This is a genomic window from Klebsiella sp., from assembly GCF_027492335.1.
Lineage (GTDB): Bacteria > Pseudomonadota > Gammaproteobacteria > Enterobacterales > Enterobacteriaceae > Klebsiella > Klebsiella huaxiensis.
In genome coordinates this window covers 1-57,671 of record NZ_JAPUEW010000053.1, presented here as the reverse complement: position 1 = coordinate 57,671, position 57,671 = coordinate 1, and the positions used below count along the sequence as shown (strand labels likewise).

Here is a 57,671-nt window from a genome sequence, read left to right as displayed (position 1 = left end):
CGACGGTGATGGTGGGCTGACTGCCGGGCAACGGGTCCTGCTGGTCATAGCTCAGGCGCTCCAGTTGGCCTTCACGCAGGCGATAACTGACGTTCTGAATTTCCGAACGCGGCAGGATGCCCAGCGGGTTGGGCCAGCCGTTGCGGCTAAAGGCAATCGCCCAGTCATCGCTGCTCAATTGAAAGCGTCCGGCAAAAAACAGGCTCGCGCTGTCGCGACTGCGGCGGGGAATGATTTGGCTGAAATCTGCCGCCATCTGGCTGAACGTTTGCTGTAACGCCTGCATACGCTCGCTTTTATCGCGGGTGAGCGTATCGGCGCGCATCACGTTTTGCAGCACTGTTATGGCAGCGACGCTGAGCGCGGCGAGGATCGCCAGCGCCAGCAGCATTTCGACGAGGGTGAAACCGCGCGAGCGTTGAATCATGGCTGCGTTACATAGGTGCGCAGCGAAGAGAGCGGAGTCTTATCGCTTTTAGCATGACGAACCTCGACGTCCAGCGCGCGCAGCTGCGGCAGGTCGGTTTCCACACCCTGCCAGCGAATATGCCAGCTGACGCCCGCCGCCTGCACGGTGGTTTCTGACCAGCTCAGCGCCGGAAAGCGATTCTCCAGCCGTAGCTGCACTAACTGATTATCCGCCAGCCAGCTGGCGAGAGTTTTCTCTTCCATCCGTCCCAGCTGGCGGGTTTGCTGGAGCGTCGCCTGCATCACCGCCAGCCCGGCCAGGGCGAACACCACCAGCGCGACCATCACTTCAATCAGCGTCATACCGGACTGGGGTTTCATTGCGCCTCCTGCGATTCGGCCAGGCTTTCGCCGCGGGCATTAAACGCGATACCCGGCGCATCGCCCATGCTGAGCTGGAACGGGGTCATTTCGCCGCCGGGGAAAATCAGCACATCGGGATTGTCGCCCGGTGCCCAGACTTCGCCCTGCGGGAAAGTGAGGTTCAGCTTGCCCTGATTGATATTGCCCGAAGTGGCGACGCGCCCGGCCTGCAGCGGTAGCCAGCGATAGCCGTTCCAGCTGTCGTTAGCGGGTGTCGGATCGTTGCTTTCGCGGGCTTGTAATACCAGAAACTGCCAGCTATCGGGATGCACCGAGACGCCAAAGAACTGGCCGGTTTGCAGTCCTCGTTGCTGGACAAAGCGCAACTGTGCTTGAAAGCGCGCCAGCGTCTGCTCCGCGCCATCGTCATGCGAAGCCGGGAACGCCAGCATCACCATGCCCGCGCTGACGCCCATTAGCAGCAAAATGAGCATCATCTCCAGTAGCGTAAAGCCGCGCTGGCGCACTATTTCTTCCCGATAGTCCAGTTGCCGATATCGTCATTGCTCTCCGGGACGCCATCCGGCCCGAGGCTGAAAATATCCACCTGTCCGTGCTGACCGGGGCTTAACAGCTGGTAATCGTTGCCCCAGGGATCTTGCGGAAGGCGACGAATATAGCCGCCTTCCGGATAGTTTCGTGCGTGCGGCTCGGCGGACGGCGCAGTAACCAGCGCCTGAAGTCCCTGTTCGGTGCTTGGATAGCGGCTGTTGTCCAGTTTGTACATGTCCAGTGCTCCTTCCAGCGCGACCAGGTCGCTGACCACTTTTTGCCGGTCGGCCTTTTCCTTGTTGCCCATCAGATTGGGCACCACCAGGCTGGCGAGCACGCCGAGGATAACAATCACCACCATGATTTCCAGTAAGGTGAATCCGCGCTGTCGTTGCATATTTTTCTCCATTAGAACAATTACATACTCATCAGGGTATTGAGTTGCAGTATCGGTTGTAGGATGGCGAGGACGATAAACAGCACCATTCCGGCCATCGCCACCACTAACAAGGGTTCAAACAGGCTGAGGGCCAGCTGAATTTGCGCGCTCAGCTCCCGGTCCTGATTATCCGCCGCGCGTTCCAGCATGCCGTTGAGCTCGCCGCTCTGTTCGCCGCTGGCGACCATGTAGCGCATCATCGGCGGGAAAAGCTGGGTCATCTCAAGAGCGCGGTGCAGGCTGACCCCTTCGCGAACCGCGTCGCTGGCGGCTTCCAGCTGGCGCTTCGCCCAGGCATTGCTTAACACTTCCGCGCTGATGCGCATCGCCAGCAGCAGCGGCACGGCGCTGGCGTTAAGAATGCTCAGCGTGCGGGCGTAGCGGGCGCTGTTGACGCTGCGCGCGACCCGACCAATCAGCGGCAGACGCAGTAGCTGCTTATGCCAGGCCAGTCGCTTTGCAGGCTGACGCAGCAGGTAGCGCAGCAGCAGAATGACCAGCATGATGACCAGCAGCAGCCACGGCCCGGCGGTACGCACCAGGTCGCTCATCGCCATCAGCAGGCGAGTGGAAAACGGCAGTGCTTGTTTGAGGTGAATAAACTGGTCGACGACCTTTGGCACTACCGTTGAAAGCAGAATCACAATCACGCTGACGGCAACAAAAGTCAGCACGATGGGGTAAATCATCGCCTGCAGCAGCCGGGCGCGAAGCTGCTGGCGCTGTTCGGTGTAGTCCGCCAGCCGGTTCAGCACGCCGTCGAGGTGGCCCGAGGCTTCCCCGGCGGCGACCATCGCGCAGTAAAGCGCGTCGAAACAGCCAGGATAGCCGCGCATGGCTTCCGCCAGGGAATGGCCTTCCAGTACTTTTCCGCGCACCCCGGCGACAATCGTTTTCAGCTGTGATTTCTCACACTGCTGGGCCACCGCGTCGAGCGCTTTTTCCAGCGGGATAGCGGCGGCGACCAGGGTTGCCAGTTGGCGGGTCAGCAGGGCGAGATCGCTTGCGCTCGTGCGGCGGATAAAGCGTGGACGTCCGCTGCTGCTGTTGGTTGTCGGGTCAACTTCCAGTGCCAGCCAGCCCTGTTCCCGCAGCAGCTGGCGCGCGTGGCGGGCGGAGTCAGCCTGTTGGACGCCGTGCCGGGTTTTGCCGTTTTCATCGAGGGCCTGGTAGCGAAAAAGTGCCATCTCAGGAGGCCTCCGTAGTCTGCTGCTCGGTGACTCTGAGTACCTCTTGCCAACTGGTGATCCCCGCCAGCGCTTTTTCCCGCCCGGAGTGGCGCAGGGTCATATAGTCCGCCCCCAGCTGTTGGATCAGCGTGACCTCGTTTTCACCACGGTGGATAGCCATACGCACGCGATCGTCCACCAGCAGCAGTTCATGAATGCCGGTACGCCCGCGATAGCCGGTAAAACCGCACTCGGCGCAGCCCTGAGGCCGCCAAAGTGCCGTGCCGGGGGCGATATTCATTTGACGAGCGGTGTCGACATTCGCCGGTTCCTGCTGGCGGCAATGCGGGCACAGTCGGCGCACCAGCCGCTGCGACATCACCGCCAGCAGCGAGGTGGAGAGCAGAAAAGGCTCCACGCCCATATCCTGTAAGCGCGAGATAGCGCCCAGCGCGCTGTTGGTGTGCAGTGTCGAGAGCACCAGATGCCCGGTTAGCGAGGCCTGGACGGCAATTTGCGCCGTTTCGCCATCGCGGATTTCACCCACCAGCACCACGTCGGGATCCTGGCGCAAGATGGCGCGCAGCCCGCGGGCAAAGGTCATATCGACTTTACTGTTAACCTGGGTCTGACCGATGCCCTCCAGCTCGTATTCGATAGGGTCTTCAATGGTCATGATGTTACGCTCACGGGCATCGAGGCGGCTTAACGCGGCGTAAAGGGTGGTGCTTTTACCGGAGCCGGTCGGCCCGGTGACCAGCACAATGCCATGCGGGCGAGCGATCAGCCCATCCACCTGCTGAAGCAGGGTGGGCGACATCCCAAGGGTCAGCAGATCGAGATTAACGCTGTTCTTGTCGAGCAGGCGCAGCACCACGCGCTCGCCATAGCTTGAAGGCAGCGTAGAGACGCGCACGTCGACGGCCCGTCCGCCGATACGCAGCGCCATGCGTCCGTCCTGAGGTATGCGTTTTTCGGCGATATCGAGGCTCGCCATCACCTTAATGCGCGAGATCAGCAGCGCGGCGAGGCGGCGCTGGGGGCGCAGGATTTCGCGCAGGACGCCGTCGACGCGAAAGCGAATTTGCAGATGGCGTTCATAGGTTTCAATATGAATATCCGAGGCTTTCTCTTTGATGGCCTCGGTGAGCATGGCGTTGATCAGGCGAATAATCGGCGCGTCGTCTTCGCTATCCAGCAGGTCGTCGGTGTCCGGCAACTCTTCGGCAAGGGTGTATAAATCCAGCTCGTTGCCGATATCGGCCATCATCCGTCGCGCCTCAGCGGAATCGCGCTGATAGCTCAGCACCAACAGTTTTTCGAACGCCTCTTCCTCCAGGCTCTCGAGGCTAAACGGCATCGCGGCGACTCGTCGGGCTTCCAGCAGCGCCTGCGGCGCGGTGGCGGCGAGGCAGAAAACCTCGCAGCTTTCGCCGTTGCTCAACAGCATCACGTTATGCGTGCGGGCGTAGCTGAAAGGCAGCAGCGGACGGCGTTCGGCGGCGGGCTTCATAGATTCCCTCCCAGATTGAACGCGTCGATAGCGGCGCTCACCTGACGGAATGCGGCGGTGTCCTGGCGCGGATAGATCTCCAGTAGATCGTTACTCAGCATCGCGTCGTTGCTCTCCTTGCCACGCTGTTTGGTCTGGGCGTCGTTAAAGGCGGTGTACTGGCCGGATGATGCCTGGCGGTACTCGTCGCGGTCGCGGATCACCGTCGGGCGAATAAACAGCATCAGGTTGCGCTTGGAGACCTTTTTGCTGGTGGAGCGGAACAGCGCGCCAATCACCGGAATATCGCCGAGTAACGGGACTTTATCGGCGGTGTCGGTGACGCTTTTATCCAGCAGGCCGCCGACCACCACCGTTTCACCGCTACCGACCAGCACCGCGTTATTCACCGTGCGGGTGTTGAAGGTCGCGCCAAGATCTGAGCTGGTGCTGGAAGCGGCATCCGCCACGCTGGAAACCTCTTGTTCGATCTCCAGCAGTACCGAATCACCTTCGTTGATTTGCGGCTTGACCTTCAGCTTGATGCCGACGGTTTTGCGCTCGACGGTGTTAAAAATGTTGTCGCCGGAAGTGGTTTGCGAGCCGGTTAGCACCGGGACTTCCTGGCCGACGTTAAAGGTGGCTTCCATGTTGTCGAGAGTGACGATGCTCGGTGTGGCCAGAATATCGTTCTTGGTGCTGCTGGAGAGGGCGGTCAGCAGCATCGCCCAGTTGCCCTGATAGAATCCGGCGGCAATGCCGTTGAAGGAACCCAGGGCGCTGGCCAGCGAACTGGTGAGGGTGCCATCTTTGTTGTACTGATTGGCTCCGGCAATCGCTGTGGATATCGGCAGGCCGCTATTGGTAAACTGAGTCATCCCGGCATTTTTATTGGCCCACTGGATACCAAGGTTAAGACCGTCGGCATCCTGCACTTCAGCGATAATTGCCTCCACCAGCACCTGCGGGCGGCGGATATCAAGCTGGGCGATCACCCGCTCAAGGTCGTTCATCACGTCTGGCGCTGCGGTGACAATCAGGGCGTTAGTCTGACCGTGGGCTTTGATAATGATGTTTTTATCCAGCGCCGCCACCGGCTTCGCGGCCTGCTTTTCACTCTGAATCGTGCTGCTGATGCCGGTCAGCACTTCCACCAGATCGGACGCTTTGGCGTATTTCAGGTAGATGACTTTGGTATTGCCCTGCGTCGCCTGTTGGCGGTCAAGTTGCTTGATCATGGCGATGATCCGCTGGCGGGAGTTGGGTTCGCCGCTCACCAATACCGCGTTGGTGCGTTCATCCGCTACTACGTTGGCGACCATCGAACCGGGCAGTGCCGATTTGCTGGTGTCTTTGTTGAGTTCAGTCACCAGCTTGACCACATCGGCGGCGGAGGCCCAGGAGAGGGGAACGGTCACCACGCTGCGGTCTCCGGCGTTATCGACGCGTTCGACGATGGTCAACAGGCGCTTGATCACCGCCGCGCGGCCGGTCATCAACAGGACGTTGGAGGGTTCGTAATGCACCACGCTGCCCGCCCCGGCGTTATCGTTGAGCTGGCGCAGCAGTGGTGCTAAATCGCGGGCGGCGACGTTGGTCAGCGGTACCACCCGGGTGACGACTTCGTCGCCGATACCCGGTGCGGCATCGCTTGCCACCGGCACTGCGGCGGTTTTCGCATCCTTCGAACGCACCACTTTCAGCACGCCGTTATTCATATTAATCACGGCGAAGCCATACACATCGAGGACGCTGAGGAAGAATTGATAATATTGCTCTTCATTGAGCATATCGTAGCTGCGCACGGTAATGGTGCCGCGCACGCTGGGGTCGATAATGACCGTTTTATTCAGGTTTTTACTCACTGTATTGATAAATTCCTGAATATCGGTTCCCTTAAAGCTGGCAGAGAATTCTTCCGCGCCAGCCGGTCTGAATAACAGGGATGAGAATATAAGTAGCGCCAGGAAAAATGGGCGGATAACGGTAGTGATGTTCAATTATTCGTCCCTCAGGGCCAGGTAAATATCGTGTTTCTGGCCATCGCGTTCAACGGTAAGGGTTATTTCACTTAATTCCGGAAGCTGAGTTAACGCCTGCTGGGCCTGTTCTCTGTCGCGTAAATCCAGGCCGTTCAGGGCAATAGCTAAGTCGTTTTCCTGGAGACCGGCCTCGCGAAATAATGCCGGGTCTTTGCCAGGGTTTAGGCGATATCCGCTAAGTTTGTCATTGGTCATCACCGGCGAAATATTGAGGTAGTGAAGAATATTTTGTGGTTGCTTGCGCAGTTCCTGAGCCAATTGTTGGGTTGGGGTCATCGCGCTATTTTTTGCGCCAGTAGGTTGGTCGTTAAACAACGGGATGGCCTCATTGCTGCCGCGATAATTGACGATCAGTCGGTCGGGAAAGATAGCGACGATTTTGGCCTCTCCACCCGGCGTGTTATCGCCAACGCCGAGGCTAACCTGTTGATTGCCCTTCATCATAATAGCAATGGCGCGGGCTGGGTCGGTGCTGGCGAGCAGGCCGGTCACGCGCAGTTTTAAAGCTGAAATGGGGGCCTGCTGAAGGTCATTAACGCTTGCGGGCGCGGCGGTCTTCTCCGCGATGCCAAACAACGTAAAGCGCGGAAGCTCCGCTTTAGATGGAATATCTGGAGGTGTCGTCAGGTTGATATTGGTCGATGCGGTGTCCGTAAAGTTTACCGGGAAAATTATTTTCCAGGTTAATTGTGCAAGCTGCTGACAGGTGAAAAATAATATGATGGACGTCACAATATGAGGCGCGTAATTAATTATTTTTTTATTTGATATTGTTAATCTCATCACGGAATTATGCATTTTTATTCCTTTGCTCATTCTATTTTCCCTCAACAAAAGGTACTGCCCTACCGATATTGGTGGGACATTTTTTATTTTGAGCGTGCTTATTGCGGGAATCTGCGTAGGTCGCTGCGAATCATAATGAGTTTCGCTATTGTGGTCGTCATTCCCTTTTTATTTTTTCTCCCCCGGCCGCCTACGCCCCCAGGGGATGAGTGAATGGATGATTGAACCGAAGAGAGCAAGAATATCTAATTATCGACGCTTTAAAGATATGCTCGTCATTTTTTCATGGTGCTTAAGTACGCCAGGAATAGTTTCGTGTATATACCACTTCATATAATTTAATCAGCATGTATAGGGACTATCGAATGCTCAGATATACCCGTAATGCCCTGGTTCTGGGATCGCTGGTTTTGCTTAGCGGCTGCGATAACGGATCCTCTTCTTCTTCCTCTGGAAATCCTGACACGCCTGATAATCAGGATGTCGTTGTACGTTTACCTGACGTTGCGGTGCCCGGCGAAGCGGTCACGGCGGTAGAAAACCAGGCGGTTATCCATCTGGTGGATATTGCCGGGATCACCAGCAACAGCGCGGCGGACTACAGCAGTAAAAACCTCTATCTGTGGAATAACGAAACCTGTGACGCGCTGAGTTCGCCGGTGGCTGACTGGAACGATGTCAGCACCACGCCGACGGGCAGCGACAAATATGGCCCGTACTGGGTGGTTCCGCTCAATAAGGAGAGCGGCTGCATTAACGTGATTGTTCGCGATGGCACCAATAAGCTGATCGATAGCGATCTCAAGGTGTCGTTTGGCGACTTTACCGATCGCACGGTTTCCGTTATCGCTGGTAACAGCGCGGTCTACGATTCCCGCGCCGATGCCTTCCGCGCCGCGTTTGGCGTGGCGCTGGCCGAAGCCCACTGGGTCGATAAAAACACGTTGTTGTGGCCGGGCGGGCAGGATAAACCCCTCGTGCGCCTCTACTACAGCCACAGCAGTAAAGTGGCGGCCGATAGCGAAGGTAAATTTACCGACCGCTATCTGAAACTGACGCCGACCACCGTTAGCCAGCAGGTCAGCATGCGCTTCCCGCATCTTTCCAGCTATGCGGCCTTTAAGCTGCCGGAAAACGCCAACGTTGACGAACTGCTGCAGGGCGAAACGGTTGCCATTGCTGCCGAAGAGGACGGGATCCTGATTTCCGCTACCCAGGTGCAGACGGCAGGCGTACTGGATGACACCTATGCTGAAGCGGCGGAAGCGCTGAATTACGGCGCGCAGCTGACCGACGGCGGCGTGAACTTCCGCGTCTGGGCGCCGACCGCTCAGCAGGTGGATGTGGTGGTGTACAGCGCGGATAAGAAAGTAACCGGTAGCCATCCGATGACCCGCGACAGCGCTTCTGGCGCATGGTCCTGGCAGGGCGGCAGCGATCTGAAAGGCGCATTCTACCGCTATGCGATGACGGTTTATCATCCGCAATCGCGTAAGGTTGAACAGTACGAAGTTACCGATCCGTACGCGCACAGCCTGTCGACTAACTCGGAGTACAGCCAGGTTGTTGACCTCAACGATAGCGCGCTCAAGCCTGACGGTTGGGACAGCCTGACCATGCCGCATGCGCAGAAGACGAAAGCGGATTTAGCGAAGATGACGATCCATGAATCGCATATTCGCGATCTCTCCGCCTGGGATCAGACCGTCCCGGCCGAACTGCGCGGTAAATACCTCGCGCTGACCGCCGGTGACAGCAATATGGTGCAGCATCTGAAGAAGCTTTCGGCTTCAGGTGTGACGCACATTGAGCTGCTGCCGGTCTTCGATCTGGCGACGGTGAACGAGTTCAGCGATAAAGTTGCTGACATTCAGCAGCCATTCAGCCGCCTGTGTGAAGTGAACAGCGCGGTGAAAAGCAGCGAATTTGCCGGGTACTGCGACAGCGGCTCCACGGTGGAAGAGGTGCTGAATCAGCTTAAGCAGAGCGATAGTCAGGATAACCCGCAGGTGCAGGCGCTGAATACGCTGGTGGCGCAGACTGACTCCTATAACTGGGGTTACGATCCGTTCCATTACACGGTTCCGGAAGGATCTTACGCGACTGATCCGGAAGGTACGGCACGTATCAAAGAGTTCCGCACCATGATTCAGGCGATCAAGCAGGATCTGGGCATGAACGTCATTATGGATGTGGTGTACAACCACACCAATGCCGCTGGGCCGACCGATCGCACCTCGGTGCTGGATAAAATTGTGCCCTGGTACTATCAGCGCCTGAATGAAACCACCGGCAGCGTCGAATCCGCTACCTGCTGTTCAGACTCCGCGCCGGAGCATCGGATGTTCGCCAAGCTTATCGCCGACTCGCTGGCGGTGTGGACCACCGATTATAAAATCGATGGCTTCCGCTTTGACCTGATGGGTTATCACCCGAAAGCGCAAATTCTCTCGGCGTGGGATCGCATTAAGGCCCTGAACCCGGATATCTACTTCTTCGGCGAAGGCTGGGACTCTAACCAGAGCGATCGTTTTGAAATTGCTTCGCAGATCAACCTGAAAGGCACCGGTATTGGTACGTTCTCCGATCGCCTGCGCGACTCCGTACGCGGCGGCGGGCCGTTCGACTCCGGCGATGCGCTGCGCCAGAACCAGGGCGTTGGCAGCGGCGCGGGCGTATTACCAAACGAAATTACCAGCCTGAGCGATGATCAGGTTCGTCACCTGGCCGACCTGACCCGTCTGGGAATGGCCGGTAACCTTGCCGATTTTGTGATGATTGATAAAGACGGTGCGGTGAAGAAAGGCAGCGAAATTGACTATAACGGCGCGCCTGGCGGTTATGCCGCAGACCCGACGGAAGTCGTCAACTATGTTTCGAAGCACGACAACCAGACCCTGTGGGATATGATCAGCTATAAAGCGTCCCAGGAAGCTGACCTGGCGACCCGCGTGCGCATGCAGGCCGTTTCGCTGGCGACGGTGATGCTGGGGCAGGGGATTGCGTTCGACCAGCAGGGCTCTGAACTGTTGCGCTCAAAATCCTTCACCCGCGACTCCTACGACTCCGGCGACTGGTTCAACCGCGTTGATTATTCTATGCAGGATAACAACTACAACGTCGGGATGCCGCGCAGCAGCGATGACGGCAGCAACTATGACGTGATTTCTCGCGTTAAAGATATGGTTGCCACGCCGGGCGAAACTGAGCTGAAGCAGATGACCGCGTTCTACCAGGAGCTGACCGAACTGCGTAAATCCTCGCCGCTGTTCACGTTGGGCGACGGTAGCACGGTGATGAAGCGCGTTGATTTCCGCAATACCGGTTCTGATCAGCAGGCAGGTTTGCTGATTATGACCGTGGATGACGGCGTGAAAGCGGGCGCGAGCCTGGATAGCCGCCTTGACGGGCTGGTGGTGGCGATTAACGCCGGACCGGAAAGCCGGACGCTGAATGATTTTGCCGGGGAAACGCTGCAGTTGAGCGCTATCCAGCAGGCGGCGGGTGAAAACTCGCTGGCAAGCGGCGTACTGATTGCTGCTGACGGTACCGTCACGCTGCCAGCCTGGTCCGTTGCGGTGCTGGAACTGCCGCAAGGCGATGCCCAGGGCGCTGGCCTGCCGGTGAGCAGTAAGTAAATTAAGTTAGTCCTGAACCTCCCGGTCTGCGGTGTAAAGCCGCAGGCCGGGATGGCGTTTCTTTATTAAGGAGAAAGCCAGTGCTTGTTCGCCAGCAAGAGCCGTTTCCTCAACCTGATGAGCCCCCGGTGGTGATCGGGAGAATGGTGCAAATCCCGTATGTAACCGTGCCACTGTATGCCGCATTGTTGATTGCGCTGGGCTGGTTTGGCGGTGAGCAATGGCGCAACAAACCTGAGCCGCAGTTGATGACGCAGTCGGTAGCCCATGCGGCGCTGGTGCCGCTCAATCAGCCTCCCGCTCAATCAGTGGTAAAAAAAACGGCGGTGCCGGTTAAAGCTGAGGCAGAAATACAGACCGAGGCGGAAACTGAGGTTGATGAAGATAATCTGCCGCCTTTACGCTATAGCGCGCACGTCTACGCCTCGCTGGTGGAGAAGCGCAGCATTGTATTGAACGGACAATCATGGAAAGAGGGCGATTCGCCGCTGCCGAACCTGGTTATCGAGCAGATTCAACAGGATGTCACCGTGTTTAGCTTTAACGGTAAGACGTTTACCCTGGCAGCGCTGGATGACTGGCCGGGGGGAACGATTGAAGATAGTCCGCAGGGGGAATAAAAATGTCGTGAGCGAAATAAAAAACTATACCCTAAATAATACGCGTTGCAGGAAGGCGGCAAGAGAGTGAATCCCCTGGAGCTTACTAAAGTAAGTGACTGGGGTGAGTGAACGTAGCCAACACATCTGCAACGTGTAGTATGACGGGTATATTTATTTGCCGCGCAGACTATCAATAAATGGTGCTAACTGGCGATTAAACTGGCTGCATTTTGTGGCTTCCGGCGTACTGTCCTGCTGAAGCTGTTGATATAGCTGCGCGCTGCGCTGGCTTAGCGTATTTTCATCAATATTTGCCCATCCGCGTTTTTTACCTGTGTTTATTGCCGCACGGTTAATTGCGTCATCGGTGGGGAGATCGCTGCGGTTGCATTTATTCTTCAGATAGCGCGCCCCGGCGGCAACGGCGGCAAGCTGTTCAAGCTGGGCCTGACTGCTAACGGCAGGACTCAGGGTTGTTGTACGATTTTGCTGACAGCCTGAGAGCAGGGCGATCGCGATAAGCGGAAATATAACGAAATTGCGCATAATATATTAATCGGGAAAAATTAATTGGCTGACAGTTTAACAAATATTTGTATGGAGTCATCACAAAATCTGCCAAATTATATACCCTAAATAATTCGAGTTGCTTAAAGGCGGCAAGGGAGTGAGTTCCCAGGAGCATAGATAACTATGTGACTAGGGGGAATGAGCATAGCCAACACATAAGCAACTTGAAGTATGACGGGTATAAATGTTAAGCGGCTCTCGTTTTTATCATTGCGGTCTTTTAAAATTCTTTTTCTTTCATCTGCGTGATTCCTCTTTTCCGGCGGAAATAACATTTTCCGGCGTCTCTATTTTGGTTTCTTTTGGCGGCCAGCAGAAGGATACGGACGCACATTTTTATGTTATTAAAAAACATAATAATTTCCCTTTTGTTACCCGGTGAGCATGTAAAATGCTGGTTAAGAATGTCGCGGTTTAGTGCTATCCTGTGTCTCCTGGACAATAAATGCTGTGTCCCGAACTATTCTGCCAATGAAGCGTGTAACAATGTGATTTATATGGTGAATTTTTAAAGTGAAAATCATGCGTGCGACATGATAACGCGTCGCGTAGCCCACAAATGGTCGTCTGAAAACGAAGACATTCAGGCGTCAATTTGAGAGATTTCTTCTTCCTCCTGTCGGGGGAAACATTGAGAATCAGGCCTTTACGCCTGTAAGTTGCGGAGAAAAAGCATGGCGGGAGATGACCGCGAGCCGATCGGACGTAAGGGGAGACCCTCACGCCCGGCAAAACAAAAGGTAACTCGTCGTCGGGTTCGGGAAGAGGACTACGACGACGATTACGATGATGATGACTATGAGGACGAAAAACCGATGCCGCGGAAAGCAAAAGGCAAAGGCGGTAAGCCCCCTCGTCGTAAACGCACCTGGCTGTGGCTGCTGATTAAGATTGGCGTCGTCTGTGCGGTTTTGATTGCCGCCTATGGCGTCTATCTCGACCAGAAAATCCGCAGCCGCATTGACGGTAAAGTCTGGGATCTGCCTGCCGCGGTATATGGCCGGATGGTTAACCTTGAACCGGATATGCAGATCAGCAAAAACGAAATGGTGCGGCTGCTTAACGCCACGCAGTATCGTCAGGTGAGCGCGATGACGCGCCCGGGCGAATACACCGTGCAGGCCAACAGCATCGAGATGATCCGCCGTCCGTTCGATTTCCCGGACAGTAAAGAAGGACAGGTGCGCGCGCGTCTGAGCTTTGACGGTGACCGCCTGGATACCATCGAGAATATGGATAACAACCGCCAGTTCGGTTTCTTCCGGCTCGATCCGCGTCTGATTACCATGCTGCAGTCGGCCAACGGCGAACAGCGCCTGTTCGTGAAGCGTAACGGCTTCCCGGATCTGCTGGTCGATACGCTGCTGGCGACGGAAGACCGTCATTTCTACGAGCACGATGGTATCAGCCTCTACTCGATTGGCCGTGCGGTGCTGGCTAACCTGACCGCCGGTCGTACGGTGCAAGGGGCGAGTACGCTGACCCAGCAGCTGGTGAAGAACCTGTTCCTCTCCAGCGAACGATCATACTGGCGTAAAATTAATGAAGCCTATATGGCGTTGATCGTTGATGCCCGCTACAGCAAGGATCGTATCCTTGAGCTGTATATGAACGAGGTGTACCTCGGTCAGAGCGGCGATAACGAAATCCGCGGCTTCCCGCTGGCGAGCCTGTATTACTTTGGCCGCCCGGTAGAAGAGCTGAGCCTCGATCAGCAGGCGCTGCTGGTAGGGATGGTTAAAGGTGCGTCGGTCTATAACCCATGGCGAAACCCGAAGCTGGCGCTGGAGCGACGCAACCTCGTGCTGCGTCTCCTGCAACAGCAGCAGATTATCGATCAGGAGCTGTATGACATGCTGAGCGCGCGTCCATTGGGCGTGCAGCCGCGTGGCGGGGTTATCTCGCCGCAGCCTGCGTTTATGCAGATGGTGCGTCAGGAGCTGCAGGCGAAGCTGGGCGATAAAGTGAAAGATCTCTCCGGCGTGAAGATCTTTACCACCTTCGACTCGGTTGCGCAGGATGCAGCGGAAAAAGCGGCGACAGAGGGCATCCCGGCGCTGAAGAAACAGCGTAAGCTGCCGGATCTGGAAACCGCAATGGTCGTCGTCGATCGCTTCACCGGTGAGGTGCGGGCGATGGTCGGCGGGGCGGAGCCGCAGTTTGCCGGTTATAACCGTGCGATGCAGGCACGTCGTTCGATTGGTTCTCTGGCAAAACCGGCGACCTATTTGACCGCACTGAGCCAGCCGAATCAGTATCGACTCAACACCTGGATTGCCGATGCGCCAATCGCAATTCGTTTGTCCAACGGACAGACGTGGTCGCCGCAGAACGACGATCGTCGCTACAGCGATAGCGGTAAAGTGATGCTGGTTGACGCCCTGACGCGTTCAATGAACGTGCCGACGGTGAACCTCGGGATGGCGCTGGGCTTACCGGCAGTGGTCGATACCTGGACTAAACTGGGCGCACCGAAGAATCAGCTTAATGCAGTTCCGGCTATGCTGCTGGGGGCGCTGAACCTGACGCCGATTGAAGTGGCTCAGGCGTTCCAGACCATTGCTAGTGGCGGTAATCGCGCGCAGCTGTCAGCGTTGCGTTCGGTTATTGCCGAAGATGGTACCGTGCTGTATCAGAGCTATCCGCAGGCCGAACGCGCGGTTCCGGCACAGGCAGCCTATATGACGCTCTGGACCATGCAGCAAGTGGTGCAGCGCGGTACCGGCCGCCAGCTGGGCGCGAAGTATCCGGGTCTGCATCTGGCGGGTAAAACCGGGACTACCAACAACAATGTTGATACCTGGTTTGCCGGTATTGACGGTGGTCAGGTGACGATTACCTGGGTGGGTCGCGATAATAACCAGCCGACCAAGCTATATGGTGCCAGCGGTGCGATGTCGATTTATCAGCGTTATCTGGCTAACCAGACCCCGACGCCTCTGGTGCTAACCGCGCCGGAAGACGTGGTGGATATGGGTGTCGATGGCAGCGGCAACTTCGTCTGCGGCGGCGGAATGCGTTCCCTTCCGGTATGGACGACCACGCCGGATGCGCTGTGCCAGCAGGGCGAGCAGATGCAACAGCAGCAGCTCGAACAGCAGCAGGCGAATAACCCGTTCAATCAGTCCGGGCAGCAGCCGCAACAGCAGCAAAATCAGCAGCAGCAACCGCCGAAGCAGGAAAGTAGTGATGGCGTCGCGGGCTGGATTAAGGATATGTTCGGCAGCAAGTAATTATCCGCTTCTTCCTTGAATGATTTTGCGGATAGGTTACTGCAATATAAATAGGCCCTCTAATACCTCAGTATTAGAGGGCTTTTTTATATCTGTAAAAAACTTAACAGCTGTTTAACTCCACAATTACCGTCTGGTTATTAATTCAGCCTTTGATATCTCATGAGGGGCATATTTCTTGCCTTGCCTCAATCGTTTCGCCTATTATGTCATCCGTTATAATAATAATTCTCGTTTACGTTATCATTCACTTCTATTAGAGATATACCCATGGCGCGTCCAAAAACTGCTCAGCCAAACCACTCGCTGCGTAAAATCGCAGTCGTAGTAGCCACGGCGGTTAGCGGCATGTCTGTCTATGCACAGGCGGCAGTTGAACCGAAAGAAGAAACGATTACCGTAACTGCAGCTCCAGCTCCGCAGGAGAGCGCTTGGGGACCTGCGGCGACCATCGCGGCGAGACAATCCGCCACGGGGACTAAAACGGATACCCCTATTCAAAAGGTACCACAGTCTATATCCGTGGTGACCGCTGAGGAGATGGCTCTCCACCAGCCGAAATCAGTTAAAGAAGCGTTGAGCTATACGCCTGGTGTTGCGGTGGGCACGCGTGGTGCTTCAAATACTTACGATTATCTGATCATCCGCGGATTCGCCGCTGATGGCCAAAGCCAGAATAACTTTCTAAATGGCTTGAAGATGCAGGGTAACTTCTACAACGATGCGGTGGTCGACCCGTATATGTTGGAGCGTGCAGAAGTCATGCGTGGCCCGATCTCAGTTCTTTACGGAAAGAGCAGCCCGGGTGGTTTGCTGAATATGGTCAGCAAACGTCCCACTACGGAGCCGCTAAAAGAAGTTCAGTTTAAAATGGGCACCGATAGCCTATGGCAGACCGGTTTTGACTTCAGTGATGCCATCGATGATGACGGCGTTTATTCCTATCGCCTTACCGGTCTGGCGCGTTCAGCGAACGCACAGCAGAAGGGAGCAGAAGAACAGCGTTATGCCATTGCACCATCATTCAGCTGGCGTCCGGATGATAAAACCAACTTTACGTTCCTCTCCTACTTCCAGAATGAGCCGGAGACTGGCTACTACGGCTGGTTGCCAAAAGAGGGAACGGTGACGCCGTTACCGAACGGTAAACGTCTCCCAACCGATTTCAACGAAGGCGCTAACAACAATACCTACTCTCGTAACGAGAAAATGGTTGGCTACAGCTTCGACCACGAATTTAATGACACTTTCACCGTGCGTCAGAACCTGCGTTATGCTGAGAACAAGACCTCACAAAACAGTGTGTATGGCTACGGGGTATGTTCTGATCCAGCGAACAAGGATAGTAAGCAGTGCGCAGCGTTAGCGCCTGAGGATAAGGGGCGTTATCTGGCGCGTAAATACGTCATTGATGATGAAAAGTTGCAAAACTTCACCGTGGATACTCAGTTGCAGAGTAGCTTTGCAACAGGCTCGATCGATCACATATTGCTGACTGGCGTTGACTTTATGCGCATGCGCAATGATATCAACTCTTGGTTTGGTTATGACGACTCTGTTCCGTTGCTTGACCTTTACAATCCTGTATCTACTGATTTTGATTTCAACTCTAAAGTTCCGGTCATTACTGGCCCGTATCAAGTCCTGAATAAGCAAAAACAAACTGGCTTGTATGTGCAGGATCAGGCGCAGTGGAATAAAGTGCTGGTTACCTTGGGTGGCCGTTATGACTGGGCGAAGCAGGACTCTCTGAATCGCGTTTATGGTACTACTGCTAACCGTGATGATAAGCAGTTCACCTGGCGCGGTGGTGTTAACTACCTGTTCGATAATGGTGTAACGCCATATTTCAGCTACAGTGAATCGTTCGAACCGGCTTCGCAGACAGGGGCTACTGGCAATATTTTCGCTCCGTCTAAAGGTAAACAGTACGAAGCTGGCGTGAAATACGTACCGAACGATCGTCCTATCGTGATTACTGGCGCCGTCTATCAGTTGACCAAAACCAACAACCTGATGGCCGATCCGGCTGGCTCATTCTTCTCAGTTGAAGGCGGTGAGATTCGCTCGCGCGGTGTGGAAATTGAAGCGAAAGCGGCACTCTCTGCCAGCGTCAATGTGGTTGGTTCATACACTTATACCGATGCTGAATACACCACGGATACTAACTACAAAGGCAACACGCCAGCACAGGTGCCAAAACACATGGCATCACTGTGGGGCGATTACACTTTATTTAACGGTCCGCTGTCTGGCCTGACGTTGGGGACTGGTGCTCGTTTTACAGGTTCCAGCTACGGCGATCCTGCGAACTCCTTCAAGGTGGGTAGCTACACGGTTGTGGATGCATTAGTCCGTTACGACTTGGCTCGCGTGGGCATGGCTGGTTCTAACGTGGCGCTTCACGTGAACAACCTGTTCGATCGTGAGTACGTTGCAAGCTGCTTCAATACTTATGGCTGCTTCTGGGGCGCAGAGCGTCAGGTCGTGGCGACCGCAACTTTCCGTTTCTAACCACTTAATGGGCGCGGTTCGCCGCGCCTCTTACCGGGTCCCGTTATGCAGGAAAACACTCCGCACTCTGATACTACGTTTTCGCTGGACCGCGTGACCTTCCGCGTGCCCGGTCGCACGCTATTGCATCCTCTCTCATTAACCTTCCCTGCGGGAAAAGTGACTGGCCTGATTGGCCATAACGGCTCCGGCAAATCGACACTGCTAAAAATGCTGGGTCGCCATCAGCCGCCCTCGGAAGGCGATGTTCTGCTTGACGGCCAGCCGCTCGATAGCTGGAGCAGCAAAGCATTTGCTCGCAAAGTGGCCTATCTGCCGCAGCAATTACCGCCAGCGGAAGGCATGACGGTGCGCGAACTGGTGGCTATCGGCCGCTATCCGTGGCACGGGGCGCTGGGGCGTTTTGGCGCGGCGGATCGGGAAAAGGTCGAAGAGGCGATTGCGCTGGTTGGCCTGAAACCATTGGCCCATCGGCTGGTGGATAGCCTCTCCGGCGGCGAACGTCAGCGCGCGTGGATTGCCATGCTGGTAGCCCAGGATAGCCGCTGCTTGCTGCTCGACGAGCCGACCTCGGCGCTGGATATTGCCCACCAGGTGGATGTTCTGGCACTGGTTCACCGTCTTAGCCAGCAGCGCGGGCTGACGGTTATTGCCGTCCTGCATGATATCAATATGGCTGCCCGTTACTGCGACTATCTGGTGGCCCTGCGCGGTGGTGAAATGATTGCTCAGGGAACGCCTGCGGAACTGATGCGTAGTGAAACCCTTGAACAAATTTACGGTATCCCGATGGGGATCCTGCCGCATCCGGCTGGCGCTGCGCCGGTAAGTTTTGTCTATTAATGGAAAAACTGAATCTAATTACGCGGCGGCGTCTGCTGACCGCGATGGCGCTCTCGCCGCTGCTGTGGCAGATGCGTGGCGCGCGGGCGGCGGAAGTTGACCCGCAGCGTATTGTCGCTCTGGAGTGGCTGCCGGTCGAGCTGCTGCTGGCGCTGGGCGTCACGCCGTATGGTGTCGCCGATATCCCGAACTACAGGCTATGGGTTAACGAACCTGAGCTGCCGCCATCGGTAATTGATGTTGGACTGCGCACCGAGCCGAATCTGGAGCTGTTGACCCAAATGAAGCCGTCGTTTCTGGTCTGGTCGGCAGGATACGGCCCCTCGTCGGAAAAGCTGGCGCGCATTGCGCCCGGGCGAGGATTCACTTTCAGCGACGGCAAGCGTCCGCTGATGATGGCGCAACAGTCGCTCAATGAAATGGCTGAACTGATTGGCAAGCAACAGGAGGCGAAGCGCCATCTGGCGGAGTTTGACGCGCTGATGGAAAGCCTGCGGCCGCGCTTTGCCCGGCGTGGCGATCGCCCTCTGCTGATGATTACCCTGCTTGATACCCGTCACGTGCTAGTCTTTGCGCAAAACTGCCTGTTCCAGGAAGTGCTCGATCGCTTTGATATCAAAAACGCCTGGCAGGGTGAAACCACCTTTTGGGGCAGCGTCACTGTCGGGATCGACCGGCTGGCGGCCTATAAAGATGCCGATGTCCTCTGTTTCGATCATGGTAACGAGCGGGAAATGGCGCAACTAATGGCGACGCCGCTATGGCGAGCGATGCCTTTTGTTCGCTCTGGGCGTTTTCAGCGCGTCCCTGCGGTATGGTTCTATGGCGCGACGCTATCGGCGATGTATTTTGCTCGCGTGCTGGTCGATGCGCAGGGAGTCCCGGCATGAGGCAGCGAATTTCTCCGTTGGCGGTATTGTTGCTCTCTGTTTTGCTGATCGCCGCTTTTACGCTAACGCTGTTCAACCTCAGCGTGGCGCTGCCGCGAAACGAGTGGGGGCAGGCGCTCTGGCTGCCGGATATCGATAATATTTCCCAGATGCTGTTTCACTACAGCCTGCTGCCGCGGCTGGCGATATCGCTGCTGGTCGGTGCCGGGCTGGGGCTGGTGGGCGTGCTGTTTCAGCAGGTGCTGCGTAATCCGCTGGCGGAGCCGACAACGCTTGGCGTCGCGACCGGCGCGCAGCTAGGGATGACGGTCACCACGCTGTGGGCGATCCCTGGCGTGTTGGCTTCGCAGTTTGCCGCACTGGCCGGGGCGTGTCTGGTCGGTGCGCTGGTATTTGGCGTCTCCTGGGGCAAACGCCTTTCGCCGGTAACGCTGATTCTGGCAGGGCTGGTGGTCAGTCTCTACTGCGGCGCGCTCAACCAGCTGATGGCGATTTTCCATCACGATCAGCTGCAAAGTATGTTCCTGTGGAGCACTGGTACCCTGACGCAGACCGACTGGAGCGTGGTGCAGCGGCTGTGGCCGCAGTTGCTCGGTGGGGCGATTTTGACCCTGCTGCTGCTACGTCCGCTGACCTTGATGGGGCTGGATGACGGCGTGGCGCGCAACCTCGGACTGGCGCTCTCGCTGGCGCGGCTGGGGGCGTTGACACTGGCGATTATCATTAGCGCGCTGTTGGTCAATGCGGTAGGAATTATCGGCTTTATCGGGCTGTTTGCGCCGCTGCTGGCGAAGATGCTGGGCGCTCGTCGTCTGTTATCGCGCTTGCTGCTGGCAGCGTTGATTGGCGCGCTGCTGCTGTGGATTTCCGATCAGGTTATTCTCTGGCTGACCCGGATATGGATGGAAATTTCCACTGGCTCGGTGACTGCGCTGATTGGTGCACCGCTGCTGCTATGGCTGCTGCCTCGCCTGCGTAGTATTAGCGCACCGGTGATGAACGGTGGCGATAAGGTATTGGCTGAAAGGCAAAATGTGCTGTGGTTTGCGCTGGGCGGCCTGGTGATTTTGCTGCTGGCCATTATCGTTGCGCTGGCTTTTGGTCGCGACGCGCAGGGCTGGCACTGGGCCAGCAGTACGTTACTGGATCAACTGATGCCCTGGCGCTGGCCACGTATTCTGGCGGCGCTGTTTGCTGGAATGATGCTGGCGGTGGCGGGCTGCATCATTCAACGTCTGACCGGTAATCCGATGGCCAGTCCGGAAGTTCTTGGGATCAGCTCCGGCGCGGCGTTCGGCGTGGTGGTGATGCTGTTTTTTGTGCCGGGCAATGCGTTTGGCTGGCTGTTGCCTGCTGGTAGTCTTGGGGCCGCAGCGACGCTGCTGGTTATCTTGATTGCTGCCGGACGCGGCGGGTTCTCGCCGCATCGTATGCTGCTGGCGGGGATGGCGCTGAGCACCGCGTTTACCATGTTGCTGATGATGCTGCAGGCCAGCGGCGATCCGCGAATGGCGCAGATCCTGACGTGGATTTCCGGTTCAACCTACAGTGCGACGCCAGAGTTAGTCGTGCGTAGCGGCATGGTGATGCTGATCCTGCTGGCGCTGGCCCCGCTATGTCGCCGTTGGCTAACGATTCTGCCGTTGGGCGGCGAAGCGGCGAGAGCGGTCGGGATGGCGCTGACGCCGTCGCGTATTGGGCTACTGCTGCTGGCAGCATGTCTGACCGCCACCGCGACGTTAACCATTGGTCCATTGAGCTTTGTGGGGCTAATGGCACCGCATATTGCTCGCATGATGGGGTTTCGACGTACGATGCCGCATATGGTGATGTCCGGGCTGATTGGTGGGGTGCTGCTAGTGTTCGCCGACTGGTGTGGCCGGATGATGATGTTCCCTTACCAAATCCCGGCGGGACTGCTGTCGACCTTTATCGGCGCACCGTATTTTATCTATCTGTTAAGAAAGCAGAGCCGGTAACTTTTCGGCATCGCGATGCCATCTGATCAACAACCGACAAACGTGGTTTAGATAAGGTGCCGTATTCTTGTCGGGTGGCGGCTGACGCCTTACCCGACCTACAAAACCATCAGTATCATAAGGTTATAAACGAATCGTAGGCCCGGTAAGGCGCTAGCCGCCACCGGGCAATTCCACAAGACGAACTTTGTCAGCAATTTGATAGGCCGTCTGATCTTTCGAAGCGATCGCGCTTGCAGATTGTTATGCGTGAACCCACGCAAACTGAGGTTTGCTTCAAGATGGCAGAGGCATTGCCGGGACTGGGCAGTCCCGGCAATCAGGGTTACAGCTTCGCGAAGGCGTTACGCGCTGCGGCGATGGTGTTATCGATATCTTCTTCACTGTGGGCGACAGACATAAAACCCGCTTCAAACGCTGATGGCGCCAGGTAAATGCCTTCCTCCAGCATCAGGTGGAAGAAGCGCTTAAAGCGCTCCACGTCGCACTTCACCACATCCTGATAACAGGTCACGGTTGGCGCATCGGTAAAGAAAATACCGAACATGCCGCCGACGTTATTCACCACCAGCGGAATACCGGTATCGCGAGCGGCGTCCAGCAGACCCTGAGCCAGCTGATTGGTCAGGTCGGTCAGGGTTTCATGCACGCCAGGCTGCGCCACTTCGGTTAAGCAGGCGAAGCCCGCCGCCATGGCGATCGGATTACCGGAGAGCGTCCCCGCCTGGTAAACCGGGCCGGTCGGGGCGAGCGCATCCATTACTTCGCGACGGCCGCCGAACGCGCCAACCGGCATGCCGCCGCCGATGATTTTGCCCAGGCAGGTCAGATCCGGTACCACATCGTAGTAATCCTGCGCGCCGGCCAACGCCACGCGGAAGCCGGTCATCACTTCATCGATAATCAGCAGTGCGCCGAACTCATCGCACAGCGCGCGCAGGCCAGGCAGGAATTCAGGCTGCGGCGGAATGCAGTTCATGTTACCGGCGACCGGCTCAACGATGATGCAGGCGATATCCTGCGGATACTGTTCGAACGCGGCGCGCACAGATGCGAGATCGTTATAGGTGCAGGTCAGGGTGTGTTTGGCGAAATCAGCCGGGACGCCAGGAGAGTTCGGCTGGCCGAGAGTCAGCGCGCCTGAACCGGCTTTAACCAGCAGGCAGTCGGCGTGGCCGTGGTAGCAGCCTTCGAATTTGATGATTTTGTCGCGACCGGTAAAGCCGCGCGCCAGGCGAATGGCGCTCATGGTCGCTTCGGTACCGGAGTTCACCATGCGGACCATATCCATGGTCGGGACCAGTTCAGTGACCAGCGCCGCCATTTTGACTTCCATTTCCGTCGGCGCGCCGAAACTCAGGCCGCGTTCCGCTGCTTCAATCACCGCGTTGCGGATTGCCGGGTGATTGTGGCCGAGCACCATTGGGCCCCAGGAACCAACATAATCGATATACGCTTTACCATCGACGTCGTAGAGGTATGCGCCGTCGGCGCGCTCAATAAACAGCGGTGTGCCACCCACGCCGGTGAAGGCACGTACCGGAGAGTTCACGCCGCCGGGGATAAGTTCACGCGCAGCGTTATACAGGTTTTCAGATTTGCTCATTGCCGGGTTCCTGGTTCGTGAAAAATGTTTTGTCGGCTATTCTAAGTTATTCCAGGAAGGTTATGAAAGTTTTGCCCAATTGAAACAATGTAGTCACGGCGCATTTTTTTTGACGACGGGGCCTGTCCGGTTGGCTAGAATGCCCATCTTTCCATTTGTATTACCAATAATTGATAATGGCATGAAAGCAGAAAATCCCTCTTCTTCAGCACATCAGTTCGTACGTGTTCGCCGCGGTGATGCCGTGCGTCGGTTGATTCAGCGTGATAAAACGCCGCTGGCGGTCTTATTGATGGCGGCCGTTGTCGGGACGCTGGCAGGGCTGGTAGGCGTCGCGTTTGAGAAAAGCGTCAACTGGGTACAAAACCTGCGCATTGGCGCGCTGGTTGCGGTGGCGGACCACTGGTTTTTGGTCTGGCCGCTGGCTTTTATTTGCTCTGCGCTGCTGGCGATGGTGGGCTATTTCCTCGTGCGTCGTTTTGCGCCGGAAGCGGGCGGCTCGGGGATCCCGGAAATAGAAGGCGCATTAGAAGAGCTGCGCCCCGTGCGCTGGTGGCGCGTGCTGCCAGTGAAGTTTATCGGCGGGATGGGGACGCTGGGAGCTGGCATGGTGCTGGGGCGTGAAGGGCCGATGGTGCAGCTTGGGGGCAACCTTGGACGCATGGTGGTGGATGTGTTCCGCCTGCGCAGTCCGGAAGCGCGCCATACGCTACTGGCAACCGGTGCAGCCGCAGGACTTTCCGCCGCGTTTAACGCGCCGCTCGCCGGTATCTTGTTTATTATTGAAGAGATGCGTCCGCAGTTTCGCTACAACCTGATCTCCATTAAAGCCGTGTTTACCGGCGTGATTATGTCGACGATTGTCTTTCGTATTTTTAATGGCGATCATGCGGTTATCGAGGTTGGCAAGCTGAGCAATGCGCCGGTTAACACGCTGTGGTTATATTTGGTGCTGGGGATGATTTTTGGCTGTATCGGCCCGCTATTTAACACTTTGGTGTTGCGTACCCAGGATATGTTCCAGCGTATTCATGGTGGAAATATCAAAAAGTGGGTGTTGATTGGCGGATTAATCGGCGGCAGCTGCGGCGTGCTTGGGCTGATTCAGCCAACGGCGGCGGGTGGTGGATTTAACCTGATTCCCATCGCTGCTGCGGGCAACTTTTCCGTTGGCCTGCTACTGTTTATTTTTATCGCTCGGGTGATTACCACGCTACTCTGCTTCTCTTCCGGCGCGCCCGGCGGTATCTTCGCACCGATGCTGGCGCTGGGAACATTGCTGGGAACGGCCTTCGGCATGGCGGCAACGCCGCTGTTTCCGGCGTATCATCTGGATGCAGGGACGTTTGCCATTGCTGGTATGGGCGCACTCCTCGCCGCCTCGGTTCGTGCGCCGTTGACCGGCATCGTGCTGGTGCTGGAGATGACCGATAACTATCAGCTCATTTTGCCAATGATTATTACCTGCCTGGGCGCAACACTATTAGCACAATTCCTTGGCGGCAAGCCTTTATACTCGACAATCCTGCAGCGCACCCTGGCGAAACAGGAAGCCGAGCGGGCGGCAAAGGCACAGCCGGTTGGCGGGGAGAATACTTGAACGATTTACTCGGGTATTGGATAATGGCTCAAAAGGTCGGGTTATTCTTTAACCGGTCAGAAGTATCAATGGGAGCATAAAATGAGTGATGACGTAGCGTTGCCGCTGGAATTTACCGAAGCTGCAGCGATTAAAGTAAAAGACCTGATTGCGGATGAAGATAATCCGAACCTGAAACTGCGTGTATATATCACCGGCGGTGGCTGCAGCGGTTTCCAGTACGGTTTTACTTTTGACGATCAGGTAAACGATGGGGACATGACTATCGAGAAGCAGGGTGTCGGCCTGGTGGTTGACCCAATGAGCCTGCAGTATCTGGTCGGCGGGGCTGTCGATTATACTGAAGGCCTGGAAGGTTCACGCTTTATCGTGACCAACCCGAACGCGAAAAGCACCTGTGGCTGCGGGTCCTCGTTCAGCGTCTAAAGATAGTGCGGCCGGGTGCCCTCACCCCAGCCCTCTTTCACAGGGAGAGGGAGCAAACACTAAAAACGGTAACGTTAAGGTTACCGTTTTGCTTTTATTACCGCCCGTTCTCATCAAGCGCAAATGTTGGCAGCTTCAGGTGCCAGCGAATTGCCGCCAGGCGAATCACCAGCGTGACGACCATCCCTATCATTGCTGCATTTTCTAACGGAACGTGGAAAGTATAATACGCCGTCGCGTGCACAATACCGCCGACAATGCAGGCCGTTGCGTAGATTTCCGTGCGCAGGATCATCGGTATTTCGCGCGCCAGCACATCGCGGATAATTCCCCCACCAACGCCGGTGACAACGCCCATACAGACGGCGACCAGCGGCCCGCTATGGGCAAGAAACGCTTTATTCACCCCAATACCGACAAATACCGCCAGACCGACGGCGTCCAGTACCGGCAGCACCCATTTGGGTAACCGACGTGGCTGACGCACCAGCAGGATAGTGAGCATGCTGGTCACCATCGCCACCACCAGGTCGGTAGGATCTTTCACCCAAAATACCGGGCCGTTAGCTAGAGCCATATCGCGAATGGTCCCGCCGCCCACCGCGGTGACTACACCTAATACCAGTACGCCGAAAGGGTCCATGCGCAGCTTTCCAGCCAGCAGGACGCCAGAGATAGCGAACACGGCGGTGCCAATAATATCCAGCCAATAGACAAGCATCGTCAGTTCCCTGGGTTATCAGGTAATTATTTTACCTGCTCGAGTGCAGTACAGAGTTGTTTTGCGGCGAGGATAATACGTGGGCTCGCACGTTCAAACCAGTCGCCATGTAGCGCAATGAGCGAAATTTTTAGCTGATTCTGCCAGTAACGGGCAACGGCGGGAAGTTCGCTGACATTTCCGGTGACAACAATGGCCTGCGGCTGTCTTGCCAGCACCTGCTCACGGCTGACCTGCGGCCAGGGAACCCGGCTGGCGGCAAAGATATTTTCCCCTCCGCATAGCGTCAAAACCTGATCCTGAATCGACCCTTTGCTGCTGGTAAAGAGCGGGTTAGCGCCAAACTGTAAAAAGACGCGCTTTTTTGGCGCGCTGGCATAGCGGGCTTTCAGCGTCTGATAATCATCCTGCATCTTTTGGGCCGCCTGCCGTGCCTTTTCCGGTTGTGGGCTCCATTGCGCCAGCTGGCGAAGCGTGGTGATGATATCTTCGATGGTAGACGTTTCAACCCAGATAACTTTAATACCAAGCGAGCTTAGCTGGTTAACCTGGCGCTCAGCGTTTCCACCGCGCCACGCCAATACCACATCAGGTTTGAGAGCGACGATGCGCTCCAGATTCATCCCTTGCCAACTGGATACCTGCTCTATTTTTGCGGCTTCTGGCGGGTAATCGGAATAGCTGCTGACGCCAACTGGCGTAATACCGGCGGCAAAAGCTAGCTCTGTGTTGGCTGGCGAGAGCGTGACCACCCGCGGCGCGGCGAAAAGCCACGCCGGGGCGAGCAGCAGTAGGGCGGCAAGCGCCTTTTTGAGCGACTTAGCCACGAGCCAGATGCTGCACCAGGTTTTCCACCATCAGGGTGGACTGCTTAGCGGCAACGGCGAGAAACTCGTCAAAGCTCAGATGGGACTGCTGGTCGGCAACATCGGAAATGGCGCGAACGACAACAAACGGCACGCCGTAGCTGTGGCAGACGTGCGCGATGGCTGTTGCTTCCATCTCGACCGCCACGGCCTGCGGGAAGTTCTGACGGATTTTCGCCAGGCCGACGGAACCGTTGATAAAGGCATCGCCGCTGACAATGAGACCGCGTACTGCGTTAAGATCCAGCGCTTTGATGCAGGTTTCCGCAGCGGCAATCAGTTTTTCATCAGCTTTAAAACCGGCAGGGCAGCCCGGAAGCTGGCCATATTCATAACCGAATGCGGTGACGTCAGCATCGTGGTAGCGCGCTTCGTCAGAAACAACGATATCGCCAACCTTCAGGGTAGATGCCAGCCCGCCCGCCGAACCGGTGTTAATAATGACATCCGGCTTGCAGTGCTCCATCAGCAGGGTTGCGCCCATGGCGGCGGCCACTTTACCAATACCCGACTTCAACAGAGCGACGTCGGTACCTTGAAGTTGTCCGGTATAGATTTCGCTACCGCCGATAGTGATGGTCTGGCGGTTGTCGATTTTGTCGCGCAGAAGGGTTACTTCTTCTTCCATAGCGCCAATAATGCCGATTTTCATAGATTTACTCGCGATGTGTGGGTTTTAGCGGCATAGTCTATCATGCGCTTAGAAGGAAACGTTATTGCTCGCACGGGGAAGGCCATGGCAAAGATCGATTTTCGCAACAAGATTAACTGGCGTCGCCGCTATCGTTCACCGCAAGGGGTTGAGACGGAACATGAAATCCTGCGCATTTTCGAAAGCGATCGCGGGCGTATTGTTAACTCGCCGGCGATCCGCCGATTGCAGCAAAAAACTCAGGTCTTCCCGCTGGAGCGTAACGCGGCGGTGCGCACCCGTCTGACCCACTCTCTTGAAGTTCAGCAGGTTGGCCGCTATATCGCTAAAGAAGTGCTAAGCCGTCTGAAAGAACAGAAGTTGCTGGAGATCTATGGGCTGGATGAGCTAACCGGTCCATTTGAAAGTATCGTCGAGATGGCGTGCTTGATGCACGACATCGGCAATCCGCCGTTTGGCCATTTTGGCGAAGCGGCAATCAACGACTGGTTCAGCCAGCGGCTGTTTCCCGGCGATGCCGCCAGCCAGCCCCTAACCGAAGACCGTTGCGTGGTCGAAGCGCTGCGTTTGCAGGAGGGGGATAGCCAATTAAATGAGCTACGCCGCAAGGTTCGCCAGGATTTGTGCTGGTTTGAAGGAAATGCGCAGGGAATTCGTTTAGTGCATACCCTGATGCGGATGAATCTGACCTGGGCGCAGGTGGGCTGTATACTTAAATATACCCGTCCGGCGTGGTGGCGAGGCGAGCCGCCTGCCAGCCACAGTTATTTAATGAAGAAACCTGGTTATTATTTAGCCGAAGAGGGCTATGTTGCGAGGTTGCGTAAAGAACTGGATCTGGCTCCTTACAATCGGTTCCCATTAACGTGGATTATGGAAGCCGCAGATGACATCTCGTATTGCGTTGCCGACCTTGAGGATGCGGTAGAAAAACGTATTTTCAGCGTGGAGCAGCTTTATCAGCATCTTTACGAAGCCTGGGGGAAGCACGAAAAAGGCTCTTTGTTTAACATGGTTGTTGAAAATGCCTGGGATAAATCTCGTGCGAATTCTCTTAGCCGAAGTACTGAAGATCAGTTCTTTATGTATTTACGGGTCAATACGCTGAATAAGCTGGTACCGTATGCGGCGCGTCGCTTTATTGATAATTTGCCAAGGGTCTTTACCGGTGATTTTAATCACGCGCTGCTTGAAGACGAAAGTGATTGCAGCCAGTTGCTTGAGCTTTATAAAAATGTTGCGGTAAAACATGTATTTAGCCATCCAGATGTTGAGCAGCTGGAATTGCAAGGTTATCGTGTTATTAGCGGCCTGTTGGATATCTACCAGCCGTTGTTAAAATTATCGCTGGATGAGTTTAGTCTGTTGGTGGAAAAAGAGCGGGTGCGAAGTTTACCGATCGCTTCACGCCTGTTCCAGAAACTTTCGACACGCCATCGTCTGGCCTACGTAGAAGCCGTAAATAAGATCCCGCGCGATAGCGCTGAATTTCCGCTATGGGAATATTATTATCGCTGTCGTCTCATTCAGGACTATATCAGCGGGATGACGGACTTGTATGCATGGGATGAATATCGGCGATTGATGGCCGTTGAATAAGCATGAGTTTTGTAAAGACGAACAATAAATTTTTACTTTTACCAAAACTTCATTCCGGAACTTCGCGCTATAAAATGACTCTCATAGTCACGTAAACAGCAACTATTCCGTTATCTGAAATCGAGATTGAAACATATGAAAAAAACCACGTTAGCAATGAGTGCTCTGGCTCTTAGTTTAGGTCTGGCGTTGTCCCCTCTCTCTGCGAGCGCGGCGGAAACAGCTTCTTCGGCCACTAATGCACAGCAGATGCCGAGTCTGGCTCCTATGCTGGAAAAGGTGATGCCGTCTGTCGTGAGCATCAACGTTGAGGGGAGCACTACCGTTAATACCCCGCGGATGCCGCGTAACTTCCAGCAGTTCTTTGGTGATAATTCACCGTTCTGCCAGGACGGTTCACCGTTCCAAAGCTCTCCGTTCTGTCAGGGCGGCGGGCAGGGTGGCGCTCCGGGTAGCGACGGCGGCCAGCAGCAGAAATTTATGGCCCTTGGTTCTGGGGTGATCATTGATGCCGCTAAAGGTTATGTCGTCACCAACAACCACGTCGTGGATAACGCGACGACGATCAAAGTTCAGCTGAGCGATGGCCGTAAGTTTGAGGCAAAAGTGGTCGGTAAAGATCCGCGTTCTGATATCGCGCTGATTCAAATTCAGGATCCGAAAAACCTGAGCGCAATCAAGCTGGCGGACTCTGATACCCTGCGCGTCGGTGATTACACCGTGGCGATTGGTAACCCGTTTGGCCTCGGTGAAACCGTGACCTCCGGGATTGTTTCCGCGTTGGGCCGTAGCGGCCTGAACGTTGAAAATTACGAGAACTTTATCCAGACCGATGCGGCGATTAACCGCGGTAACTCTGGCGGCGCGCTGGTTAACCTGAACGGCGAACTGATCGGTATCAACACCGCGATCCTGGCACCGGACGGCGGTAACATCGGTATCGGCTTCGCGATCCCGAGCAACATGGTGAAAAACTTGACCGATCAGATGGTTAAGTTTGGCCAGGTTAAGCGCGGTGAGCTGGGAATCATGGGAACCGAGCTGAACTCCGAACTGGCGAAAGCGATGAAAGTCGATGCTCAGCGCGGGGCTTTCGTCAGCCAGGTTATGCCGGGTTCTGCGGCGGGTAAAGCAGGTATTAAAGCCGGTGACGTGATCACCACGCTGAACGGTAAGCCAATTAGCAGCTTTGCCGCGCTGCGTGCTCAGGTGGGTACCATGCCTATCGGTAGCAAAATCGAGCTTGGTCTGCTGCGTGACGGCAAACCGGTAACGACGACCGTAGAGCTGCAGCAAAGTAATCAGAATCAGGTTGATTCAAGCACTATCTTCAATGGTATTGAAGGTGCGGAAATGAGCAACAAAGGCCAGGATAAAGGCGTCGTAGTGAGCAACGTGAAAGCGGGGACTCCGGCAGCGCAGATTGGCCTGAAGAAAGGCGATATCATCGTTGGCGCTAACCAGCAGCCGGTGAAAAATATTGCCGACCTGCGCAAAATCTTTGATGCCAAACCGTCGGTTCTGGCACTGAATATTCAGCGTGGCGATACCTCTATCTACCTGCTGATGCAGTAATCCACATCGGCTTGCAAAGCCCCTTTTCTCCTTGCGGAGGGAAGGGGCTTTTTTCACTCTGAAGGCCATTCCGTTTTTCGTTCTGTGACACCTCCCACAACTCCATACTTCTTATCTTGGCTTTGTGCTAATGCACAATGCGGCCTATTGCCAACTCTTTTATGCTGATAGCCTGCTCACGGGAGGGTTACATGGCTGGCTGGCACCTTGATACCAAAATGGCGCAGGATATCGTGGCGCGCACGATGCGCATCATTGATACCAATATCAACGTAATGGATGCTCGCGGGCGCATTATCGGCAGCGGAGATCGCGAGCGAATTGGTGAATTGCACGAAGGTGCGCTGCTGGTCCTTTCACAAGGGCGCGTTGTCGATATTGATGATGCCGTGGCGCGACATCTGCACGGCGTGCGCCAGGGCATCAACCTGCCGCTGCGTCTGGAAGGGGAAATCGTTGGCGTAATCGGCCTGACCGGTGAACCGGAATCGCTGCGCAAATACGGTGAATTGGTCTGTATGACCGCGGAGATGATGCTGGAGCAGTCGCGGCTGATGCATCTCCTGGCCCAGGATAGCCGTCTGCGTGAAGAGCTGGTGATGAACCTGATTCAGGCGGAGGAGAACACCCCAGCGCTGACCGAATGGGCGCAGCGGTTGGGAATCGATCTGAACCAGCCGCGTGTTGTCGCAATGATTGAAGTAGATAGCGGCCAACTGGGCGTAGACAGCGCGATGGCGGAGCTACAGCAGCTACAAACCGCGCTGACGACGCCGGACCGTAATAATCTGGTGGCCATTGTTTCACTGACTGAAATGGTGGTGCTGAAGCCTGCGTTGAATGCTTTTGGCCGCTGGGATGCAGAAGATCACTGTAAACGGGTCGAGCAGTTGATCAGCAGGATGAAAGAGAATGGTCAGCTGCGTTTTCGTGTGGCGCTGGGTAACTTCTTTACCGGACCTGGTAGCATCGCACGTTCTTACCGTACCGCCCGAACCACAATGATGGTCGGTAAACAGCGAATGCCGGAGAGTCGGAGCTATTTTTATCAGGACCTGATGCTGCCGGTGCTGCTGGATAGCCTGCGCGGCGGCTGGCAGGCCAACGAGCTGGCGCGTCCGCTGGTTCGATTGAAAGCGATGGATAATAACGGTCTGTTAAGGCGTACTCTACAGGCGTGGTTCCGCCACAATGTGCAACCGCTAGCGACCTCAAAGGCGCTATTTATTCACCGTAATACGCTGGAATATCGTCTGAATCGTATTTCTGAACTGACTGGACTGGACCTGGGGAGTTTTGACGACCGTTTGTTGCTGTATATTGCTTTACAGCTGGACGAACAACGTTAAGAAACTCCCGTCACGGGCGGGAGCGATTGATGTTCCAGGCGTTGTAAATGAGTAAATGAAGGAGAAGAGACTGAAGGGTGGGAAACAGGGCCAGTATTTGGCCCATAGCAGACTTATTTATTGCGCGTCAGTTTTTCCAGATCGGATTCAATTTCGCTGATCTTATTGGTAACAACGCTTTCCAGATGACGCAGATCGTCGAGGATTTTACGCTTAAGATCGATTTCAGTGCGATCGCGCTGGCAGATCTGATCCAGCTCATCAATGATATAGCGGAGGTTTGGACTGATCTCCTGGACTTCTTTATATCCCTGACCAATGCCGTCTGCGACAACGGTTTTACGCTGACGTGGGTACTTAAACTTGACGCTTTTGGCGAAGAACTCGCCTTTGTCCTTCTGAAAATAGATTTTCAGAATGTCGTTGTTGGCTTCCTGCCGCAGGCTATAGCGATCGATTTCATCAGGATTGGTAATACCAAGACTTTTCAGATTATCGTACATAACGGTACCTTTGATATCATCGTAATCTTTGAATAATTAACGAAAAAATCTATCTTCGCCAGCTTAATATATAAAAAAAGCGGGATGCCTCCCGCTTTTTATACTGCTTAGTCGATGGTACGCAGAAGTTCGTTGATTCCGACCTTGCCGCGCGTTTTGGCGTCGACCTTCTTCACGATAACGGCGCAATACAGGCTGTACTTGCCATCTTTCGACGGCAGGTTGCCGGATACCACTACGGAGCCAGCCGGTACGCGGCCATAGAACACTTCGCCGGTTTCGCGATCGTAGATTTTGGTGCTCTGGCCCAGGTACACGCCCATGGAGATCACGGAACCTTCTTCGACGATCACGCCTTCGACGACTTCAGAACGTGCGCCGATAAAACAGTTATCTTCGATGATGGTCGGGTTCGCCTGCAGCGGCTCCAGTACGCCACCGATGCCGACGCCGCCGGACAGGTGAACGTTTTTACCGATCTGCGCGCAGGAGCCGACGGTTGCCCAGGTATCAACCATGGAGCCTTCATCAACGTATGCGCCGATGTTCACGTAAGACGGCATCAGAACCGTGTTGCGAGCGATAAACGCCCCCTGACGGACGGCTGCCGGTGGAACCACGCGGAAACCTTCTTTCTGAAAACGCGCTTCATCATAATCAGCGAATTTCATCGGAACTTTATCGAAGTAGCGGCTTTCCGCACCATCGATAACCTGGTTATCGTTAATACGGAAAGAGAGCAGAACCGCTTTCTTCAGCCACTGATGGGTTACCCACTGGCCGTCGATTTTTTCAGCGACGCGCAGGGCGCCGGAATCAAGCAGAGAAATCACCTGATTAACCGCTTCGCGGGTTACGGTATCCACATTTGCCGGCGTGATGTCGGCGCGACGCTCAAAGGCGGACTCAATAATATTCTGTAATTGCTGCATCGTTTCTCTTTCCATTTATACACTTCATCCTTCAAGCTGCCTCTGTGTTGGCTGCGCTTGTTCGCCCCAGTGACTATCGTAAGCTCCTGAGGCTCTCTCCCTGGCCGCCTTGATGCAGCTCGAATGACTTTGTGTATGTACATTTAAATTCGCTACCCTTTATCGTTTGGATTGAGGGCCTCTGTCAACCGTTGTTGCACTTCTTGTTGCAGCTCATTATTAAGGGCACGCCGGTCTGCTGTGGCGATTATAAATAAATCTTCTACTCGCTCACCAATTGTCGTAATTCGCGCTCCGTGGAGCGAAATTCCGAGGTCGGCAAACACCTGGCCGACGCGCGCTAATAGACCCGGCTGATCGAGGGCGATCAGCTCAAGGAACGATTTTCGATCGGTATGCGTTGGCAGGAAGTTAACCTCCGTCGGGACGGAAAAATGCCGCAATTTTGCCGCCTGACGACGCGGGGCTGGTGGCTGCCAGCTACGTTGGGTAATCGTCTGTTCCAGGCCCAGGCGAATAACCTCATGCCTGTCGGCGGAAAGCGGGCTGCCGTCCGGTTCAAGAACAATGAAGGTATCCATTGCCATACCGTCGCGTGTAGTAAAGATCTGCGCATCGTGGACGCTAAGGTTACGGCGGTCCAGTTCACCGCAAACGGCAGCGAACAGGTACGGCCTGTCCGGGCTCCAGATAAAAATTTCGGTGCCACCGCGCGTTGCCTGAGAGCTCAGTAAAATCATCGGTTTGCTGAGATCGTGCTGGAGTAAGTTACGCGCATGCCAGGCGAGTTGATTCGGCGTATGACGTACGAAATAGTTGGCGCGGCAGCGGTTCCAGATCAAGTGCAGAGCTTGTTCATTAATATTTTCCATCCTCAGTAGGGCCAGCGCCTGAAGCTGGTGGTGGCGTACCCGCTCACGCATGTCTGGAGTATTTTGCATTCCCCGGCGCAGCTGTTTTTCGGTGGCGAAATAGAGTTCGCGCAGCAGGCTTTGCTTCCAGCTGTTCCACAGGTTTTCGTTAGTGGCGCAGATATCGGCGACGGTCAGACAGACCAGATAGTGCAGACGGTTCTCCGTTTGCACCTCTTCGGCGAACTGCTTGATCACTTCCGGGTCCTGAATATCGCGACGCTGAGCGGTAACCGACATCAGTAAATGATGACGTACCAGCCAGGCGACAAGCTGCGTTTCACGTGAATTGAGACCATGAAGTTCGGCAAATTTGAGTACGTCCTGGGCGCCGAGGATCGAATGGTCGCCGCCACGTCCTTTGGCGATGTCGTGGAACAGGGCGGCAATAAGGATCAGTTCTGGATGCGTCAGACGTGGCCACAGCTCAACGCATAGCGGGTGGCGGCTGCGGGTCTCTTCTTTGGCGAAACTCTCGAGCTTCAGCATGACGCGAATGGTGTGTTCATCAACGGTATAGGCGTGAAACAGGTCGAATTGCATCTGACCGACAATATGTGACCATTGCGGCATGTACGCCCACAGCACGCTATGGCGGTGCATTGGCAGCAGACCGCGGCTTACCGCGCCCTGATGGCGCAGCATGCTGAGGAACAAGGTTCGCGCTTCCGGGATATAGCAAAGCGGCTGCGTCAGATGGCGACGGGCGTGGCGCAGATGGCGAAGCGTGGTGGAGTAGATTCCGGTGATGCTGCTGTTACGCACCATCATATAGAACATGCGCAGAATGGCCTGCGGCTCGCGGATAAACAGCGTGTCATCGCGTAGATCGATAAGCGTACCGCGCAGTTGAAAATCGTCATCAATGGGCCGCGGTTTCTCGTCCTCTGTGAGAGCGAGAATTGCTTCTTCGAACAGCTGGATTAGCATATGGTTCAGTTCGCTCACTCGGCGCGTGACGCGAAAGAAATCCTTCATCATATGCTCAATGGGCTGGTTACTTTCGCCTTCATAGCGCAGGCGACGGGCAACGCTGAACTGTCTGTCGAAAAGCAGGCGGTTATCGTAGCGGTTTAGCTCAAGATGCAGGGCAAAGCGAATCCGCCATAGCTGATGCAGGCACTCGTTAAGCTCGTTACGCTCGGCCTCGGTGAGGAAGCCGAAGCCGACCATTTCATCAAGAGAAGTGGCGCCAAAATGACGGCGTGCGATCCACTGGAGAGTGTGAATATCGCGCAGGCCGCCAGGACTACTTTTGACATCCGGCTCCAGGTTATAGCTGGTGCCGTGATAGCGTTGATGGCGTATGTTCTGCTCTTCGACTTTTGCGGCAAAGAACTTTTCTGATGGCCAGAAGCCGTCGCTAAATATGTGTTTTTGTAATTCAAGGAATAGCGCGACATCGCCGATGAGCAGGCGCGATTCGATCAGGTTGGTGGCGACGCTGAGATCTGACAACCCTTCCAGCAGGCACTCTTCGAGGGTGCGCACGCTGTGGCCGACTTCCAGTTTGATATCCCACAGTAGCGTCAGCAGTTCACCGACTTTTTGCGCCTGTTCATCGGGCAGCTTTTTGCGGCTCAGAATCAGTAGGTCAATGTCGGAGAGCGGATGGAGCTCGCCGCGACCATAGCCGCCTACCGCGACCAGGGCGGTGTCGTTGACCGAGCCGAAGCCGTATTCGACCCATAGTCGCTGGAGCAACTGGTCGATAAATTCGGTACGTGCTTCTATTAATCGTTCGGCGGCGATGCCGTTATCAAAAGCCTCGCCCAGCCAACGCTGGAATGTATCGATATGCGCCTTAATGGCGGCACAGTTGAAATCGTTTTGCGACCAGTCGTCTGGATTATCCGGCTGACCGGACAGAGCAGGGGAGACAGTGTCAGGTAAAGAGTTGCTCATCGCGCCACCATAAGAAAAAACTATCGCCCGTCATAAAAAAGCCGGCTGGCGCCGGCTTTTCATCATTCGTCGTGCGAGATTATCGCCGGGATGGTGTCATCCTTGCGTAACGTCAGAATTTCGCAGCCGTTGTCTGTCACCACAATAGTATGCTCGTACTGTGCAGACAAGCTCCGGTCTTTGGTTTTTACCGTCCATCCGTCTTTCATGCTGCGGATCTCTTTTTTGCCCGCGTTGACCATCGGCTCAATAGTGAAGGTCATGCCCGGTTTGAGGACCACGTTGGTTTCCGCTGAATCATAGTGCAGAACCTGCGGCTCTTCATGGAAGCCGCGACCGATGCCGTGACCGCAATATTCGCGCACCACGGAGAAACCTTCCGCTTCAACGAGTTTCTGAATCGCAGCACCGATGGTGCGCAGGTTGATGCCTGGCTTGACCATTTTCAGCGCCAGATACAGACTTTCCTGGGTGATGCGGCACAGGCGCTCGCCAAGAATGGTTGGCTTGCCGACGATGAACATTTTCGAGGTGTCGCCGTGGAAATCATCTTTAATCACGGTGACATCAATGTTGACGATATCGCCATCTTTCAGCAATTTTTCGTCATCCGGGATCCCGTGGCATACCACTTCATTAATAGAGATGCAGACGGATTTCGGGAAACCGTGATAGCCCAGGCAAGCTGAAACGGCTTTTTGCTCGTTAACGATATAATCGTTGCAGATGCGGTCCAGTTCGCCGGTGCTGACGCCCGGTTTTACGTAAGGTTCAATCATTTCCAGCACTTCGGCGGCCAGGCGACCGGCGACGCGCATTTTTTCGATGTCTTCAGATGTCTTGATAGAAATAGCCATGGATAGTGTCCAGCAATGTCGATTTTTTCGACAATAATAGATTATGTCCGATCAATGTTAACAGTCCGGGTGTCCTGCTGCCAAATTGAGAATCATTAACAGCACGCTACGTCAACAACAGTTGGTGTCTGGGTTGGTTTTGTGGTATAAAGCGCGCCGGACTTCCGTTCCATTCTCAGATACACAAGATGGACTGAAGCGATAAATCTCACTTTGTGTAACAACACACACGTATCGGCACATATTCCGGGGTGCCCCTTGGGGTCGGTAATATGGGATGCGTGGAGGCTTAACCCCAACTTTCTAATATAGAGGTTTTAAACATGGCAACTGTTTCCATGCGCGACATGCTCAAGGCTGGTGTTCACTTTGGTCACCAGACCCGTTACTGGAACCCGAAAATGAAGCCTTTCATCTTCGGCGCACGTAACAAAGTTCACATCATCAACCTTGAGAAAACTGTACCGATGTTCAACGAAGCTCTGGCTGAACTGAACAAGATCTCCTCTCGTAAAGGCAAAATCCTTTTCGTTGGTACTAAACGCGCTGCAAGCGAAGCGGTGAAAGAAGCTGCTAACAGCTGCGACCAGTTCTTCGTGAACCATCGCTGGCTGGGCGGTATGCTGACTAACTGGAAAACCGTTCGTCAGTCTATCAAACGTCTGAAAGATCTGGAAATTCAGTCTCAGGACGGTACTTTCGACAAGCTGACCAAGAAAGAAGCGCTGATGCGTACTCGTGAGCTGGGCAAGCTGGAAAACAGCCTGGGCGGTATCAAAGACATGGGCGGCCTGCCGGACGCACTGTTCGTTATCGACGCTGACCACGAACACATCGCTATCAAAGAAGCAAACAACCTGGGTATTCCGGTATTTGCTATCGTTGATACTAACTCCGATCCGGACGGTGTTGACTTCGTTATCCCGGGTAACGACGACGCAATCCGCGCAGTTAGCCTGTACCTGGGTGCTGTAGCGACTACCGTGCGTGAAGGTCGTTCGCAGGATCTGGCTTCTCAAGCGGAAGAAAGCTTCGTAGAAGCTGAATAATAAGGTTATCCCCTTATTTAGTACCGTGTATAAATAGGGGCCTCTTAGCGGCCCCTTTTTCACTTTTAAATTCGTTTGGTTCCTGGAACCGGGCGAGTCAAATCTCCCGAGGATTAAAGAATGGCTGAAATTACCGCATCCCTGGTAAAAGAGCTGCGCGAGCGTACTGGCGCAGGCATGATGGATTGCAAAAAAGCGCTGACCGAAGCTAACGGCGACATCGAGCTGGCAATCGAAAACATGCGTAAATCCGGTGCTATTAAAGCAGCGAAAAAAGCAGGCAACGTTGCTGCTGATGGCGTGATCATCACTAAAATTGACGGCACCTACGGCATCATTCTGGAAGTTAACTGCCAGACTGACTTCGTAGCTAAAGATGGTGGTTTCCAGGCATTCGCTAACAAAGTACTGGACGCTGCTGTTGCAGGCAAAATCACTGATGTTGAAGTACTGAAAGCACAGTTCGAAGAAGAACGCGTTGCGCTGGTTGCTAAAATTGGTGAGAACATCAACATTCGTCGCGTTTCTTCCCTGGAAGGCGAAGTTCTGGGTTCTTACCAGCACGGTGCGCGTATCGGTGTTCTGGTTGCGGCTAAAGGCGCTGACGCTGAGCTGGTTAAACAGCTGGCTATGCACATTGCTGCAAGCAAGCCTGAATTCGTTAAGCCGGAAGATGTTTCTGCTGACGTAGTAGAAAAAGAGTACCAGGTTCAACTGGACATCGCCATGCAGTCTGGCAAGCCGAAAGAAATCGCAGAGAAAATGGTTGAAGGCCGCATGAAGAAATTCACCGGCGAAGTTTCTCTGACTGGTCAGCCTTTCGTTATGGATCCGAGCAAATCTGTTGCTCAGCTGCTGAAAGAGCACAACGCTGACGTGACTGGTTTCATCCGCTTTGAAGTGGGTGAAGGCATCGAGAAAGTTGAGACTGACTTTGCAGCAGAAGTTGCTGCGATGTCCAAGCAGTCTTAATTTTCAAAAAAGGAGCCGCCTGAGGGCGGCTTCTTTTTGTGCCTAACTTGTAAATTCAGCCAACCGCTCTGGTGGCTACGCTGGAAAGCGACGTACAATGTCGCCAGAAATAATTCATCTCATTCGTTGACAGTCTCAGGAAAGAAACATGGCTACCAATGCAAAACCCGTCTACAAACGTATTCTGCTTAAATTAAGTGGCGAAGCGCTGCAAGGTTCAGAAGGCTTCGGTATTGATGCAAGCATACTTGACCGTATGGCTCAGGAAATCAAAGAACTGGTTGAACTGGGTATTCAGGTTGGCGTAGTGATTGGTGGCGGTAACTTGTTCCGTGGAGCTGGTCTGGCGAAAGCAGGTATGAACCGCGTTGTGGGCGACCACATGGGCATGTTGGCAACGGTCATGAACGGCCTTGCAATGCGTGATTCTCTCCATCGCGCCTATGTGAACGCCCGCCTGATGTCAGCTATTCCGCTGAACGGCGTATGTGATAACTACAGTTGGGCGGAAGCTATCAGCCTGCTGCGTAACAACCGCGTGGTGATTCTGGCCGCCGGTACGGGCAATCCTTTCTTTACCACTGATTCCGCAGCTTGCCTGCGCGGTATCGAAATCGAAGCTGATGTTGTGTTGAAAGCGACGAAAGTTGATGGCGTATTTACCGCTGACCCGGCCAAAGATCCTTCTGCCACCATGTACGATCAGCTGACCTACAGCGAAGTACTGGATAAAGAACTGAAAGTGATGGATCTTGCAGCCTTCACCCTGGCCCGTGACCATAAATTGCCGATTCGCGTGTTCAACATGAACAAGCCAGGCGCGCTGCGCCGTGTGGTGATGGGTGAAAAAGAAGGGACGTTAATCACGGAATAATTTCCGTGTTACACTTCATCCTTCAAGCTGTTTCTGCGTTGGCTGCCTTTGCTCACCTCAGTCATTTACTGTAGTAAGTGACTGAGGATTCGCTCAGTTGCCGCCTTGATACAACTTGAATGATTTTGTGTAGAAATAGAGGTAAGATTTTGCACTACCGTCGTGGGATAGTGCCTTACCCGTAAACATATTAATCAGGGCTATACTTAGCACATTTCCACTATGTGCAATTGTCTGGTCTGCCTGAGACAAGTTTTCAAGGATTCGTAACGTGATTAGCGATATCAGAAAAGATGCTGAAGTACGCATGGATAAATGCGTTGAAGCGTTCAAAACCCAAATCAGCAAAATACGCACGGGTCGTGCTTCTCCCAGCCTGCTGGATGGTATTGTCGTGGAATACTACGGCACGCCGACGCCGCTGCGTCAGCTGGCAAGCGTAACGGTAGAAGATTCCCGTACTCTGAAAATCAACGTGTTCGATCGCTCGCTGAGCCCGGCCGTTGAAAAAGCGATTATGGCATCTGACCTCGGTCTGAACCCAAGCTCTGCGGGTACCGATATCCGCGTTCCGCTACCGCCGCTGACCGAAGAACGTCGTAAAGATCTGACCAAAATCGTGCGTGGTGAAGCTGAACAGGCGCGCGTTGCCGTGCGTAACGTTCGTCGCGACGCCAACGACAAAGTAAAAGCACTTCTGAAAGAGAAAGAGATCAGCGAAGACGACGATCGCCGCTCTCAGGACGACGTGCAAAAAATGACCGACGCTGCTATCAAGAAAGTTGATGCGGCGCTGGCGGATAAAGAAGCGGAACTGATGCAGTTCTGATTCTCTGCCAATTCGCGGGCCGGAAGTGCGGCCTGCGTAAAATCTGAAACGCCGTACAGGAGACCGTACGCTCAATTTTCGGGATTGCGTTTAGACGGCTGGCCTTGTAGCCTTTGGCACCATGTCAAAGGCTCTGTGCCTCCGCTCTCACCTGATAATTGATGCATAAGGGCTTGCTGGCGGCGTTTTGCTTTTTATCCTGTCTTAATTCTTCTGGGCGTCTCATGAAGCAATTAACCGTTCTCGGTTCGACCGGTTCTATCGGCTGCAGCACGTTGGATGTGGTGCGCCATAATCCTGACTGCTTTTCGATTACCGCGCTGGTCGCCGGGAAAAATGTCGACCGCATGGTTGAACAATGTCTGGAATTTTCCCCTCGTTACGCGGTTATGGATGATGCACACAGCGCTGAGCTGTTGCGGACAAAACTCCGCGAACACGGCAGCCGTACTGAAGTCATGAGTGGCCAGCAGGCCGCTGCTGAGGTTGCGGCACTGGACGATGTTGATCAGGTGATGGCAGCGATTGTCGGAGCGGCAGGGCTGGTACCGACGCTGTCAGCCATTCGCGCCGGGAAAACGGTGCTGCTGGCGAATAAAGAGTCGCTGGTGACCTGTGGTCGCCTGTTTATGGAGGCGGTGCAGCAGTTCGAGGCTCGTCTGCTGCCGGTTGATAGCGAACACAATGCGATTTTTCAGAGTATGCCGGAAACAATTCAACACAATCTGGGATACGCTGATTTAACGCAGAACGGCGTGGCGTCGATTCTGCTGACCGGTTCCGGGGGCCCTTTTCGGGAAACGGCGATTTCCGAACTGGCGGCAATGACGCCAGACCAGGCCTGTAATCATCCAAACTGGTCAATGGGGCGCAAAATTTCCGTCGACTCAGCCACCATGATGAACAAGGGACTGGAGTATATCGAAGCACGTTGGTTGTTTAATGCTTCGGCGCAGCAAATGGAAGTGCTTATCCATCCGCAATCAGTGATTCATTCGATGGTGCGTTATCAGGACGGTAGCGTCCTGGCACAGCTCGGTGAGCCGGATATGCGTACGCCGATTGCCCACACTATGGGGTGGCCAAAGCGTCTTAACTCTGGAGTGAAACCGCTGGACTTTTGCCAGTTGAGTAACCTGAGCTTCTCCGCACCGGATTACGGGCGTTATCCTTGCCTGAAGCTGGCGATGGATGCCTTTGATGCGGGGCAGGCGGCGACAACAGCGCTGAATGCGGCGAATGAAGTCTCCGTAGCCGCGTTCCTGAACGATGATATCCGTTTCACTGATATTGCAGCAGTCAATCAGTCGGTCCTGGATCAACAGACGCTAAATGAGCCGCAAAGTATTGATGAAGTGCTGGAGATTGACGCGATGGCTCGGGTGAGCGCAAGCCAGTTACTGGCCGCTCGGAGCAAATTCTGATACTCACTGTGATATTTGTGGGCGCTGGGCTTCGGTGATATAGTCTGCGCCACCCGATCGTTGCATTTTGTTGTGAAAGATTACGGTGGCCGTGGCAAAACACGGCTTTTTTGCGTAAAGCTTTTGGTTGTTCTCTGCGATTGGCCGTAGCTCCGGTACCGGATAAAAATGCGTATCCAGCGCTGACCGGTGGCCCGTGTTTGGTGGCTTAGCTAATCCTTATTATGGACTTAAAACGCGTTATGTTGTCTGCTAATCAAACTGTCAGCGAAATGTCGCCTGCGCATGGTTGTCGCCATGTTGCCATTATTATGGACGGCAACGGTCGCTGGGCGAAACGGCAAGGAAAAATTCGTGCCTTCGGCCATAAAGCCGGCGCGAAGTCCGTGCGTCGCGCCGTCTCTTTCGCGGCTAATAATGGTATTGAAGCGTTGACGTTATACGCGTTCAGTAGTGAAAACTGGAACCGCCCGGCGCAGGAGGTCAGTGCGCTGATGGAGCTGTTTGTCTGGGCGTTGGATAGCGAAGTGAAAAGCCTGCACAGGCATAATGTGCGTCTGCGTATTATCGGCGAGACAACACGTTTTAACGCACGTTTGCAGGAGCGTATCCGTAAAGCGGAGGCGTTGACTGAGAACAATACAGGTTTGACCCTGAATATTGCTGCCAACTATGGCGGCCGCTGGGATATCGTCCAGGGCGTTCGTCATTTGGCCCAACAGGTACAGGAAGGGTTGCTGCAACCCGATCAAATCACGGAAGAGATGCTGAGCCAGCAGGTTTGTATGAATGAGCTTGCACCCGTAGATTTAGTTATTAGGACCGGGGGAGAGCATCGCATCAGTAACTTTTTGATTTGGCAAATTGCCTATGCCGAACTTTACTTTACGGATGTTCTTTGGCCCGATTTCGCTGAACAGGACTTTGAAGGTGCACTCCATGCCTTTGTTAATCGAGAGCGTCGTTTCGGCGGCACTGAGCCGGGTGGCAATAATGCCTGATGGGGGTCACTTTTGCTGAAGTATCGCCTGATTTCTGCTTTCGTCTTAATCCCCGTCGTTATAGCGGCGCTTTTTCTATTGCCGCCCGCGGGTTTTGCCATCGTCACGCTGGTCGTCTGTATGCTCGCCGCGTGGGAGTGGGGGCAATTTAGCGGTTTCACTTCAACGACGCAGAGAGTCTGGCTGTCGGTGCTCTGCGGCCTGCTGCTGGCGTTGATGCTTTTTCTTATGCCGGAATACCATTACGACGTTCACCAACCGTTGGTTGAGGGGTCGCTATGGGCATCATTTGGCTGGTGGATAGTTGCGCTTATTTTGGTACTGACTTATCCCGCTTCTGCCGCCTTCTGGCGTAACTCAAAAACGCTACGTCTGATTTTTGGCATCCTGACCATTGTCCCATTTTTTTGGGGCATGCTGGCGCTGCGCGCCTGGCATTACGCCGATGACCATTACAGTGGTGCGCTGTGGTTGCTGTACGTGATGATCCTGGTCTGGGGCGCGGATTCCGGTGCCTACATGTTTGGTAAAATGTTCGGCAAGCATAAGCTGGCGCCAAAAGTGTCTCCGGGCAAAACCTGGCAGGGATTTTTTGGTGGGCTGCTCACGGCGGCAGTTATCTCATGGGCTTACGGCTGGTGGGCTCATCTGGATGTCACGCCGACGGTCCTGCTGGTTTGCTCCGTTATTGCGGCTTTGGCCTCGGTACTTGGCGATCTCACAGAAAGCATGTTTAAACGAGAAGCTGGCATTAAAGATAGCGGGAATCTTATTCCCGGACACGGTGGTATTCTGGATCGTATTGATAGCCTGACGGCTGCGGTCCCTGTGTTTGCGTGTCTGCTATTGTTAGTTTTCAGGACGATTTGACGGAAAATTTTATGCTGAGCGTTCTCTGGAATTTGGCTGCTTTTATTATTGCGCTGGGCGTGTTGATCACCGTCCATGAATTTGGCCATTTCTGGGTTGCTCGCCGCTGTGGCGTCCGTGTTGAGCGCTTTTCCATTGGTTTTGGCAAGGCTCTCTGGCGGCGCTACGATAAGCAGGGCACGGAGTTCGTCATTGCTCTTATCCCGCTGGGTGGCTATGTCAAAATGCTCGACGAACGCGTCGAGCCGGTGGCGCCCGAGATGCGCCACTACGCTTTCAACAACAAAACCGTTGGTCAGCGTGCTGCTGTTATTGCCGCTGGGCCTATCGCCAACTTCCTTTTTGCCATTTTTGCCTACTGGTTGGTCTTCATTATTGGTGTCCCTGGCGTTCGTCCGGTTGTTGGCGATATAACGCCCAACTCGATAGCCGCGCAAGCACAAATTGCAAAAGGAACGGAACTTAAAGCGATAGATGGCATCGAAACGCCTGATTGGGATGCTGTGCGTATGGCGCTGGTGGCGAAGATAGGCGATCGGCAAACAATAGTTACCGTTGCCCCTTTCGGGACCAATCAACGTCAGGATAAAATCCTCGATCTGCAGCACTGGGCGTTTGAACCGGATAAACAAGATCCAGTAGCTTCGTTAGGCATTCAGCCGCGCAGCGCGCAGATTGATACCGTCCTGGCAGAAGTTCAATCTAACTCGGCGGCGCAGAAGGCGGGTTTGCAAGCGGGCGACAGGATCGTTAAAGTCGATGGTCAACCGTTAACGCAGTGGATGACGTTTGTTAATCTTGTGCGTGATAATCCGGGAAGTGCGTTAGTTCTGGACATCGAACGGCAGGGGAGTCCTTTATCGGTAACCTTGACGCCAGATTCAAAGTCCACCAGGGGCAAAGCTGAGGGGTTTGCAGGGGTCGTACCTAAGGTCATCCCGCTGCCTGATGAATATAAGACAGTGCGTCAGTACGGGCCGTTTGCCGCCATCGCTGAAGCCACGGATAAAACCTGGCAGCTGATGTCGTTAACGGTCAGGATGCTGGGCAAATTGATAACCGGTGATGTCAAACTGAACAACCTCAGCGGGCCGATTTCTATCGCCCAGGGGGCTGGGATGTCAGCGGAGTACGGGCTGATTTATTACCTGATGTTCCTTGCGCTGATTAGCGTGAACCTCGGAATAATCAACCTGTTCCCGCTTCCTGTTCTTGACGGGGGGCATTTGCTGTTTTTGGCGATTGAAAAGCTGAAAGGCGGACCGGTATCCGAGCGAGTTCAAGACTTTAGTTATCGCATTGGCTCAATATTGCTGGTGTTGTTAATGGGGCTTGCACTTTTCAATGATTTCTCTCGGTTGTAAGAGAGTTTGTTAGGAAGAACGCATAATAACGATGGCGATGAAAAAGTTGCTCATAGCGTCGCTGCTGTTTAGCAGCGCAACCGTATACGGTGCTGAAGGGTTCGTGGTGAAGGACATTCATTTCGACGGCTTGCAGCGTGTCGCTGTTGGTGCGGCCCTCCTCAGTATGCCAGTGCGTCCTGGCGATACCGTAACCGATGATGATATCAGTAACACCATCCGTGCTCTGTTTGCCACTGGCAACTTTGAGGATGTCCGCGTCCTGCGCGATGGTGATACCCTGCTGGTGCAGGTGAAAGAGCGTCCAACGATTGCCAGCATCACTTTCTCCGGCAACAAGTCGGTGAAAGATGACATGCTCAAGCAAAACCTTGAGGCATCCGGCGTACGCGTAGGGGAATCTCTCGATCGCACCACGCTCGCTGATATTGAAAAAGGGCTGGAAGATTTTTACTACAGCGTCGGCAAGTACAGCGCCAGCGTAAAAGCTGTCGTGACGCCGCTACCGCGTAACCGTGTCGACTTGAAACTGGTATTCCAGGAAGGCGTATCGGCTAAAATCCAGCAGATCAATATCGTCGGCAATCATGCTTTCAGCACTGATGAACTGATTTCGACATTCCAGCTGCGCGATGAAGTGCCATGGTGGAACGTGGTTGGCGATCGCAAATACCAGAAACAGAAGCTGGCAGGGGACCTCGAAACTCTGCGTAGTTACTATCTGGATCGCGGCTATGCCCGTTTCAACATTGATTCCACGCAGGTTAGCCTGACGCCGGACAAAAAGGGCATCTACATCACCGTCAACATTACCGAAGGCGATCAGTACAAGCTTTCTGGTGTGCAGGTGACGGGCGATCTGGCGGGACATTCGGCAGAAATCGAAGCGCTGACCAAAGTGGAGCCGGGCGAGCTGTATAACGGCACCAAAGTGACCAAAATGGAGAATGATATTAAGAAACTCCTCGGTCGCTATGGCTACGCCTATCCGCGCGTTCAGTCCCAGCCGGAAATCAACGATACCGACAAGACGGTGAAGCTGCACGTTAACGTGGATGCGGGTAACCGTTATTACGTGCGTAAAGTGCGTTTTGAAGGTAACGATACCTCGAAAGATTCCGTTCTGCGTCGTGAAATGCGTCAGATGGAAGGTGCCTGGCTGGGGAGCGACCTGGTTGACCAGGGTAAAGATCGTCTGAACCGTTTGGGCTATTTTGAAACGGTTGATACCGATACGCAGCGTGTACCGGGTAGCCCGGATCAGGTAGACGTTGTCTACAGGGTTAAAGAACGTAATACCGGTAGCTTTAACTTTGGTGTTGGTTACGGCACTGAAAGCGGCGTTAGCTTCCAGGCTGGCGTTCAGCAGGATAACTGGCTCGGTACTGGCTATTCTGTTGGTATTAACGGCACCAAAAACGATTACCAGACCTATACTGAACTGTCGGTGACTAACCCGTACTTTACCGTGGATGGCGTCAGCCTCGGTGGTCGTGTCTTCTATAACGACTTCGATGCTAACGATGCGGACCTGTCTGACTATACCAACAAAAGTTATGGTACAGACATCACGCTGGGCTTCCCGATTAACGAATACAATTCGCTGCGCGCGGGTCTGGGCTATGTGCATAACTCCTTGTCCAATATGCAGCCGCAGGTATCAATGTGGCGTTATCTGAATTCGATGGGCCAGTATCCGGACAACACGAACGACAGAAACTCGTTCAGCGCTGATGACTTCACCTTCAACTATGGTTGGACGTACAACAAGCTGGACCGTGGTTTCTTCCCGACCGAAGGTTCGCGCGTTAATCTGAATGGTAAAGTGACGATTCCGGGATCTGACAACGAATACTACAAAGCGACGCTGGATACGGCGACCTATGTACCAATCGATGACGATCATCAGTGGGTCATGTTGGGACGTACCCGCTTTGGTTACGGTAATGGTCTGGGCGGTAAAGAGATGCCGTTCTATGAGAACTTCTATGCCGGTGGTTCAAGCACCGTGCGTGGTTTTCAGTCCAATACAATTGGCCCGAAAGCGGTTTATCTGCCTGCCAGCAGCCGTCATGACGGTGATGATAGTTATGATAACGAATGTAATCGTGATCAATCTGCACCATGTAAGTCTGATGACGCTGTGGGCGGTAACGCCATGGCGGTCGCCAGCCTGGAGCTGATCACTCCAACGCCGTTTATTAGCGATAAATATGCAAATTCGGTCCGTACTTCCTTCTTCTGGGACATGGGGACCGTGTGGGATACTCACTGGGATTCTGGTGCGTATCCGGGCTATCCGGACTACAGCGATCCGAACAACATTCGTATGTCTGCGGGTATCGCAGTTCAGTGGATGTCGCCGTTAGGGCCGTTGGTATTCTCCTACGCCCAGCCGTTTAAAAAGTACGATGGAGACAAAGCTGAACAGTTCCAGTTTAACATCGGTAAAACCTGGTAATTGTGTTGGCTGCAATGGAATGCAAGAGCAGTATAGCGCTGACTATTGGCGATAACTGAGGTTATCGCCTGGCCACGCAAATAACGGTACCCCAGGGTACTCATGGGATGGTAAGGAGTTTATTGTGAAAAAGTGGTTATTAGCTGCAGGTCTGGGTTTAGCAATGGTAACTTCCGCTCAGGCGGCAGATAAAATTGCAATGGTTAACATGAACAACTTGTTCCAACAGGTTGCCCAGAAAACAGGCGTTTCTAACACGCTGGAAAACGAGTTTAAAGGTCGCGCAAGCGAGCTGCAGCGTATGGAAGGCGACCTGCAGTCTAAAATGCAGCGTCTGCAGTCCATGAAAGCCGGTGCTGATCGTACCAAACTGGAAAAAGACGTGATGGCTCAGCGCCAGACTTTCTCCCAGAAAGCCCAGTCTTTCGAGCAGGACCGCGCACGTCGTTCTAATGAAGAACGTGGCAAGCTGGTGACTCGTATCCAGAGCGCAGTGCAGAGCGTTGCTAAAGATCAGAGCATCGATCTGGTTGTTGACTCTAATGCCGTGGCATACAACAGCAGCGATGTAAAAGACATCACCGCTGATGTGCTAAAACAGGTTAAATAAGTAATGCCTTCAATTCGACTGGCTGATTTAGCACAGCAGTTGGATGCAGAACTACACGGTGATGGCGATATCGTCATCACCGGCGTTGCGTCCATGCAATCCGCTAAAACGGGCCATATTACTTTCATGGTAAATCCTAAGTACCGTGAACACCTGGCCGCTTGCCAGGCGTCTGCTGTCGTGATGACGCAGGATGATTTGCCCTTTGCCCATAGTGCCGCGCTGGTAGTGCGTAATCCCTACCTGACATACGCGCGCATGGCTCAAATTCTTGATACCACGCCGCAGCCGGCGCAGAATATCGCGCCCAGCGCGGTTATTGACGCCACGGCTAAGCTGGGTACTGACGTTGCTATTGGCCCGAATGCTGTTATTGAATCGGGTGTTGTGCTCGGCGATAACGTTGTTATCGGCGCGGGATGCTTCGTTGGGAAAAATACGAAAATTGGTGCTGGCTCGCGTTTGTGGGCCAATGTGACCGTTTACCACGATATTGAGATCGGCGAGAATTGTCTGATCCAATCCAGTACGGTAATTGGTGCGGATGGCTTTGGTTACGCCAACGATCGTGGTAATTGGGTTAAGATCCCACAATTGGGTCGCGTTATTATTGGCGATCGTGTGGAGATTGGCGCTTGTACTACCATTGATCGTGGTGCGCTGGACGATACTGTGATCGGCAACGGTGTGATCATCGATAATCAATGCCAAATTGCGCACAACGTGACGATTGGTGACAATACTGCCGTTGCTGGCGGTGTGATTATGGCGGGCAGCTTGAAAATTGGCCGCTACTGCATGATTGGCGGCGCCAGCGTGATCAACGGACACATGGAAATCTGCGATAAAGTTACCGTAACGGGGATGGGAATGGTTATGCGTCCAATCACCGAGCCGGGAGTTTACTCTTCAGGTATTCCGCTGCAACCGAATAAGGTTTGGCGAAAAACGGCTGCGTTGGTGCTGAATATTGATGATATGAGCAAGCGTCTCAAAGCTATTGAGCGCAAGGTTAATCAGCAAGATTAGTGCTTCACCCGACACATTAAATTTTCGGCCTGTTGCATTCATGAGATTGCCGCAGGCCGTGTTATTATTGCCCTTTAGTATATTTAGACAGGAAGAGTATTTTGACTACTGACACTCATACTCTGCACATTGAAGAGATTCTGGAACTTCTCCCTCACCGTTACCCGTTCCTGCTGGTAGATCGCGTGCTGGATTTTGAAGAAGGTCGTTTTCTGCGCGCAGTAAAAAATGTTTCTGTAAATGAGCCGTTTTTCCAGGGGCACTTCCCTGGTAAGCCGATTTTACCGGGTGTACTGATTCTGGAAGCAATGGCGCAGGCCACCGGCATTCTGGCATTCAAAAGCGTGGGAAAACTGGAGCCGGGTGAGCTGTATTATTTTGCCGGGATCGACGAAGCGCGTTTCAAACGTCCGGTCGTACCTGGCGATCAAATGATTATGGAAGTCACTTTTGAGAAAACCCGTCGCGGCCTGACTCGTTTCAAAGGCGTTGCGCTGGTTGATGGAAAAGTGGTTTGCGAAGCAACGATGATGTGTGCCCGTAGCCGGGAGGCCTGATACGTGATTGATAAAACCGCCTTTATTCATCCTTCCTCCATTGTAGAAGAAGGCGCCGTTATTGGTGCTAACGTTCACATTGGTCCGTTTTGTATTGTTGGCGCTAACGTCGAAATTGGCGAAGGCACCGTACTGAAGTCTCATGTTGTCATTAATGGTCATACCAAAATTGGCCGCGATAACGAGATCTATCAGTTCGCTTCCATCGGCGAAGTTAACCAGGATCTGAAATATGCTGGTGAACCAACCCGTGTGGAAATTGGCGATCGCAACCGCATCCGCGAAAGCGTCACCATTCATCGTGGCACAGTACAGGGCGGTGGATTAACGAAGGTGGGCAGCGATAACCTGCTGATGATCAACGCGCACGTGGCGCACGATTGTACGCTTGGCAACCGCTGTATTCTGGCCAATAACGCGACGCTTGCTGGCCATGTCTCGCTGGATGATTTTGTTATCATCGGCGGCATGACCGCAGTACATCAATTCTGCATCATCGGCGCACATGTCATGGTTGGCGGCTGCTCCGGTGTTGCGCAAGATGTTCCGCCGTTTGTTATTGCTCAGGGCAACCACGCAACGCCGTTTGGCGTCAATATCGAAGGGCTCAAACGCCGCGGTTTCAGCCGTGAGGCGATCACCGCGATTCGTAACGCGTATAAGCTGCTGTACCGCAGCGGCAAAACGCTGGACGAAGCGAAACCCGAGATTGCCGAGCTGGCGGCACAATACCCTGAAGTTCAGGCATTCAGCGACTTCTTTGCCCGCTCTACGCGCGGCCTGATTCGTTAATGACTGAATCGCGTCCCCTGACGATTGCCCTGGTCGCCGGAGAAACCTCCGGCGATATTCTTGGCGCAGGTCTTATTCGAGCGCTCAAAGCCCGCATACCTGATGCCCGCTTTGTTGGCGTTGCCGGGCCATTGATGCAGGCCGAAGGCTGCGAAGCCTGGTATGAGATGGAAGAGCTGGCGGTGATGGGTATTGTGGAAGTGTTGGGGCGCCTGCGTCGACTGCTGCATATTCGCGCCGATCTCACCCGTCGATTCACCGAACTTAAGCCAGATGTTTTCGTTGGTATTGATGCGCCTGATTTCAATATTACCCTCGAAGGTAATCTGAAGAAGCAGGGTATCAAAACTATCCATTACGTCAGTCCGTCGGTGTGGGCATGGCGGCAAAAACGCGTTTTCAAAATTGGCAGATCCACCGATCTGGTGCTGGCATTTCTGCCTTTCGAAAAAGCGTTTTATGACAGATTTAGTGTCCCTTGTCGGTTTATCGGTCACACGATGGCGGATGCGATGCCGCTGGATCCGGACAAAGGCGCCGCGCGCGACCGCTTGGGAATTGCCCGTGAAGTACACTGTCTGGCGCTACTGCCCGGTAGCCGTGGGGCTGAAGTCGAGATGCTTAGCGCCGATTTCCTGAAAACGGCGCAGATCCTGCGAGGCTATTACCCTGACCTGGAAGTGGTTGTGCCACTGGTCAATGTGAAGCGTCGGGAGCAGTTTGAGCGTATCAAAGCGGAAACGGCACCGGATCTTGCGGTGCATATGCTGGACGGTCAGGCGCGAGACGCGATGATAGCAAGCGATGCCGCGCTACTGGCTTCCGGTACGGCTGCGCTGGAGTGCATGCTGGCGAAGTGTCCGATGGTGGTTGGTTATCGTATGAAGCCATTTACCTTCTGGCTGGCGAAACGGCTGGTGAAGACCGACTATGTGTCGTTGCCAAATCTCCTGGCCGGGCGCGAACTGGTCAAAGAGCTGTTGCAGGACGAGTGCCAGCCGCAGGCGTTAGCCGATGCGCTGAAGCCGCTGCTGGCCGATGGTAAAACCAGCCACGATATGCATGAAACCTTCCGCGCCCTGCATCAGCAGATCCGCTGCAACGCTGATGAGCAGGCGGCGGACGCAGTACTGGAGTTAGCAAAATGATGGAATTCGTTTACCCGCATACCCATCTGGTTGCCGGAGTCGATGAAGTCGGACGCGGTCCGCTGGTTGGCGCGGTAGTGACTGCGGCGGTGATTCTTGACCCGGCAAAACCGATTGTGGGCCTTAATGACTCCAAAAAGTTAAGTGAAAAACGCCGCCTTGCGCTCTTTGATGAGATAAAAGAAAAAGCGCTGTGCTGGAGCCTCGGTCGTGCGGAGCCGCATGAGATCGATGAACTGAATATTTTACATGCGACTATGCTGGCAATGCAGCGCGCCGTTGCTGGCTTGAGTATTTCCCCTGAGTTTGTTCTTATTGATGGTAACCGCTGTCCGCCGCTACCGGCACCTTCGCTGGCTGTTGTTAAAGGCGATAGTCGAGTAGCGGAAATCAGCGCCGCGTCTATTCTGGCGAAAGTGACGCGCGATGCTGAAATGACCGAACTGGATCGGCAATTCCCCCAGTACGGTTTTGCACAACACAAAGGTTATCCCACCGCTTTTCATCTGCAAAAGCTGCTGGAACATGGCGTAATCGAACAATATCGGCGCAGCTTTGGCCCGGTAAAACGCGCGCTGGGCCTGGCGTCCTGAACTGACACGCAAGCAATTAAGTAACGCGGAATCTGAAGATGGCTGAACCACGTTTCGTACACCTGCGGGTGCACAGCGACTATTCCATGATCGATGGCCTGGCGAAAACCGGGCCGTTAGTGAAAAAGGCGGCCGCGCTCGGTATGCCTGCGCTGGCGATCACTGATTTTACCAACCTCTGTGGGCTGGTGAAGTTCTATGGAACGGGACATGGCGCCGGGATTAAACCGATTGTCGGTGCGGATTTTCACGTCCAGAGCGATTTGATGGGTGATGAGCTGACTGAACTAACGGTGCTGGCAGCGAATAACGTCGGCTATCAAAACCTGACGCTGCTAATCTCCCGCGCTTATCAACGCGGTTACGGCGCATTAGGGCCGTGGATCGATCGCGACTGGTTGGTTGAACATCAGGAAGGCCTCATTCTGTTATCTGGCGCGCGCAAGGGTGACGTTGGCGTAAGCCTGACGCGCGGTAACATGGCGCTGGTCGAGCAGTGCGTCTCTTTTTATCAGCAGTATTTTCCCGATCGTTACTATTTAGAGCTGATCCGCACTGGACGCGCTGATGAAGAGAGCTATCTTCATGCGGCTGTGCAACTGGCGGAAGAGTGCGGTTTACCCGTTGTCGCGACTAACGATGTCCGTTTTCTGGAAACCGGCGACTTTGATGCGCATGAAATTCGCGTAGCTATCCACGACGGTTTTACCCTTGATGACCCTAAGCGCCCACGCAACTACTCGCCGCAGCAATATATGCGCAGCGAGGAGGAGATGTGCGAGCTGTTCTCTGATATTCCGGAAGCGCTGGAAAATACCGTTGAAATCGCCAAACGTTGCAACGTTACCGTGCGGCTTGGCGAATACTTCCTGCCGCAGTTCCCGACCGGGGAAATGTCGACAGAAGACTTTCTCGTCGTCAAATCAAAAGAGGGGCTGGAAGAGCGCCTCGAATTTTTATTCCCGGATCCTGAAAAGCGCGCAGAATCCCGCCCTCCATATGATGAACGTCTGGATATTGAACTTCAGGTTATCAACCAGATGGGGTTCCCGGGTTACTTCCTGATCGTTATGGAGTTTATCCAGTGGTCGAAAGATAACGGCGTGCCGGTAGGTCCTGGGCGAGGCTCCGGTGCGGGTTCGCTGGTGGCCTATGCGCTGAAAATTACCGACCTGGACCCGCTAGAGTTTGACCTGCTGTTTGAACGTTTCCTTAACCCGGAACGTGTCTCAATGCCCGACTTCGACGTTGACTTCTGTATGGAGAAACGTGACAGGGTTATCGAACATGTGGCGGAGATGTACGGTCGTGACGCGGTCTCGCAGATTATTACCTTTGGTACGATGGCGGCGAAAGCGGTTATCCGCGACGTGGGCCGCGTGCTGGGACATCCATACGGGTTTGTTGACCGCATATCCAAGCTAGTGCCGCCCGATCCGGGTATGACCCTGGCAAAAGCTTTTGAGGCTGAACCACAGCTTCCGGAAATTTACGAAGCCGATGAAGAAGTCAAAGCGCTGATCGATATGGCGCGTAAGCTGGAAGGGGTCACGCGTAACGCGGGTAAACATGCCGGTGGTGTCGTTATCGCGCCGACTAAAATTACCGATTTCGCTCCGCTATATTGCGACGATCAGGGGCAAAACCCGGTTACTCAGTTCGATAAAAACGACGTGGAATACGCGGGGCTGGTGAAGTTCGACTTCCTTGGCTTGCGTACGCTGACGATCATCGACTGGGCGTTGAAAATGATCAATCCGCGCCGGGCGAAGCAGGGCCTGGAGCCGATAGATATCGCGGCTATCCCGCTCGACGATAAAAAAAGCTTCGATATGCTGCAGCGTTCGGAAACCACAGCGGTATTCCAGCTTGAATCCCGCGGCATGAAAGACCTGATCAAACGCCTGCAGCCCGACTGCTTCGAAGATATGATAGCCCTGGTGGCCCTGTTTCGTCCGGGCCCGCTGCAGTCGGGCATGGTAGATAACTTTATTGACCGTAAGCACGGCCGTGAAGAAATCTCCTATCCAGACGTGCAGTGGCAGCATGAATGCTTGAAACCGGTACTGGAGCCAACCTACGGCATCATTCTGTACCAGGAACAGGTCATGCAGATTGCCCAGGAGCTTTCCGGCTATACCCTCGGCGGCGCTGACATGCTGCGTCGTGCGATGGGTAAGAAAAAGCCGGAAGAGATGGCCAAGCAGCGTGGCACCTTTGAAGAAGGGGCTAAAAAGCGCGGCGTTGATGGCGAGCTGGCGATGAAAATCTTTGACCTAGTGGAGAAATTCGCGGGTTACGGATTTAACAAATCGCACTCCGCCGCTTATGCTTTAGTTTCTTACCAGACGCTGTGGTTGAAGGCACACTATCCGGCCGAGTTTATGGCGGCGGTAATGACCGCGGATATGGACAACACCGAGAAAGTGGTTGGGCTGGTGGATGAATGCTGGCGGATGGGGCTGAAAATCCTGCCGCCGGATATTAACTCTGGCCTGTACCATTTCCACGTCAATGACGATGGCGAAATCGTTTATGGTATCGGCGCCATCAAAGGCGTTGGTGAAGGCCCGATTGAAGCGATCATTGAAGCGCGTAACCAGGGCGGTTATTTCCGTGAGCTGTTTGATCTTTGCGCGCGAACTGATATCAAAAAGCTAAACCGTCGGGTACTGGAAAAACTGATTATGTCCGGGGCGTTTGACCGCCTCGGCCCGCATCGCGCGGCGTTGATGAATTCGTTGAGCGATGCGCTGAAAGCTGCCGATCAGCACGCCAAAGCTGAAGCGATTGGCCAGGCTGATATGTTTGGCGTTCTGGCAGAAGAGCCGGAACAAATTGAACAATCCTACGCTAACTGCCAGCAGTGGCCGGAACAGGTGGTGCTGGATGGCGAAAGGGAGACCCTGGGGCTGTATCTGACCGGGCACCCGATTAACCAGTATCTGAGAGAGATCGAACGCTATGTTGGCGGCGTACGACTCAAAGACATGCATCCGACCGATCGTGGTAAAGTGACCACGGCGGCGGGGCTCGTTATTGCGGCGCGGGTCATGGTCACCAAGCGCGGCAATCGTATCGGCATCTGTACGCTGGATGACCGTTCCGGGCGTCTGGAGGTGATGTTATTCACCGATGCCCTGGATAAATACCAGCAATTGCTGGAAAAAGACCGCATACTTATCGTCAGCGGACAGGTCAGCTTTGATGACTTCAGCGGGGGGCTTAAAATGACCGCTCGTGAAGTCATGGACATTGACGAAGCCCGGGAAAAATATGCTCGCGGGCTTGCTATCTCGCTGACGGACAGGCAAATTGATGACCAGCTTTTAAACCGACTCCGTCAGTCTCTGGAACCCCATCGTTCGGGAACCATTCCAGTACACCTCTATTATCAGAGGGCGGATGCGCGCGCGCGGTTGCGTTTTGGCGCAACATGGCGCGTCTCTCCGAGCGATCGTTTACTCAACGATCTGCGTGGCCTTATCGGCTCGGAGCAGGTGGAACTGGAGTTTGACTAATACAGGAATACTATGAGTCTGAATTTCCTTGATTTTGAACAGCCGATTGCAGAGCTGGAAGCGAAAATCGATTCTCTGACTGCGGTAAGCCGCCAGGATGAGAAACTGGATATTAATATCGATGAAGAAGTGCATCGCCTGCGCGAAAAAAGCGTAGAGCTGACGCGCAAGATCTTCGCCGATCTTGGCGCATGGCAGGTCGCTCAGCTGGCGCGCCATCCACGTCGCCCATACACCCTGGATTATGTTCGCTTGGCTTTCGACGAATTCGACGAACTGGCTGGTGACCGCGCTTACGCTGACGATAAAGCTATCGTCGGTGGGATTGCGCGTCTGGACGGGCGTCCGGTGATGATTATCGGCCACCAAAAAGGGCGCGAAACCAAAGAGAAAATTCGTCGCAACTTCGGGATGCCGGCACCAGAAGGCTATCGTAAGGCGTTGCGTCTGATGGAGATGGCTGAGCGTTTTAAAATGCCCATCATCACTTTCATCGACACTCCAGGGGCTTACCCGGGAGTAGGAGCGGAAGAACGCGGCCAGTCTGAAGCGATTGCCCGTAACCTGCGTGAAATGTCACGTCTGAGCGTACCGGTTATCTGCACCGTGATTGGTGAAGGTGGTTCCGGCGGCGCACTGGCTATTGGCGTAGGCGATAAAGTGAATATGCTGCAGTACAGCACTTATTCCGTTATCTCCCCGGAAGGCTGTGCTTCCATTCTGTGGAAGAGCGCCGACAAAGCGCCGCTGGCCGCTGAAGCGATGGGTATCGTCGCTCCGCGTCTTAAAGAGCTGAAGCTGATCGACTCTATCATTCCGGAACCGCTGGGCGGTGCGCATCGCAATGCGGAAGCGATGGCGGCGAGCTTGAAAGCTCAACTACTGGCTGACCTGGCTGACCTCGACACTCTGAATGAAGAAGAGCTGCTCAACCGTCGCTATCAGCGTCTGATGAGCTACGGTTACGCCTGATTATCAATATCACTTTTTACCTCTAAGGGTCGGATTTTCCGGCCCTTTTTTTATATGTTGTTTACTGATGCGAGATGAGATCAGTGAGAGGTAATGTGATTAGCAGATGATGCCGTTCCTCCCTAAAATCTCTGGCAACCAGTGTTTGCTCACTTTGCGCAGGAAACCGGTGGCCATGAAAGCTGGCGTGATACTCCTGAATGGCGTCAGGCTTTGGTCTATCTCCGCGAAGTAGGTTGGGTAGAAGGGCAGAAAGGCGGCTACAACGGCGAATGTAACCCGGATATCTGGCAGGGTCAGACCTGGCCGTGTGGTAAAGACAAAGATGGCGATTTCCTTAGCTACTTTGGTCGTGGGGCGAAACAGCTCTCCGACAACTATGGCCCATTCTCTGATGCCATGTATGGCGGCGACGTTCGTCCACTGTTGGATAAACCAGAACTGGTTGCTGATACCTGGATGAACCTGGCGAGCGCCGTTATATCTGGCCCGATCGGCGCTATCGAAGCCGGTGCCCAGGTTTCTCTGAGTGCTAAGCACTGGCGTGATTGTTATGATGCTTCCCTCAGGTAAATTCCAGGAG

The 57,671-nt window shown here is 54.3% G+C and carries 46 protein-coding genes and 1 pseudogene (1 of these 47 running past the window's edge); 30 read left to right on the top strand and 17 right to left on the bottom strand.

Translation table 11 applies throughout. The annotated features are described in order from the left end of the window. The 8 genes in view from gspJ to gspC are tightly spaced (at most 20 nt apart) and all read right to left on the bottom strand, a layout consistent with a single transcriptional unit that may run on beyond the window. Nucleotides 1-427, bottom strand: the 5' portion of a protein-coding gene (gene gspJ, locus QVF11_RS16800; protein ID WP_112215803.1) for a type II secretion system minor pseudopilin GspJ. Its footprint begins 170 nt before the window's first position; the window shows 427 of its 597 coding nt (coding positions 1-427); the start codon lies at nt 425-427; its stop codon lies beyond the left edge, outside the window. Then, nucleotides 424-789 carry a type II secretion system minor pseudopilin GspI gene (gspI, locus tag QVF11_RS16795; protein WP_112215804.1) on the bottom strand — a complete coding sequence of 122 codons (366 nt, stop codon included), beginning with the start codon at nt 787-789 and terminating at the stop codon, nt 424-426. The genes gspJ and gspI overlap by 4 nt, the downstream gene beginning before the upstream one ends. Then, a complete protein-coding gene (gene gspH, locus QVF11_RS16790; protein ID WP_142514974.1) occupies nt 786-1,298 on the bottom strand; it encodes a type II secretion system minor pseudopilin GspH in 513 nt (170 codons plus the stop codon). The genes gspI and gspH overlap by 4 nt, the downstream gene beginning before the upstream one ends. Beyond that, nucleotides 1,298-1,720, bottom strand: a complete 423-nt coding sequence (gene gspG, locus QVF11_RS16785) for a type II secretion system major pseudopilin GspG (protein WP_112215806.1) — start codon at nt 1,718-1,720, stop codon at nt 1,298-1,300. Before gspG ends, gspH begins: the two co-directional genes overlap by 1 nt. Nucleotides 1,721-1,740: 20 nt before the next feature. Beyond that, on the bottom strand, nt 1,741-2,949 hold the full coding sequence (gene gspF / locus QVF11_RS16780; protein WP_287858328.1) for a type II secretion system inner membrane protein GspF: 1,209 nt from the start codon (nt 2,947-2,949) through the stop codon (nt 1,741-1,743). A 1-nt stretch (nt 2,950) separates the two neighbouring features. After that, the gene (gene gspE, locus QVF11_RS16775; protein ID WP_112215808.1) at nt 2,951-4,444 is read right to left on the bottom strand and encodes a type II secretion system ATPase GspE; all 1,494 of its coding nucleotides are present in this window, start codon (nt 4,442-4,444) and stop codon (nt 2,951-2,953) included. Then, entirely contained in the window at nt 4,441-6,423 is a 1,983-nt protein-coding gene (pulD, locus tag QVF11_RS16770; RefSeq protein WP_181483523.1) for a GspD family T2SS secretin variant PulD, read from the bottom strand. Before pulD ends, gspE begins: the two co-directional genes overlap by 4 nt. Next, a complete protein-coding gene (gene gspC / locus QVF11_RS16765) occupies nt 6,424-7,263 on the bottom strand; it encodes a type II secretion system protein GspC (RefSeq protein ID WP_287858327.1) in 840 nt (279 codons plus the stop codon). Nucleotides 7,264-7,616: 353 nt separating this feature from the next. Here gspC and pulA point away from each other — a divergent pair, with 353 nt between their 5' ends. Together pulA and gspB are read left to right on the top strand one after the other, a co-directional pair. After that, nucleotides 7,617-10,889: a pullulanase-type alpha-1,6-glucosidase gene (pulA, locus tag QVF11_RS16760; protein ID WP_287858326.1), complete on the top strand. Its 3,273-nt coding sequence runs from the start codon at nt 7,617-7,619 to the stop codon at nt 10,887-10,889. Nucleotides 10,890-10,969: 80 nt separating this feature from the next. Continuing rightward, nucleotides 10,970-11,509, top strand: coding sequence for a type II secretion system assembly factor GspB (gspB, locus tag QVF11_RS16755; protein WP_287858325.1), 540 nt, complete (start codon nt 10,970-10,972; stop codon nt 11,507-11,509). Nucleotides 11,510-11,662: 153 nt separating this feature from the next. Here the strand turns inward: gspB and pulS are convergent, their stop codons facing one another. Beyond that, a complete protein-coding gene (pulS, locus tag QVF11_RS16750; protein WP_142512278.1) occupies nt 11,663-12,037 on the bottom strand; it encodes a GspS family T2SS pilot lipoprotein variant PulS in 375 nt (124 codons plus the stop codon). A gap of 698 nt (nt 12,038-12,735) precedes the next feature. Between pulS and mrcB the strand changes: the two genes are divergently transcribed. The 5 genes from mrcB (at nt 12,736) to fhuB (ending at nt 21,520) form a co-directional block, all read left to right on the top strand. Next, nucleotides 12,736-15,294, top strand: coding sequence for a bifunctional glycosyl transferase/transpeptidase (mrcB, locus tag QVF11_RS16745; RefSeq protein WP_287858324.1), 2,559 nt, complete (start codon nt 12,736-12,738; stop codon nt 15,292-15,294). 270 nt (nt 15,295-15,564) lie between these two features. Then, nucleotides 15,565-17,808 (top strand): ferrichrome porin FhuA, encoded by a 2,244-nt coding sequence (fhuA, locus tag QVF11_RS16740; RefSeq protein ID WP_287858323.1) that lies wholly within the window; start codon nt 15,565-15,567, stop codon nt 17,806-17,808. A gap of 45 nt (nt 17,809-17,853) precedes the next feature. Continuing rightward, nucleotides 17,854-18,651 carry a Fe3+-hydroxamate ABC transporter ATP-binding protein FhuC gene (gene fhuC / locus QVF11_RS16735; RefSeq protein WP_112215816.1) on the top strand — a complete coding sequence of 266 codons (798 nt, stop codon included), beginning with the start codon at nt 17,854-17,856 and terminating at the stop codon, nt 18,649-18,651. After that, nucleotides 18,651-19,541, top strand: coding sequence for a Fe(3+)-hydroxamate ABC transporter substrate-binding protein FhuD (gene fhuD / locus QVF11_RS16730; RefSeq protein WP_287858322.1), 891 nt, complete (start codon nt 18,651-18,653; stop codon nt 19,539-19,541). Before fhuC ends, fhuD begins: the two co-directional genes overlap by 1 nt. Further along, complete coding sequence (gene fhuB, locus QVF11_RS16725; protein ID WP_287858320.1) at nt 19,538-21,520, top strand: Fe(3+)-hydroxamate ABC transporter permease FhuB; 1,983 nt, start codon at nt 19,538-19,540, stop codon at nt 21,518-21,520. Before fhuD ends, fhuB begins: the two co-directional genes overlap by 4 nt. 325 nt (nt 21,521-21,845) lie before the next feature. Here fhuB and hemL read toward each other — a convergent pair whose 3' ends face one another. Continuing rightward, entirely contained in the window at nt 21,846-23,126 is a 1,281-nt protein-coding gene (hemL, locus tag QVF11_RS16720; protein ID WP_112215819.1) for a glutamate-1-semialdehyde 2,1-aminomutase, read from the bottom strand. 181 nt (nt 23,127-23,307) lie between these two features. Between hemL and clcA the strand changes: the two genes are divergently transcribed. Both clcA and erpA read left to right on the top strand, forming a co-directional pair. Beyond that, nucleotides 23,308-24,726 carry a H(+)/Cl(-) exchange transporter ClcA gene (gene clcA / locus QVF11_RS16715; RefSeq protein WP_112215820.1) on the top strand — a complete coding sequence of 473 codons (1,419 nt, stop codon included), beginning with the start codon at nt 23,308-23,310 and terminating at the stop codon, nt 24,724-24,726. Nucleotides 24,727-24,807: 81 nt separating this feature from the next. Beyond that, the gene (gene erpA / locus QVF11_RS16710; RefSeq protein WP_110272482.1) at nt 24,808-25,152 is read left to right on the top strand and encodes an iron-sulfur cluster insertion protein ErpA; all 345 of its coding nucleotides are present in this window, start codon (nt 24,808-24,810) and stop codon (nt 25,150-25,152) included. A gap of 97 nt (nt 25,153-25,249) precedes the next feature. Here the strand turns inward: erpA and QVF11_RS16705 are convergent, their stop codons facing one another. From QVF11_RS16705 to mtnN, 3 genes are read right to left on the bottom strand one after another with little or no spacing between them, the layout of a single operon-like run. Continuing rightward, a complete protein-coding gene (locus QVF11_RS16705) occupies nt 25,250-25,873 on the bottom strand; it encodes a TRIC cation channel family protein (protein ID WP_142512272.1) in 624 nt (207 codons plus the stop codon). 26 nt (nt 25,874-25,899) lie between these two features. Then, complete coding sequence (btuF, locus tag QVF11_RS16700; RefSeq protein WP_142512271.1) at nt 25,900-26,700, bottom strand: vitamin B12 ABC transporter substrate-binding protein BtuF; 801 nt, start codon at nt 26,698-26,700, stop codon at nt 25,900-25,902. Beyond that, nucleotides 26,693-27,391 (bottom strand): 5'-methylthioadenosine/S-adenosylhomocysteine nucleosidase, encoded by a 699-nt coding sequence (gene mtnN / locus QVF11_RS16695; protein WP_112215823.1) that lies wholly within the window; start codon nt 27,389-27,391, stop codon nt 26,693-26,695. The genes btuF and mtnN overlap by 8 nt, the downstream gene beginning before the upstream one ends. A gap of 84 nt (nt 27,392-27,475) precedes the next feature. Here mtnN and dgt point away from each other — a divergent pair, with 84 nt between their 5' ends. The 3 genes from dgt (at nt 27,476) to cdaR (ending at nt 31,914) form a co-directional block, all read left to right on the top strand. Continuing rightward, nucleotides 27,476-28,990 (top strand): dGTPase, encoded by a 1,515-nt coding sequence (gene dgt / locus QVF11_RS16690; protein ID WP_287858319.1) that lies wholly within the window; start codon nt 27,476-27,478, stop codon nt 28,988-28,990. 135 nt (nt 28,991-29,125) lie between these two features. After that, on the top strand, nt 29,126-30,565 hold the full coding sequence (gene degP, locus QVF11_RS16685) for a serine endoprotease DegP (RefSeq protein WP_112215825.1): 1,440 nt from the start codon (nt 29,126-29,128) through the stop codon (nt 30,563-30,565). A 191-nt stretch (nt 30,566-30,756) separates the two neighbouring features. After that, the gene (cdaR, locus tag QVF11_RS16680) at nt 30,757-31,914 is read left to right on the top strand and encodes a DNA-binding transcriptional regulator CdaR (RefSeq protein ID WP_110272476.1); all 1,158 of its coding nucleotides are present in this window, start codon (nt 30,757-30,759) and stop codon (nt 31,912-31,914) included. A 113-nt stretch (nt 31,915-32,027) separates the two neighbouring features. On the opposite strand, the gene QVF11_RS16675 is transcribed toward cdaR, so the two are convergent. The 4 genes from QVF11_RS16675 to map form a co-directional block, all read right to left on the bottom strand. Then, nucleotides 32,028-32,417 (bottom strand): DUF3461 family protein, encoded by a 390-nt coding sequence (locus QVF11_RS16675; protein WP_110272475.1) that lies wholly within the window; start codon nt 32,415-32,417, stop codon nt 32,028-32,030. A gap of 107 nt (nt 32,418-32,524) precedes the next feature. Beyond that, the gene (gene dapD, locus QVF11_RS16670) at nt 32,525-33,349 is read right to left on the bottom strand and encodes a 2,3,4,5-tetrahydropyridine-2,6-dicarboxylate N-succinyltransferase (protein WP_110272474.1); all 825 of its coding nucleotides are present in this window, start codon (nt 33,347-33,349) and stop codon (nt 32,525-32,527) included. A 152-nt stretch (nt 33,350-33,501) separates the two neighbouring features. Then, nucleotides 33,502-36,165: a bifunctional uridylyltransferase/uridylyl-removing protein GlnD gene (glnD, locus tag QVF11_RS16665; RefSeq protein ID WP_287858318.1), complete on the bottom strand. Its 2,664-nt coding sequence runs from the start codon at nt 36,163-36,165 to the stop codon at nt 33,502-33,504. 62 nt (nt 36,166-36,227) lie between these two features. Continuing rightward, entirely contained in the window at nt 36,228-37,022 is a 795-nt protein-coding gene (map, locus tag QVF11_RS16660) for a type I methionyl aminopeptidase (protein ID WP_287858317.1), read from the bottom strand. A gap of 323 nt (nt 37,023-37,345) precedes the next feature. Between map and rpsB the strand changes: the two genes are divergently transcribed. The 18 genes and pseudogenes from rpsB to QVF11_RS16570 all read left to right on the top strand — a co-directional run. After that, the gene (gene rpsB, locus QVF11_RS16655) at nt 37,346-38,071 is read left to right on the top strand and encodes a 30S ribosomal protein S2 (RefSeq protein WP_112215827.1); all 726 of its coding nucleotides are present in this window, start codon (nt 37,346-37,348) and stop codon (nt 38,069-38,071) included. 120 nt (nt 38,072-38,191) lie between these two features. Continuing rightward, entirely contained in the window at nt 38,192-39,043 is an 852-nt protein-coding gene (tsf, locus tag QVF11_RS16650) for a translation elongation factor Ts (protein WP_110272469.1), read from the top strand. 148 nt (nt 39,044-39,191) lie between these two features. After that, nucleotides 39,192-39,917, top strand: a complete 726-nt coding sequence (gene pyrH / locus QVF11_RS16645) for a UMP kinase (protein ID WP_110272468.1) — start codon at nt 39,192-39,194, stop codon at nt 39,915-39,917. Between the two features lie 271 nt (nt 39,918-40,188). Then, a complete protein-coding gene (frr, locus tag QVF11_RS16640; protein WP_287858314.1) occupies nt 40,189-40,746 on the top strand; it encodes a ribosome recycling factor in 558 nt (185 codons plus the stop codon). A gap of 224 nt (nt 40,747-40,970) precedes the next feature. Beyond that, on the top strand, nt 40,971-42,170 hold the full coding sequence (gene ispC, locus QVF11_RS16635) for a 1-deoxy-D-xylulose-5-phosphate reductoisomerase (RefSeq protein ID WP_287858312.1): 1,200 nt from the start codon (nt 40,971-40,973) through the stop codon (nt 42,168-42,170). Nucleotides 42,171-42,412: 242 nt separating this feature from the next. Next, nucleotides 42,413-43,171: a (2E,6E)-farnesyl-diphosphate-specific ditrans,polycis-undecaprenyl-diphosphate synthase gene (gene ispU, locus QVF11_RS16630; RefSeq protein ID WP_112215829.1), complete on the top strand. Its 759-nt coding sequence runs from the start codon at nt 42,413-42,415 to the stop codon at nt 43,169-43,171. A 12-nt stretch (nt 43,172-43,183) separates the two neighbouring features. Continuing rightward, the gene (gene cdsA / locus QVF11_RS16625; RefSeq protein WP_112215830.1) at nt 43,184-44,041 is read left to right on the top strand and encodes a phosphatidate cytidylyltransferase; all 858 of its coding nucleotides are present in this window, start codon (nt 43,184-43,186) and stop codon (nt 44,039-44,041) included. Between the two features lie 11 nt (nt 44,042-44,052). Beyond that, nucleotides 44,053-45,405 carry a sigma E protease regulator RseP gene (gene rseP, locus QVF11_RS16620; RefSeq protein WP_142512269.1) on the top strand — a complete coding sequence of 451 codons (1,353 nt, stop codon included), beginning with the start codon at nt 44,053-44,055 and terminating at the stop codon, nt 45,403-45,405. Nucleotides 45,406-45,436: 31 nt separating this feature from the next. Beyond that, nucleotides 45,437-47,866 (top strand): outer membrane protein assembly factor BamA, encoded by a 2,430-nt coding sequence (gene bamA, locus QVF11_RS16615; protein WP_112215832.1) that lies wholly within the window; start codon nt 45,437-45,439, stop codon nt 47,864-47,866. A 124-nt stretch (nt 47,867-47,990) separates the two neighbouring features. Then, entirely contained in the window at nt 47,991-48,476 is a 486-nt protein-coding gene (gene skp, locus QVF11_RS16610) for a molecular chaperone Skp (RefSeq protein ID WP_110272461.1), read from the top strand. A 3-nt stretch (nt 48,477-48,479) separates the two neighbouring features. Beyond that, on the top strand, nt 48,480-49,505 hold the full coding sequence (gene lpxD, locus QVF11_RS16605; protein ID WP_112215833.1) for a UDP-3-O-(3-hydroxymyristoyl)glucosamine N-acyltransferase: 1,026 nt from the start codon (nt 48,480-48,482) through the stop codon (nt 49,503-49,505). Nucleotides 49,506-49,606: 101 nt separating this feature from the next. Beyond that, complete coding sequence (fabZ, locus tag QVF11_RS16600) at nt 49,607-50,062, top strand: 3-hydroxyacyl-ACP dehydratase FabZ (RefSeq protein WP_004145858.1); 456 nt, start codon at nt 49,607-49,609, stop codon at nt 50,060-50,062. Nucleotides 50,063-50,065: 3 nt separating this feature from the next. Beyond that, the gene (lpxA, locus tag QVF11_RS16595; RefSeq protein ID WP_112215834.1) at nt 50,066-50,854 is read left to right on the top strand and encodes an acyl-ACP--UDP-N-acetylglucosamine O-acyltransferase; all 789 of its coding nucleotides are present in this window, start codon (nt 50,066-50,068) and stop codon (nt 50,852-50,854) included. Continuing rightward, entirely contained in the window at nt 50,854-52,002 is a 1,149-nt protein-coding gene (gene lpxB, locus QVF11_RS16590) for a lipid-A-disaccharide synthase (RefSeq protein ID WP_287858310.1), read from the top strand. Before lpxA ends, lpxB begins: the two co-directional genes overlap by 1 nt. Next, nucleotides 51,999-52,595, top strand: a complete 597-nt coding sequence (gene rnhB, locus QVF11_RS16585) for a ribonuclease HII (protein ID WP_142512267.1) — start codon at nt 51,999-52,001, stop codon at nt 52,593-52,595. Before lpxB ends, rnhB begins: the two co-directional genes overlap by 4 nt. Before the next feature lie 38 nt (nt 52,596-52,633). Next, the gene (gene dnaE / locus QVF11_RS16580) at nt 52,634-56,116 is read left to right on the top strand and encodes a DNA polymerase III subunit alpha (RefSeq protein WP_287858308.1); all 3,483 of its coding nucleotides are present in this window, start codon (nt 52,634-52,636) and stop codon (nt 56,114-56,116) included. A 12-nt stretch (nt 56,117-56,128) separates the two neighbouring features. Further along, the gene (accA, locus tag QVF11_RS16575; RefSeq protein ID WP_287858307.1) at nt 56,129-57,088 is read left to right on the top strand and encodes an acetyl-CoA carboxylase carboxyl transferase subunit alpha; all 960 of its coding nucleotides are present in this window, start codon (nt 56,129-56,131) and stop codon (nt 57,086-57,088) included. A gap of 141 nt (nt 57,089-57,229) precedes the next feature. After that, a pseudogene (locus QVF11_RS16570) lies at nt 57,230-57,568 on the top strand (chitinase); the annotation flags it as partial. Nucleotides 57,569-57,671 lie beyond the last annotated feature (103 nt).

What these genes read in the sequence shown, in the direction of transcription:
- map (WP_287858317.1), bottom strand. Translation starts at nt 37,022, where the DNA reads ATGGCTATTTCTATCAAGACATCTGAAGACATCGAAAAAATGCGCGTC.
- hemL (WP_112215819.1), bottom strand. Translation starts at nt 23,126, where the DNA reads ATGAGCAAATCTGAAAACCTGTATAACGCTGCGCGTGAACTTATCCCC.
- degP (WP_112215825.1), top strand. Translation starts at nt 29,126, where the DNA reads ATGAAAAAAACCACGTTAGCAATGAGTGCTCTGGCTCTTAGTTTAGGT.
- tsf (WP_110272469.1), top strand. Translation starts at nt 38,192, where the DNA reads ATGGCTGAAATTACCGCATCCCTGGTAAAAGAGCTGCGCGAGCGTACT.
- pyrH (WP_110272468.1), top strand. Translation starts at nt 39,192, where the DNA reads ATGGCTACCAATGCAAAACCCGTCTACAAACGTATTCTGCTTAAATTA.
- rpsB (WP_112215827.1), top strand. Translation starts at nt 37,346, where the DNA reads ATGGCAACTGTTTCCATGCGCGACATGCTCAAGGCTGGTGTTCACTTT.
- cdaR (WP_110272476.1), top strand. Translation starts at nt 30,757, where the DNA reads ATGGCTGGCTGGCACCTTGATACCAAAATGGCGCAGGATATCGTGGCG.
- mrcB (WP_287858324.1), top strand. Translation starts at nt 12,736, where the DNA reads ATGGCGGGAGATGACCGCGAGCCGATCGGACGTAAGGGGAGACCCTCA.
- gspE (WP_112215808.1), bottom strand. Translation starts at nt 4,444, where the DNA reads ATGAAGCCCGCCGCCGAACGCCGTCCGCTGCTGCCTTTCAGCTACGCC.
- ispU (WP_112215829.1), top strand. Translation starts at nt 42,413, where the DNA reads ATGTTGTCTGCTAATCAAACTGTCAGCGAAATGTCGCCTGCGCATGGT.
- QVF11_RS16675 (WP_110272475.1), bottom strand. Translation starts at nt 32,417, where the DNA reads ATGTACGATAATCTGAAAAGTCTTGGTATTACCAATCCTGATGAAATC.
- lpxB (WP_287858310.1), top strand. Translation starts at nt 50,854, where the DNA reads ATGACTGAATCGCGTCCCCTGACGATTGCCCTGGTCGCCGGAGAAACC.
- pulA (WP_287858326.1), top strand. Translation starts at nt 7,617, where the DNA reads ATGCTCAGATATACCCGTAATGCCCTGGTTCTGGGATCGCTGGTTTTG.
- dgt (WP_287858319.1), top strand. Translation starts at nt 27,476, where the DNA reads ATGGCAAAGATCGATTTTCGCAACAAGATTAACTGGCGTCGCCGCTAT.
- fhuA (WP_287858323.1), top strand. Translation starts at nt 15,565, where the DNA reads ATGGCGCGTCCAAAAACTGCTCAGCCAAACCACTCGCTGCGTAAAATC.
- fhuC (WP_112215816.1), top strand. Translation starts at nt 17,854, where the DNA reads ATGCAGGAAAACACTCCGCACTCTGATACTACGTTTTCGCTGGACCGC.
- QVF11_RS16705 (WP_142512272.1), bottom strand. Translation starts at nt 25,873, where the DNA reads ATGCTTGTCTATTGGCTGGATATTATTGGCACCGCCGTGTTCGCTATC.
- lpxD (WP_112215833.1), top strand. Translation starts at nt 48,480, where the DNA reads ATGCCTTCAATTCGACTGGCTGATTTAGCACAGCAGTTGGATGCAGAA.
- fhuB (WP_287858320.1), top strand. Translation starts at nt 19,538, where the DNA reads ATGAGGCAGCGAATTTCTCCGTTGGCGGTATTGTTGCTCTCTGTTTTG.
- ispC (WP_287858312.1), top strand. Translation starts at nt 40,971, where the DNA reads ATGAAGCAATTAACCGTTCTCGGTTCGACCGGTTCTATCGGCTGCAGC.
- erpA (WP_110272482.1), top strand. Translation starts at nt 24,808, where the DNA reads ATGAGTGATGACGTAGCGTTGCCGCTGGAATTTACCGAAGCTGCAGCG.
- pulS (WP_142512278.1), bottom strand. Translation starts at nt 12,037, where the DNA reads ATGCGCAATTTCGTTATATTTCCGCTTATCGCGATCGCCCTGCTCTCA.
- accA (WP_287858307.1), top strand. Translation starts at nt 56,129, where the DNA reads ATGAGTCTGAATTTCCTTGATTTTGAACAGCCGATTGCAGAGCTGGAA.
- glnD (WP_287858318.1), bottom strand. Translation starts at nt 36,165, where the DNA reads ATGAGCAACTCTTTACCTGACACTGTCTCCCCTGCTCTGTCCGGTCAG.
- clcA (WP_112215820.1), top strand. Translation starts at nt 23,308, where the DNA reads ATGAAAGCAGAAAATCCCTCTTCTTCAGCACATCAGTTCGTACGTGTT.
- dnaE (WP_287858308.1), top strand. Translation starts at nt 52,634, where the DNA reads ATGGCTGAACCACGTTTCGTACACCTGCGGGTGCACAGCGACTATTCC.
- bamA (WP_112215832.1), top strand. Translation starts at nt 45,437, where the DNA reads ATGGCGATGAAAAAGTTGCTCATAGCGTCGCTGCTGTTTAGCAGCGCA.
- mtnN (WP_112215823.1), bottom strand. Translation starts at nt 27,391, where the DNA reads ATGAAAATCGGCATTATTGGCGCTATGGAAGAAGAAGTAACCCTTCTG.
- fhuD (WP_287858322.1), top strand. Translation starts at nt 18,651, where the DNA reads ATGGAAAAACTGAATCTAATTACGCGGCGGCGTCTGCTGACCGCGATG.
- rseP (WP_142512269.1), top strand. Translation starts at nt 44,053, where the DNA reads ATGCTGAGCGTTCTCTGGAATTTGGCTGCTTTTATTATTGCGCTGGGC.
- gspF (WP_287858328.1), bottom strand. Translation starts at nt 2,949, where the DNA reads ATGGCACTTTTTCGCTACCAGGCCCTCGATGAAAACGGCAAAACCCGG.
- dapD (WP_110272474.1), bottom strand. Translation starts at nt 33,349, where the DNA reads ATGCAGCAATTACAGAATATTATTGAGTCCGCCTTTGAGCGTCGCGCC.
- gspI (WP_112215804.1), bottom strand. Translation starts at nt 789, where the DNA reads ATGAAACCCCAGTCCGGTATGACGCTGATTGAAGTGATGGTCGCGCTG.
- gspG (WP_112215806.1), bottom strand. Translation starts at nt 1,720, where the DNA reads ATGCAACGACAGCGCGGATTCACCTTACTGGAAATCATGGTGGTGATT.
- rnhB (WP_142512267.1), top strand. Translation starts at nt 51,999, where the DNA reads ATGATGGAATTCGTTTACCCGCATACCCATCTGGTTGCCGGAGTCGAT.
- gspC (WP_287858327.1), bottom strand. Translation starts at nt 7,263, where the DNA reads ATGCATAATTCCGTGATGAGATTAACAATATCAAATAAAAAAATAATT.